Genomic DNA, 57,671 nt, shown 5'->3' with positions numbered 1-57,671 from the left:
AAAAGGCTCGTTCAGTGCAGTCGCTGGATCACCTTCTTTGAATGAAAAATCAAGAATTTTAAAAAGATTTCCATCAGCAAAATAGCCTCCTCCTGTTGCAAACTTATCTTCATAAATCACATCTCCACCAATCTCACTGTTCAGAGCCGCGGACTCCTCCACAAAAGGATATTCGTCTTTTAACTTCTCAGCCAAAGGCAAAGCAGAACTGGCTGTCTCCCCATTATTTTGCTGATATCGAGTGGTGTGAACCCGATAAATCCTGTCTTTATTTTCATGATAGGTATCGTAACTATATTGATCGATCAATATCACGATGATCAATAAACAAACAGACATACTGACTGCCAATCCTAAAATATTGATCAAGCTAAAGGACTTGTTTCTAGTCAGATTTCTCCAGGCGATTTTGATGTAATTTCTCAGCATATTCTATTAGATAAACTTAATTCAGAAAAGGTTACAAAATTGGAATACTTCCATTTTGACAGAAATCTGGATAAAAGAAATGCCAGTTAAAAAAACACCTTAAAATGAGTAAAACCTCTCTTTTTGAATGAGTTAAGAGGATTAAAATGGACAGTTCTGTCCGAAAATGGCCGGGAATTTTAAAAAGTTATTTATGGTACAACAAACCGGTTTATCGATTCAATAATTAAGTGAAATCATTTAGATCAACCCCCAATCCACAGCCTTTTTGACCATGCCGACGGAGTTTTTGACATCCATTTTCACAAATAGATTTCGCTTATGTGTTGCCACTGTATTCGTACTGACAAATAGAGCATCCGCAATTTCTTGGGTAGTCAATTCTTGGGCTATCAATTTTACCACCTCTATTTCGCGTTTGGTGATTTTGGGAATATCGCCTGGCTTTATTTTTGGTCCTTCGCTAAGGCTTTCTATCATTTTTTCAGTCAAGTGAGGACTCAATACTTTCTTGCCTTCAAATGCATCTTTGATCCCTTGGATCAGATACTCTTTGGATGCATTTTTCAGTAAATAACCCGTTGCGCCAACCTTAAACAATGAAGTAATAATACTTCCTTCGTCATTTGTGGTCAACATAATGACCTGAACATCTGGATAGGACTTTTTCACATGCATGGTTGTTTCCAAACCATCCATAACGGGCATTTGTAGATCCAGCAAAAGCACATCCACAGGTTCTTTTTTCAAAAACTCCAATACTTCCAAACCATGGTTTGCCGTCCCCACCACATGAATGGACTTGTCTTTCGAAAGGATTGCTTTGAGCCCATCCAACATGATTTGATGGTCATCTGCCAGGAGAACTTTTATCTTTTCCATAGGATCTATTGTTAAAATCTAAACTTCTTAATTTGGCTTGAGTGGAATACTAATAGACACTAAGGTTCCAAAACCTGGCCGACTGTTTAAGTCATAAGTTCCGCCGATAAATTCAGTTCTAAATGCAATACTTTTTAAACCCATCCCCTTTTCCAAATCAATTTTTTGGGGATCAAAACCTACTCCATCATCCTCGATCGTTAAGTCAAACCAATCTTCTGAATAGGTTAGCTGAACCGATACTTCTGATGCATTCGCATATTTCACAATGTTGTTCAATGCTTCCTGCACGATTCTAAACAACATCACATTGGTGTTATCATCAAACTTCCTTTCTGCACCATGCACATGGAATTCCGCATCAAAGGAATGTGCCGCATCCATTTTCAACACCAAATCCTCCAAGGCTTTTCTTAGTCCCAACTTCTTCAATGCCTGAGGCATCATTTCATGAGCAATTTTTCTCACTTCGGTACATGCTTCATCAATCATTTGACTTGCTGTTCCATAGATTTTCTCGGAATTCGAATCATCAAAATTGATCTGCAAGCTTCCAATATTCACTTTCAAAGTTGAAAGCAAATTCCCCAAGCCATCATGTAGATCTCTAGCGATTCTGGACCGTTCTTTTTCCTGACCTTCCAGCATGGATCGCATCGAAACTATCTGTTGTTCTCGATGGGCTTCGTTCAGTTCTATCTGAGCTGCTTTCATCCGGTTTTGATAGTACAGAAAACCTATCACAGATATCAAAAACATCCCGGAAAGAGATACAATTAATAGTGTCACTTGATCTTGTTTTTTCTTATTAAGCACTTCATTTTCCAATAGTTTGATGGTGAGTTGGTCCTTTTCAAATTTCATTTTTAAATCAGCAATAGCTTCCAAACTCCCTTCGCTGAGCTTATTTTCTTCGAGTATTTGCTTTTGCCTTTTTAAGAGCTCATAGGCTGATTCAAAATCTTTATTTAAAACAAACCTTCTTCTTTTCACATCCATAATGGATTCCTGCATCCAAATTCTATCATCTAAACCATTGACTTGCTCCGCACTTTGAATAAGCTGCTGAGAGTTTTCAAAGCCATTTTCCCTCATCAGGTTTACAATCTGGGTGGTATCTTTTGATTGTTCCGCAGCATCATAAATCATGGAAGCCAGACTCACCAGTGACTCCACCATTCCAATGTTTTTGGCGGCCTCCCGATGTTTATATCCTTTCAAATAATTGACTGTCGCCATCTCCAGGTCACCCTTCATCCGATAACATTCTCCCAATCCCTGATAAATTCTGGCTATGTCAATGTCCGATATGGGCTTCTCTTGAATCCGAAACTCCAAGGCTTTATTAAACTTTTCGATTGATTCATCAATTTCACCTAGGGAATATTTCGCGACAGCCCAGTTATTTAAGATGCCGGCTTTTCGCTCCTCATTACCTATTTGAGAATAAGTCTCATATGCCTGTTGGTAAGAAATATCTGCTTCTTTTAAAGACCCATATTCCATTAGAATAGTCCCTTTGGTATCATAGACATTTCCTAAGCCATAGATATCTCCAATCCTTGAAAAAATGGATGCTGCACTATCTAAGTAAGCAGTCTTTTTATCCATCTCATCCCATCCATGGCACCAAGCCAATCGGTGATACGCTTTTCCTATCAACTGGGGATTTTTGAGATGTTTTGCTAAATCCAAAGCTTTATAGGCATACATCTCTGACTCTTCTCCAGCATACAGGAGGTATGCAATTCTAAGGTATGATTCAGTCTTTAGTGAATCATCTGTGATGGATTCTACTGCTTCTTTCAAACTATCCAATTCAATAGTTTGTGCTGAGGCAAATCTCACACTTATTAAAAAAAGAAAAATAACTAATCCTTTGACCTGCATTTCAGGAGTTTTAATGATGAAAAAAGAAAATTCAATCACACAATTTCTGTCCCATCTAATGAATCTTCAAAATTGAATTTTCACCCAGTCAAAGTTATCCAATTCTGATTTCCTCACAACACCTAAAACAGTGACTATCAGATATCACACAATTGTGTGATAAACTCTCCTACTGGAGAAGGATTTTTTAAAATCATAGAAATGGGTGTCAAATAGGGAATCGAGTCCCTCTAACTTTGATCCCATCAAAACAATTTTTTACCACGAAGTCCTTCCTACTATGGCAAATAGAATAACATACTCAGCAATCAACCGGCAAGTAGATTTTAATCCCGGTTCCCAAACTTTATTGGATATATCAATTGAAAATAAAATCCCACACATGCATGAGTGCGGAGGACATGGCATTTGTACTACTTGTAGAGTAAGGGTCCTGGATGGCATCCAAAATCTAAGTCCCAAAACGGAGTATGAAAAATCAAGCTGTCATGCGAGAAAATGGGATCCTTCAATCCGATTGGCTTGCCAGGCAAGGCCTAAGGGAGACGTTACTTTGCAGCGACTAATTTGGTCCAGCGGAGAAGTCAACAATCTTCAAAAAGAGCTGGTACCAAAAGGAAGAGCTGAAGAACGACCAATCGCTATCCTATTCTGCGACTTGAGGAATTACACCCAACTCTCTGAAAAGAATTTCAATTTCGATATCGCCTACATGTTGAATAAGTTTTATACCGCTTTGGGAGAGCCGATCCTCATGAATAATGGGATCATTTATCAATATGCGGGAGATGAAATTGTGGGAGTTTTTGGAACAACTGGAGGAACGGCAGCGAAAAATTGTGAGGATGCTGTCAGAGCAGCATTAGGTATGCAATATGCCTTGGATATTCTCAACAAATCCGAGCTCAAAGACATTGAGGTTAAACTAAAATGTGGAATCGGAATCAATTTTGGTACCGCCTATTTGGGTCTCTTAGGACATCCTACTTTTAAACAGTTTTCCGTGATAGGAGACCCTGTCAATGTGGCCAGCAGAATTCAAAACGAAACCAAAGCAACCCAAACTTCCATTCTTATTTCTGAGACTGTTTATGAAAACCTGGATCGTGATTCTTTTGAAATCGGGCAGACTTTCACCAACAAAGTGGCAGGAAAAGAGGATCCTTTAAATCTTTTGGAACTTGTCGGATTCAAGGAATTAAATCTTCAATTGGAGTTACAATCCTCACTCAACATTATGCTGGAAGATGAGGATCGATTTGCCACAATATTTTATCAAAAAGTCTTCGAAATGGCTCCGGGTGTCAGAGCACTATTTAGAAATAACCTGACAGATCAAGGACGATTATTAACCCACATGTTGGGAGGAATAGTCTATTCCCTTTCCAGACCAGAGCATTTGAAAAAAGGCCTGGAAAAACTAGGACAAAGCCATGTGCATTATGGGGTCAAAGTAGAGTATTACCCTATCGTCAAGAAAGCCATGATCGAAACAATAGAAGAAGTCATGGGGGAAAACAAGACTTCCGGGACGATTGAGGCTTGGAGTAGCGCTCTTGATTTTGTGATTGACACGATGAAATCTCATGCCCATCCAGTAGGGAATGGCACTGAAAAAGCCCCACAACAAGCACCTATTATTTCAAAATAGACACAAACACATTTTTAATATCTCTTTCAAATAAAATCAAAATCATGTCAACAAAAGTCAAAGATTTAAATACGTCTGTGATTGAGGCATTTGCCAGTCAGATTAGAGGAAAAGTAGTTTTTCCTGAAGATGAGGAGTACAATAAAACCCGGGAGGTTTTTAATGCCATGATCAACAAGCATCCAGGGATGTTTGTGATGTGTCAGGATGTAGCGGATGTCATTTATTCGGTAAATTTTGCCAGAGAATATGACTTGCTAGTCGCTGTTAGAGGTGGTGGTCATAATGGAGGTGGGTTAGGACTTTGTGAGGAAGGAATGGTGATTGACCTCTCTGGTATTAAGTTCGTCCAAGTAGACCTCGCGAATTCCACTGTTAAAGTGGGCGGAGGAAATTTATGGGGAGAGGTTGACCATGCCACGCATCCTTTTGGATTAGCTGTGCCTGCCGGGATCATTTCCACTACCGGCGTAGGTGGGTTAACCTTGGGTGGTGGCGTTGGTTACCTTTCGCGTAAATATGGTTTAACTATTGACAACCTTTTGGAAGCGGAAATGGTCCTAGCAGATGGATCATTTGTCACCACCAACGCCAAAGAAAATCCCGATTTATTCTGGGCTATCCGAGGAGGCGGGGGCAATTTTGGAATCGTTACTTCCTTCAAGTTTCAAGCGCATCCGGTTAAAAATATCATCGGTGGGCCTTCTTTTTGGCCAATTGAACAAATCGATGAAGTCATGGCTTGGTATCATGAATTCATCAACAATGCCTCAGAAGATCTGAATGGCTTTATCGCCACTATGGTAGTTCCAGGCCCCCCATTCCCTGAAGCTCTTCATAATAAAATGTTTTGTGCGATTGTCTGGTCTTATTTGGGAGACCCTGCAAAACAGGAAGAAGTTTTCAAACCAATTTTGGATATGAATCCTATTTTTCATCATGTGGGAGAAATGCCATATCCTGCTATTCAGACCTTGTTTGACGGAATGCTTCCTCCGGGATTACAGTGGTATTGGAGAGGTGATTATTTCAAAGAATTAGGTCCGGAAGTTCGAGTAAAACATTTGGAGTTTGGTTCGAAAATCCCAACTCCACTTTCCCAAATGCATCTTTATCCAATCAGTGGAGCAGCCAGCAGAGTGGGAGAAGAAGAAACACCTTGGGCACACCGGGATGCTAAGTACGCAGGTGTTTATGTGGGTGTGGATCCGGATCCTGCCAATGCAGAAAAAATCACCAAATGGTGTAAAGACTATTGGGAAGCTCTTCATCCTTATTCATCTGGAGGGGCATATTTAAACTTCATTCAAGATGAAGGTCAGGAAAGGATTAAAGCCAGTTATAAACAGAATTATGAAAGACTTGCCAAAATCAAACAGTTTTATGATCCTAGCAATTTCTTCCGTGTCAATCAAAACATTGTTCCAGCAACATCAAAGGAACCAATTGAAAGTTGAAAGAGAAATCATTAAAAACTCAGTCCCAGCCTTGAAACTATACAAGGCTGGGATTTTTTTGAGGATTCAAGACTTTTTCAAATACTCTAAACAAAATAGGTTATTAGCCTTTTGGAGTTTATTTTGATGGTTAAAACCCAAGATAGACCCAATGAAGAAGTCTTCAACAATTCATTTTTTCCAAGTCATTTTAATTGGATTTGGACTCCTCCTTTTTCAATCTTGCCAACAGCCGGAAAAGGTAGATTCCCCACCAAACATCATTTTTATCCTTTCGGATGACCAAGGCTGGGGTGATCTCGGAGTTAATGGAAATCCTTATGTAAATACTCCCAACATTGATCAATTGGCAAGTAATGGAGTTCAGTTTAGCCGCTTTTATGTAAGTCCTGTCTGCTCCCCTACACGAGCAGAATTATTGACTGGAAGATTTCATCCGCGAGGAGGAGTTTATTCAACTTCCGAAGGCGGTGAAAGGCTGGACCTAGACGAAACAACATTTGCTGAAATATTTCAAGCCAATGGATATAAAACATCTGCTTTTGGGAAGTGGCACAATGGATCGCAACCTCCTTTCCATCCGAATAATCGAGGGTTTGAAGAATATTACGGCTTTGCCTCTGGACATTGGGGGAATTATTTCAGCCCGATGCTAGAGCACAATGGCGAAGTGGTCCAAGGAAATGGGTTTATCATCGATGATCTGACGGATCATGCGATAGACTATATCACAAAAAATCAGGAAAATCCTTTTCTGGTTTATTTGGCCTTAAATACTCCTCATAGTCCGATGCAAGTGCCTGACATTTGGTGGGAGAAATACGAAAATTCGGCTATTGACACCACGCACCGATACCATGATAAGGAGCTCATTGACAAAACCCGGGCAGCTTATGCTTTATGTGAAAATATTGATTGGAATATCGGCAGAATAGTCAAAACACTCGACAGTCTTCAACTTCAGGAAAACACGATTATCATCTACTTATCAGACAATGGGCCAAATGGCTGGAGATGGAATGAGGGTCTAAAAGGGATCAAAGGAAGTACAGATGAAGGTGGCGTTCGATCTCCCCTGATCCTCTTTTGGAAAGATCATTTCAAACCTTTGGTGGTCGATCAATTGGCAAGTGCCATTGATATTTTGCCTTCCTTGATGGAATTGGCGAAAATTGAAATTAAAACCGAAAAACCGCTGGATGGAATAAGTCTAAAACCTTTTCTTTTTGGAGAAGAAATTCCTGATACCAACAGAGTGGTTTATAGTCATTGGAATAGAAATGTCAGCCTGAGAAACCAGAAATACATGCTGGACCAAAACAATGAATTATATGATTTGGAATCAGACCCTGGACAAAACCATCCGATTACTGCTACTAACGATTCTATATTAGCTGAAATGATGCAGCTCAAAACCAATTGGACTCAATCAGTTTTATCGGAACTGGATCGGGACAGAGAAGAGATTTTTCCAGTAGGATTTAAAGAAAGTAAGTTCACCCTTCTACCAGCTAGAGATGGAATTCCTCATGGCAGCATCAAGCGCTCCAGCATTCATCCAAATTCCTCCTTTTTTACCAACTGGACATCTACTCAAGATAGTGTCACTTGGGACACTGAGATTTTGACTTCAGGAGAGTACAAAGCCACTGTTTACTATGCTGGCAAAGAATCTTCAGTTGGCTCCACGCTTTTATTGAAGCAAGGAGAAAATGAAGTCATGACCTCCGTCAACGAAGCAAATGATTCGGATTTTGTGGCTGCTGAATTTGACCGATCACCAAGATCTGAATCTTATGAAAAAGACTATAAACCTTTGGAAATAGGCACTATTCATCTGGATAAGGGTCGTCATCCACTAGTGATGAAAGCGCCTGACATCAAAGGATCAGAATTTATTGAAGTACGGTTATTGGTTTTAGAACGTATTGACTAAATCACAAATCTTATATCATATATCCTACATCCCATCACTCGCTTTTCAAAGTATCCGCCGGATTAACCAAAGCCGCTTTGATGGCCTGAGAACTCACAGTAATCAAAGCAATCAAAAGGGTAATAACTCCCGTTAACAAAAAGATTTTCCAATCGATCGTAGTTCGGTATTCAAATGTATCCAACCAGTTTTTCATAAAGTACCAGGAAAGTGGAATACCAATTAGGACGGAGATCAAAACCAGTTTACTGAATTCGGAGGAAAGCAATCCCACCAAACTGTTAACTGAAGCTCCCAACACCTTTCGGACTGAAATCTCTTTTTTCCTGCTCTCAGCAATAAATGTCGCCAAACCAAACAATCCCATACAGGAAATCACGACTGCCAATCCTGAAAATAAAGATGTTAGAGAAGCAGTCCTTTTTTGGGATTGAAACTTTTGTTCATTTTCCTGATCTACAAACTTGTATTCAAATGGAGAACCTGTGTTGAACTTTGCAAAAACTTGTTCAACACTCGCAAGTGAACTTGCAATATTCTGATTGTCCTTTAAGCGAATGTGAATAAAATTCAGATTTCTTTTAGGTCCCATCACCACGATAGGTCTGACCTCCTCAAATGGAGATTCCATAATAAAATCCTTCACCACTCCCACTACAGTAAACTCCAACTCATCGTCTTTGATCACCTGACCAATCGGATCTTCGAAGCCCATGATCTCAGCAGTTTTTTCGTTGATGATGGCGGCCATACTGTCGCTCGCATAGGTAAATATGTCGATGTCCCGACCAGCAATTAATTCCATACCGGCAGTTTTGACCAAATTCGCATCCTCTCCCATTCTGTACATGGTAGGCCTATAATCTGGATCTTTACCTTGCCATTCCATCATATTAGTATCGCTGTAAATTTCTGTCAATGGAGAGAAAGTATAAGTCACACTTTCCACCTCCGGTAAAGCGAGCAATTCATTCCTCATCGGAATTTTATTTTTTCGGATGGGTTCAGTCACTTGATGAAAAATCAAATTCTCTTCATTCATTCCCATGTCCCTATTCTGAACATATTCTACCTGATCACGGATGATCCAAACACTGGAAATCAACGCTACTACTACAGCAAATTGGAACACCACCAACACTTCTCTAGGCTTGATTCCGAAACTTCTTTTAGAACCCATCTTTGGTTTAAAAATAACGGTCGGGTTAAAGGAACTCATCAAAAATGCCGGATAGCTTCCAGCCAATACACCCACAAATAGGATGTAAACAAAAGATAAAATCCAGAAATAAGGTTGGTAAAGAGGATTGGCGAGTTGTTGACCGATCAAATTTTTAAACCATGGAAATGAAATCGATACAATGATCAATGCCACGAGGTAAGCGCTAAGGGCAATCAGAATGGATTCAGCCAGAAATTGTCCAACGAGCATGTTTTTACCCGCTCCGGAAATCTTGCGAATACCCACCTCTTTGGCTCGTTTCTCACTTTGAGCAGTACTCAAATTCACAAAATTAATCCCGGCTATCACCAACACTAGAATGGAAACAATCCCGAACATTCGGATCAATTCAATCTTTCCACCAACAGACTGACCATTTTCAAATTTGGAGTAAAGGTGAAGGTCTTTTACAGGAAACAGAAAGTCAGAAATCTCATCTTCTAAGCCTCCATATTTTTTGGAAAAGTCGCTATACTTTTCATTAAAAAGATTGAGATCAGTGCCCTCAGTTAGCATGGCAAAGGTTCTCATGGAGTTATTTCCCCAGAAATCATCTACCCAACCCATTGCTTCCAGTTTTTTGAAAGGAATAAAGGCTGTAAATGAGAAGGAGGTGTTTGCAGGCAAATCTTTGATTACTGCTTTGACTTCAAAATCCAACTGATCCTCCACTTTCACTGATTTTCCAAGAGCAGAGGTTTCTCCAAAAAGTTTTTTGGCAACAGACTCCGTCAAAACAATATTATCTGGAGCGGAAAGAGCTTCCACCGGATCGCCTTCCAACACCTCAAAACTGAAGATTTTAAAAAATCCAGGGTCTGTAAATGTAGGCTGTTCAGATAACTTGTTATCCCCAACAGCTAAAATCATAGGATCCCATTCTGTAATTCTGGCAACTTCCTCGACTTCAGGAAATGCTTCTTTCAATGTAGGGGCATAAGGCGCTGGGGTATAATCCCAACTCACTGGTTCACCTTCTATTGAGGTAGTCCTCCAGACAGCATAGATGCGATCAGAATTTTCATAAAATCGATCGACAGAAACTTCAAACTGAACCCAAATCAGGATCAAGATGGATGCTGCCATTCCTATTCCCAATCCACCAATATTGATAAAAGAATATCCTTTACTTCTACTGATATTTCTCCAGGCGATTTTTAGGTAGTTTTTTATCATAGTTCTAAAGTTGAAAGGTTGTAAGGTTCTTTTCTAGGTTCATGACTCTTTACTCTTGGTTCTTGTTTCTTGACTCTTGTTTCTTGGCTCTTAATTCTTGATACCAGATATTTTTATTCACTTTTCAAACTATCTACTGGATTTGCATAAGCAGACCTCAGAGTTTGTGTCCCCACAGTAAGCATCGCAACCATGATGATAAACAACAGCGGAATTACAAACAACTGCCAGTTGATTTCAAACTTAGAAGCATAATTACCAAGCCATGATTGAATAAAGTAATATGAAATCGGAATGGCGATCAATCCCGAAAGACCGACTATCCCCATAAATCCCCTGGACAAAATCCATACAAGCGAAGGCTTAGAAGCGCCCAATACAGTACGTACTCCGATTTCTTTGGTACGCAACTGAACCATATAAGCCGATAGTCCAAACAAGCCCAATCCTGCAATTAGAATAGACAATAAGGTGAAGAGTAAAACCGTTTTTGCGAACTGCTGTTCTTGCTGATACTGTGCGTTATAGGTATCATTTAGAAAGTAGTAATCATAGCTGGACTCAGGATAAACCTTATTCCAGATTTCTTCCAAACCAGCCACAGCCATTTTAGAATCAGACGTATTCAGTTTGACTATAATATTGTCAGGATTATTACCACGATAAATAATCAAAGGCATATATTCTTCCTTTGGAGATCGCTGATGAAAATTTTTGAAAACACCTTGAATCTCTGAAGGGCTCGAGCTTCTATAAAAGGTTATAGTCTGTCCAATAGCTTCTTCAGGAGTAGAGTAACCAAGGTTATTCATCGCCTTTTCACTGATCAAAACTTGCTCAAAAGGTGTTTCAGGTTCCAAATAATTTCCAGCCAATAACTCTATTCCCATTACTTCAGGATAATTTTCCTTTACACCATAATGATAATAAGTGAATCCCCCTACGCTTTCGTCCTCTCCCAGTTTTCTGACACCTGAAGAAGAACTCATATCCTTCGTTTCAGAACCTGGAACTGAATTGGCAAGAGTTAAGTGTTCTACCCAGGTGTTTTGCAAAGCCTGAGATTCAAAAGCAGATATTAAGCTTTGCCGAAGAGAATCGGGAACATTTTGAGGAGATCTGATAACGAGTGTATTGTCAATTTCCACTCCCAGATCCTGAGAATTCAAGAATTGCATTTGCTTAAATACTGCCATCGTAACACAAAGAAGTACGACTGAAGCTATAAACTGGACATAGACCAGCCCTTTGCGAAGCGCCACTCCTTTTGTCGTATTGCTGAATTTGCCTTTGAGAACAGAAATTGGATTGAAACCTGAGAGAACCAAAGCCGGATAAAAGCCAGATACCAATGTTCCAAAAATAATAACACCCAAAAGCAAGATCGTCAATCGTAGCTCTCCAAAATGAGCAATGCTTAGATCCAGCTGAGAAAACTCCTTGAAATAAGGCAGCAAAACTATAAAAATCAATACAGCAGTCAATCCAGCCAATAAATTCGTAAAAAAAGCATCCGTGAAAAACTGAATAATCAACTGCCCTTTGGAGGAACCAATAGTCTTTCGAATACCAACTTCTTTGGCCCTATCCATAGCCTTGGCTGTTGATAGATTGACATAATTTATCCAGGCAAGCACCAAGATCAGAATACCGATCAGTAGCATAAAGTTGACCGTTTGGGCACTTCCGTTCACCTCAGGTTCATAGGTTTTATTGCTGTAAAGATGAATATCCTCTATGGGCTCAGCTATAACAATTTCACTTTCCATCTGGACATTTTCTTCAGAGTACCTAACTAACTTCTCATTGAAATCCGCCAAGTCAACCCCTTCATTCATCAGGAGAAAAGTGTACTCGTTGTTGGCATTCCAGAGGTTTTCTTTATACCAACTCTGGACAATCGGCAACGTAACATGAGATACTAGCATATCATATTTAATATGCGTGTTCTGAGGCGAATCCTGCATCACAGCTACTATCTCCAAAGGAGTTTGGTCATAGGGGAAAGTGAGCATCTCTCCAACCACATCTGTTTTTCCAAAATACTTGTTTGCAACTGACTCCGCAATAATCACTTTGAAAGGCTCCGAAAACTTGGAAATTCCTTCATCAGCGATCAGATCAAAAGTGAAAATTTCCAAGATGGACTCATCTGCAAGGTAAACCTTAGACTCATAGCTTTTCACATCGGTGGAAATAGCCTTGACCTCTATTGGCTCCATCGGAAACATCCTAACATAATCCAGTACTTCAGGAATTTGCTCTTTTAATTCCTGGCCAATCAATTGATAGGTTTGGGCATCATTTAAAACAAACTCATTCCCATTGTAAATATCCAGAGTAATACGAAAAATATTCTTCGCATTCGTGTGCATATCCTCATAGCTTTGCTCAAAATCCACGTAGAACAAAATCATCAAAGTAGAGACAATCCCTATTCCTAAGCCTGCAATATGAATTACACTCGATGTCTTATTTCTCAATAAGTTTCTAAATGCTAATTTAATGTAGGTCTTGATCATTTAATCTTGATTTTAAAATTGGAAGATTGAAAAATTGCCATCAATACTACTTCAATCTAAATTCTCTGATCACTTCATTCTTTACTCTTGGTTCTAGATTCTTGATATTAAATACCTACCTTAGGAAGGTAAGCTTGATACTTTTATTCGCTTTTCAGACTATCCACTGGGTTCATCAAGGCTGTTTTGACTGACTGGAAACTCACCGTGATCATTGCGATCATCAAGGCTACCAATCCCGTCACTCCAAAATACCACCACTTCAATTCGATTTTAAAAGCAAAATTCTGAAGCCAGGAATCTGCTAGATAAATACTTAGAGGAATAGAAATCAAAATCGCTAGAAGTACTGTCTTGGCAAAGTCCTTTGAAAGCAAAGCCATGATACTCCAATCTGTCGCTCCCATGGTCTTTCTGATGCCTATTTCTTTGGTGCGCTGCTCAGTCATAAAGGCAGTCAAACCATATAACCCCAGACAGGCTATGAAAATCGCCAATAATGCGAAGCCAATAATCATCTTACCAGATCGCTCTTCTTTCTCATAATTCCGCTGAAAATCCTGATCTAAAAACGAATACACAAAGGGTTCATTAATACCGGATTCTTTCCAGATTGACTCGGCACTTGCCAAAACTTCACCAGCATCATTTCCTGAGAAATTTGCAATGAGATAACCTCCATTATTTTGATTGATAAAGGCATAAGGTTGAATTTGCTTATGCAGACTTTGGAAATGAAAATCCTTGACAACACCAGCAATTTCATAACTAACCTGTTCTCCTCCCCAGTCAAAAAACACTTTTTTACCAACCGCATCTGAGGTTTCATACCCTAAAGCTTTCACCGCAGATTCATTCAAAATGATCTGGCTTAGGTCGGCTGTATATTCCTCCGAAAAGCTTCTGCCCTCCAAAAGGGTAAAGCCCAAAGTCTCAACAAAATCATCACCTACGAAGGCATTGGTGATATTCACCAAATTATCCTTTGGTTGCCCTTCCGCATAATATAGCATGCTCTCGATGCTTTCTACCCCCGGATAAGTGGTAGCAATGGTTACAGATTTCACTTTAGAATCTTGAAGCAAACTCGTTTTTAAAACATCATATTTCCCTGCAGCTTCTTCACTTTGAAGTGGTAAAATCAATTGCTGATCTTTAGAAAAGCCCAAGTCTTGGTTTTGAACAAAATCCAATTGGTTTTTCATCACCAACACCATCAAGATCAAACAGGAAGAAATGGCAAATTGAAATACGACCAATATTTGCCTCAATGAAACTCCTGAAACTTTTCCTTTGAATTTACCCTTCAAAACAGAACTTGGAGTAAATCCAGAAAGGAAAAATGCCGGATAGGTTCCAGCCAATAAACCTGCAACAAGAGCCAATCCGAAAATAGAAACCAGAGGAAGTGTGCGTTGGAATAAGTCTAATTCTTTTCCAGTCAACTGGTTGAAAAATGGCATGCAAAGAGAGGCAATTAGAAAAGCCATTACCAATCCCAATAGGGAAACCATGATGGACTCTCCCAAAAACTGCTGGACTAAAGCACCCTTTTGTGCTCCAAGCAATTTTCTTATTCCTACTTCTTTAGATCGCTTTTCTGATCTCGCCGTGGCTAGATTCATAAAATTGATGCACGCGATCAAAAGAATGAAGAAAGCGATGGAACTAAAAACATACAAGGTCGTGATATTACCAGTCGTGCCTAGTTCGTATTCAATCCTTGAGTGAAGATAAATATCCTCCAAAGGCTGCAAAAACAAACTTTTCTCCACTCCCATTGCCTTCAGATCCGCTGCTCCATGTTTATCAAAAAAGGCAGGAAGTTTGGCTTCAAAAGTATCCGGATCTACCGAAGGTTGTAATTTTACATAGGTGTAAAATATGTTATTTGCAGCCCAGTTATTCATTCGCTTGACTGCATTTCCGATGTCATTATTCTCCATGGAAAGGAAGAAATTCGCATCGATATGGGATCTTCTTCCCTTGTCATCAAAAACACCGGTTACTGTATAATCAAAATCCCCGAATGGCAAGCCAACTGAAATTGACTGATTAATCGGGTCAGATTCTCCAAAGAATTTATTGGCCAAAGAAGCCGAAAGAACAATCGAGTTAGGTGCTTTGAGTGTATTTTCTTTGCTTCCACTGAGCAAAGGGTAATCGATCACCTCAAAAAATGTGGAGTCCACATAGTACCCTTTTGTTTCGTAAAACTGAGTCACCTCCCCATTTTTCTCGCTTTTCAAAAGCATTTGATCCAGCTCAGGAAACTTCATGATTCGGGTGGAATTTTCCACTTCCTCAAAATCATTTTTAACAGCTTCTGCAAGAGGTCCCGGAGTTCCCGCCCATTTGCTTTCACTGGTTTCTAAAGCGATCCGGTAGATTCGCTCCGAATCCTTGATCCCTTGATCATAGGCCAACTCATCAAATACAAATAGTCCGATCAGCATACATGCAGCAAGCCCAACAGCCATCCCGAAAACATTGATGGCTGTTAATGATTTGTATTTGATCAGGTTTCTAAATGAGAGCTTAAAATTATTTCTCCACATGAACAAGATGATTATTAGTCTTTGAAGTTTGTGTAATTATTGGAATCCAAGTCACCTATAAGAGTATAGGTAATTTGAGATTCCAGATTTTTATCAATCCATAAATTCAAGATTGATGGATCCTCCTGAACTCTGCATGGATAGCAAATAACCCCCTCCGTTCATCTTTCCAACAATCATATCTTTCTTTACTTCCCCGTCGAAGTTCACAAATTTTGTGTTGACACGGCCACCTCTCAAGTCAAGATCTAAGCCGATAGATGCAGGCACCATGGCGGTGATACTTCCTCCAGAACTTCTGAAAGTCAAGTCCTCATCTATCCCCAAAAGTTTTGCACGAATAGAACCTCCACTTGTATTGGCATCGATGCTTCCGGAAATATCTTCAACTGTCACACTACCTCCTGAGGTGTTGATTTTCAATTTACCTTCCATCCCATTGATTTTTACTGAACCTCCGCTGGTCTGAACATCCACATCCCCATCAAAATCATTCAAGGAAAAAGATCCACCTGAACTTTTGGAAATCACAGATCCTGATGCATTTTCCACTCTGATACTTCCTCCACTCGTTGCGATGGCCTGATCACCATTTATGTTATCAATAGAAATAGAACCACCACTAGACTGGAAATCAGAGGAGATTTCTGTTGGTACTTGAACTTTAAATGAAAGATTGAGGTGATTCCCTCTTTTCCAGCTATTGCTGTTCTTCTTTTTTACTTTCAATGAAATTGTATTTCCACTTTTTGAAATATCAAGATCATAATCTTCTAAAAGTCTTTCCACTTCAGGATCGTTAGAATCAACTGATTGGCCATTTCTTTTGACATACATTTCTATCAGGACTTGGTCGCCGGGAACTCCGGAGACAGCTACACTGGCTCCAGATGTTTCTACATCCAGATTTCCTTTTCCACTAAGGGTAAATTCTTTTGTCAAATAAGGATCTGCTTTGACTGAGGCAGGCAACTGCTGCACAGAAGCAAAAAAGGCCATCAAAGACAGCGCGAATAAAACAAGTTTAGAATTTTTCATGACAAGGTTAGGTAATTTTACGTACAAGGGTATTTCTACTTTTATGCCATTGAAAAACAGTCTCTAATGGCCAAAAACACAGGATTTGATTTCTGAAGGCAATTTTTGTCGGACATTATTGTTCGCTTTCGGGCAAAAATTAACATGAGTTATAAAAATCAAATTACCAGCCTAGTCTTCTTGTAACCTGTTCGTCAATAAGACTAAATAATATTTTGGGATGCTTTGTCCGCCAAGAGACATCATTCAACTTCCCTCCCATCACCAAGTAATGATCTATTCCAAACTTGCTCATTTCTGCAAGGACATGCTCACGGGTATTTAAGACGGCAATCCACCCCTCTTCGAGCTCATCTTGCCATTCCTCATAATAATCCACCGAGTCTAGATCTGAATGAAAATTAAATACCTGCTCACAGATTAATATGTATTTATTAATCCCTTCACTGATCATCATTTCAATGACATCTCTTTTCAAAGTCATGATATCATTATGGAGCAGATCATTCCACTCTCCCAACATTTCGATGATGGCAAAACCTTGGTTATAATCTGCAAAGAGGACTTTTAAATAAAGCGTTTCGCTCCCAAAATTATCCCATTGTGGATGAATGAGGTAATTGTAAATCTGATCAGTAAAGTAAACTTCACTGTTTTCATAGCCAAAAAATGGAGATCTCGGATCCTCTGAGGCGATATATAAATTTCTCCAGTTGTAGTATGGTTCAAGTGTATGCATCCTTTAAATGGGTTTGTTTTCCAACTAAAGGAATGCACACAAAGTTTCAATGAATAATAACAATCGCTACTCTTCAGTTTAATGGATCTGCATCCATTTTTTACTTTCCTTACTCACAAAAGTGATGGGAACAAACTTATCCGTAGGTGCTCCAATGTAATAGACTGTCCAATTAGGATCATGATGGGAAAGCATATCCGAAATGCAATCTGCCCGGTGACCCTGTGGGTTAGAGCAGTCATCCCAGTAAAACAACTCCACTTTGTAGTGAAGCGACTTCACTTCGTTATTGATAATGACCTGGATTTCTATATCCTGTTTACCAGGAAATGTCGGAATAGGAATCGCAATGTGACTCATGGCTGAAAAGGTTTAAGTGTAAAATTTTTGATGCATCAATTGTGGTTTGGCTTTAACTAATTCGCTGGAGATTATTTTTAGATACAATAACCCACAATTTTCTAATCCACTTCCATGCCATTATAAAAGCCTCTAAATAGCTCAAAAACGGATTTCTACTAATTTTTTTTCAAAATTCTGCGGACGATTTTGTCCGCCTGAGGTCAAATCAAAAAACCCTAGGATACAAGATACAAATAGAGTCATGCTTTCCTAAAGAATTCGAAACTGTGATAAATTTAGGTTATGATCAGGAATTAATGGGAAATTCGAAATTGAAAGTATTGTATAGATAGTTTTGTTTAATTAATCGCAGGCATGCCCTTCAAGGCTTTTTTACAAACAAAATCATCAACCTAAAATAAAGTGAATATAGAAGTCCAAAATTTGATTAAATAAGAACCCATCAATTGGGAATTGCTGCTGTTAGCTCTTCGGACTTTACAATAATTCAACGTATTGAACATATATCCCCAATAAAATGTGCCAAAATAAATAGTGTCCTAGTCTTAAAGAAAGAGATGCCAAAAAGCCTGCTTTTTTAAAATAGATTGCTTGTAAAAAGTTCATTAAGAAACCTGTAAATAAAGAATATGCTAGAAACCACAATTCTCCACTAGGCAGTTGCTCTAATGGCTCTCTTAATGAAGTCGCAACTATGGCAATCCACAAAAATGTGTTAAAATATTTACCATTTGATATCCATTTACCTAATAGTAAAATTAATGTAAAAGGAATAAGTCTATAAAAAATTTCTATCTCCAATGCTCCAGAAAAATACAGAAATATAGAATATGGAAAAGGCTGAAGAAAAGGTGGTAACTCTGTATAAGGTTCTGGGTGTAATAATAGCTTAATTACAATTATATCTAATATTCCAAACACTGCTCCAATTAAAATAGGTATAAGGAATCTTTGTTTGTTTGAAATACCCACTTCAAAGAAATTCGGGATATTAACCTTGGATTGAAAAAATAAAAAAGGAATTCCCAAAAGAAGAAATATTATATTTTCATAATTCCAAATACGCAAAAATGAATGATCACTCTTGATTTCATTTCCATAAAATATTCCTATTACTGCAATCAACATGAATGAACAATAAATAATAAGATTATTAATTATCTCCTTTTTCGACTTCAGTTTTTGTGTCATATTTTTTATCTGTTAATACCTTAAATCTTCAAGTGTCGTCAATAAGCCTTCAAGCTATTATTTTTATAAAACAAGTCCTTGTTAGATTTTTCGCTTTTATTGCATTAATAGCCCTCAGGAATCTTTTAAAATCCCTAATCCACTTCTATGCCATTTTAAATGCTTTTAAATTGTATTTAAATCACATTCCCCGCACTTTTTATTAAAAAATATTCGGACAATTTTGTCCGTAAGAGGTCAAAAAACAAAAATTCTTGCTTTAGAATGATGCCTACTGAAAAGGCTTTCATTTCTACAATTTTTTAGCTTTTTTGATTGCTGTTTTCTAATCCAGTTTTTAAACCTACAGAAATGACTTTCTCTAAAATTTTTGGCTTATTGATTATATTTTCTTTGGTAACTTCCTGCCAAAAAGAGACGGGAGAATACGTCTGTACTCCTTGTGATCTTTCCTGTGACAAGCTTTCCTTTCATGAAGCCGGAAATTGCCCGCATTGTAACATGCCTTTGGTCAAGCTGAGTGACTTGAAAAATGAAGAAAACTTAAAACTGAATGAAATAGCGATCCACGAAGGTTCAGGGGTGTTTTTGATTGAAGGAGGGGAAGGAAATCAAAACAAAGCCATCAAGGTTTTTTATCATCGTCCCAGCAATTTTACCAAGGATTCAAAAGTTTTGCTGGTTATTCCTGGAGCTGGAAGAAATGGAGATAGTTATAGGGATGCCTGGATTCCAGAATCTGAAACCGAGGGAATACTCATCATTACGCCGATGTATGAGGAAGACCTCTACCCTTTTGAAGCGTATCACTTAGGTGGTATCATCCAAGACTTGAATCTTCAGGAATCCATGTCGGAAATACCAGGAACCAATCAGGTGAAGCTGGATGAAGAAAAATTTCATTTTACGATAAATCCAAACCACAATACTTGGCTATTCGAGGATTTTGATAGAATCTTTGATCTGGTTATAGAAGCCAGTGCATCGAATCAAAAAACCTACGATATTTTCGGCCATTCTGCAGGCGGCCAGATTCTGCATCGCTTTGCAATATTAAAACCAGATTCCAAAGCAGATCGGATTATTGCGGGTAATTCTGGGTTTTTCACGATGCCTGACACAACTCTAAGTCCGCCTTTTGGGATCAAAGGTCTGGGAGTTTCTCTGGATGATTTAAAAGCTTCCTTCCAGCAAAACTTAATTCTTTTACTTGGTAAAAATGATAATGAAACCGAAACCGGAGGCACCATGCTTAGATCTCCGACAGCAGATCTCCAGGGAATTGGAAGATTTGCAAGAGGTCAATATTTCTTTGAAGAATCTAAAAAGTTGGCAGAGCAGCTAGGGTACGAGTTCAATTGGAAATTAGTAACTGTTCCAAATGTGGGGCATGACCAGGAATTAATGGGAAATGCCGCTGCGAAGGTGTTGTATTAGGGATTTGAGTTAAAGGAGAAGGCTAAGAGCAGGCGGGCATTATATCCAGATTAGCTGTCAATCTTGACCAAATTTTATAATGGTATTCACTTTCGATTAAGCAGATAACACTCACTTGTTCTTAGCCAATATTGACAGCAGAACATTTTTATTTAATTAAATCTGCTCTATTGATTTTTGGTACATTCGAAAAAACAGGAAAGGCAGAAATCCGAATGCAATTATTAATGTTCCTATAATAACTATTAAAGTACCGTATGGCATTCCGCTTGTCCTTAACATGATACCTAAACCAGCTACAATTGCGCCACTGAAGCCTAAAATAATTTTTAGCTTTTCAGATAAAGCTTTACCCAAGGTCATTTTATATCTATTAATAGCTAGCATTGGTAAAAAGAGTAATAAAAAGCAAATCATTCCATAGGTTAACATGTCTCCACCACCTTTCCAGCTTAAATACTTAAATAACCACCCAAGGGTCATGCTCATAGAGGCTAAAAGACCAATTAAATACATAATTTTTTTCATAGTAATTATCTTGTTAGAGTTTAACAAATAAATAGTTTCCTTTTGGATTTCCTCAAATCCATTGGGGCATATGTAATTCAAGGCCTTTACATAAGCAGTTTCAAATGAACTCCCTTTACTTAGTTCGTTTTCTATAAAGCAGCAAAAATGATCAAGCAAGTCATCTTTAAGTTCTGAAATAGAAATTTTACTTTTTTCAATTTCGCTTTTTATGAAAGAAACCTCTTTGTCATCTAAAATCATAGAAAAGAAACTTTTTGATGCGGAAATACAATATGCTGAATTGTCTTAATAAACTCACTGAGCTCATTATATAACACGATCTTTCTTTCCTTTCCCTGTTTTGTTATAGAATAATATTTTCGAATCCGCTTTCCTACATTCACTGTCTCAACTTCCACAAGACCATCAATCAAAAGCTTGTGTAAGGCAGGATACAAGGAACCTTCTTTAATTAAAATTTTATTGTCTGATAGTTCCTTTACTTTTTGAGTAATCTCATAGCCATACATTTTCCCATTTTCATCAAGTAATTTAAGCAGGATGGTTGTAAGAGTTCCTTTAATAAGTTCTGTTGAATTCATAATGCAAGTATACATAGAATTATAATACATCAAAATTCTATGCATATAAAATTTAAAAATAATCCACAGGATATTGCTGGGGGCTCCTCGCTAAACCCAGCCCTACCTGTCTATTTCGTTTATATCAGCAGTATACAAACTAGGTTTGAAGGTTGATGAATCCATATTGAGGAGTTAGAAGGAATTGTGATTCAAGTGAAAATCAATTTTCAAAAAAATAATTAAACCCTTTGGACTTATTGATCCGGATTTGAAATCCTGAATAATTGGAATTAATGGGTGATACCGCTGCGAAGGTTTTGTATAAAGAAATTGAGTAATTAAACTTATGATTATTCTTATAACAGCGGAGCGACTTTTCTATCAACCGAGGCGAAAGATTGATGCGGGTAATTTGCCTGGAAGACCTTTGAAACCAATATTGGATATACCGTGTATTAGCGGTTCGTTGTTTTTTCCGTTCTATACTTTTGCGGTTTTCATTGCCTTTAGTTTTCCTTTTTAACTATTGAACTCTTTTGTTCATAGTAAAGCTAAAGTCTTCATTTCCAATTAATGGGATGTTGTCTTGGTCAAGAAAAAACAAAACATTCTCGTCACCCAAAAGAAGCGATATGGGTTCAGCAAGATCGTTTGCATGAATTTTATATATTATAGCTTCTGGATTTGTAGCTGTCCCTTTGATAATTGCCCAAGTACCTGAAACGTCACGAGGTTGATTGTCTACAACTGTCCTTATGGTACAGGTTGTTGGAAGGTGTGTTACAGAATCTCTATTGAGAGTCAGTTTCCATTTCAACTTAAAACAAGTAATGCTGACTTTCATTTCGGGATGCCCTGCAGCAATTTCTTGGCAAGGGGTTCTTCCGTCAAATACCTGTTGCAAAGATTTGTCGTCTGGGATCGGTGAAGAAATTAAAATTTCTCCAGAATCAACAGCGACTTTTCTATTTAATGAATAGCTCCAACCACCATTTCCATTCATCAATTTGTTCTGAGGCGTCAAAATATGAAAGAGGTTTTCACTTATTTGGGTCATTGAAATTATTCCGGGTAATCCATCGCTTTTAAGTTGATAAATCTCCTTAAAGCCATTTTTCTCTCGATTATTCACAATCGAATAAGTCCCATTAAAGGTTTGTTTTTCGGCACTAATAAAGTCCAAAGTATTGGGTTTAGACTCTCCATAGGTAATATCCAGGGTGAATACATTTTCATTGTCCAAAATTAAATTCCACCGTATAAAATCGACTTTCGTTTGGTTGGGAATTGCCAGCATTGTTTTGATTAGGTCGTCGCCAGGGGTGCTTCCAATCAAAATAGTTTCAGATTTTGTGTTTTTTCCAAAACAGCTTGCTGTCAAAAATATGCATCCAACTAGAAGCGAATTTCGGATAATTGTTTTTACTGATTTCATAGCTTTTCCATTTTTCAATACTTATTAAAATCACTTGACTTTATCTCGAATATCTTCAATCAATTAGTTGTTTTATTTTCGCTATTCGTCATTTCTATACTCCAAAATGTCACCAGGCTGGCAGTCCATTGCTTTACAAATTGCTTCTAGGGTGCTAAAGCGAATTGCTTTGGCTTTCCCAGTTTTTAAAATGGATAGATTGGATAATGTCAACTCAACTCTTTCGGAAAGTTCATTCAGAGAAATTTTTCGCTTTGCCATCATCACATCTAAGTTTACAATTATTGACATAGCTTAAATTGTTAAGTCATTTTCAGATTTCATATCAATGGCATTTTGCAACAGTTTTTCAAATATTGCGGCAGCAGTTGCCACTACAATAGAAGCAAATGTCGATACGATGCACATGGCAAGAAAACCCGCAGCATCATCTTCTTTATCATGGAAAAACTTAATGTAGAGTCCAGCTAACACGATTAAAAAACTGAAAAGGACAGCACAATACTTTATATTTTTTAAAGCCTTTACAGAGATTGGTAAGAATACTTTATTCTGTCCTATGTGTCCAAGTAATTTGAAGGCATTGTACAGCCCCACAAAAAAAGTAATAGACGCGGCGTATCCGTACAAGATGAACGGGTCAGAGTATATGCTAATCAAGTCTAAGTTTGTCGCTCTGCCCTCCGTTAGTGGAACCCGTATCAAAATTACAAGAGCTACCAAGCCAATAAGTACGATGACGGCCTGAAGAAATAGTGTAGAAAATCTTTTCATATTGATTTTTCATTTTTTTATACTGATGTAATTATAATAAATATTTATTGATAAACAATAAATAATAACTGTTTATAGAAAATTATTTTCGAATGAACCAAAATTGAAAATTCACAATAGCATTAATTGATTTGGGATTTATTCAAAATGAGCAACAATAGGTATGGTAAGTTGAGGGACAGGAACTTAAACAGTCTGAATAGTAATAGGAGCCAAAAAAATATGATGCTTGATTACGGAACAAAACATCTATTGAAAATCGTAAAAATCTGATATTAAAAAATTTACCAATAATTGGTATGAGTAATCATACCTACAAGCATTGTTGCAAGCCTTTTGTTGGTCAATGGTTTTTTGTAAGATCAATTACAACATTGGGTTTCTTGGAAAAAATACAACTAAACTTAAGCTCTACTTGTATTGAAAAATTATTATTCGTCAATGGACGTATTATGACTAAATCTGATGATGTGTCCATCGGGACATTCTACTAGCATTTCTCTCATATTCCATTCCATACTTTCGGGTTTAGAAAGAATTTTTGCACTGCTATCTTTTATTAATTCATAATATTCGTCTACATCGTCAAGAACGATACTAAGCCAAGTACCAGGATGGCCTTGGTCTTCTTTACAGAAAAATATTTCCACATTGTCTCTGTAAACTCCTCCAAAAGTTGGCGGATCTTCCCATTCCCATTTATTTTCAAACTTAAGCTGCTTGATAAAATATTCAATGCTCTTTGAAACGTCTTTGGCGTATAGAATTGGGACTGCATTATCAAATTTCATGGCATTTTATTTAAATAATTAGATTAAAGGGACATTAGGTTTGTATAAAACGTTAGCTTAATGGATGCTCAAAAGTTTATTGTAAGGCCAATGATCTCCACTCCTGTCACCTGAACATTCATTAATACTTTATGACGAAATTGGTTTAATATTTTGGCTTTCGAATCAAGAGAACTATTACTCCATAAAAGGCAAATCTTAATTAATATCAGAATTCTGATTGTCTCCATTTTATAATTAATGTCAACACTTGTATTTACACAACTCCCACTACTCTATTGCATCTGTTTCTTAATTGTCCACACTAGGGTTGGAGATTGGTGAATTCAAATTAAGGGTTTCGTAGATGCGAATTGATAGCCTTGGATATTTTTTCTCAAGCATCCTTAAACATTAAAATAAATACACGAAGAACTCGAAATTTGAGAATTTAGACTTTAGACTTCAGACTTCTGATTTCTACTCACTTCGTATTTCTTGCTTTTACTCACTCTTCAAACTATTTACAGGATTCATCAATGCAGCTTTGAATGCTTGCAAACTTACTGTAGCAAGTGCAATAAGGATTGCCACCAAGCCAGAAACCGCAAACACCCACCACTCTATATTGATTCTATAAGCAAAATCCTGAATCCACTGATCCACCACATACCAGGAAACCGGAACTGCAATAACAATAGCAACCAATACCAGTTTGATAAAGTCCTTGGAAAGTATAGCGACCACCGTGGTCACTGATGCCCCCAACACCTTTCTGATTCCTATTTCTTTTACACGCTGCTCCAAGGTGAATGATACCAGACCAAAAAGCCCCAGACAGGAAATTAAGATGGAAAGTCCCGTAAGCATGCCGACTATAGCATTTACCGTTCGATCAGCTCTATACAATTCTTTAAAATGGTCGTCCAAAAACTGGTACTCAAATTCCCGTTCTGGCACCTGCGTATTCCAGATAGATTCAATTTGGGCAAGTGCTTCAGGTACATTCTCACCACTTATTTTCACGGACAATTCTTCAAATCCCCAATTGCGCTGATTGAATATGGTCAGGGTTTCTATTTTATGATGTAAGGAATTAAAGTTAAAATCCTTGACAATGCCCACAAGTCTCCCCGCCGAATCCATCCCGCTGAAACCGAATTGAGATCCTATCAATGACTCTATATCCCTATTCTCTCCATCCTTCTGGATAAGTTCCTTGGCCAATGATTCATTGATCAAGTACGTATTGCCGTTATCCGCTTCGGTATCATTAAAGTTTCGGCCTGCAATCAATTCAATCTTGTACACATCCAAAAAGTCCGGATCCACCACTACTTGTGAGGTAGCCAGATTTACTGCTGGCCCAACTCCATGAAATGTTATTCCTGTTTGATGAAGGTTATTTCCCAGTCGCTGACCGGAAGCTGTCACTTCTTCCACCTGCGAACTTGCAAGCAAGGCCTGCTTAAGCGTCTCGTATCGATCAGTTAAGCGCTGCCCAAAAGGAATAGTAATCACTTGTTCATGTTTGAATCCCAGGTCTTTTTCCTGCATAAACCTTACCTGCCGAGAGGCAAACAAGGTGGAGATAATCAGGAAAATAGCACAGCTAAATTGCACCACCACCAATATATTTCTAAAATCAGCCTTCCTTTTTCCAGTGACTGGAGAGCCTTTCAAAACCTTTACCGGATTAAAATTTGAAAGATAAAGCGCAGGGTATAAACCTGAAAGGGTTCCGACCAAAACAGCACCTAAAAGCATTGAAACCAGGAAAAGAGGACTTCTGAATAAAGGAAACTCGAGCTGCCGCTGGCTGAACTCATTCAGAAAAGGTAATGCTATTGACACCAAAATCGTAGCCAGCACCATAGCCATCAGGCTTATCACAATAGATTCACCGATAAACTGTAAGTAAAGTTGGGATTTGGAAGCGCCCGAAGCTTTTCTTACGCCAATCTCCATAGCTCGGCTTATTGATTTGGCAGATGATAAATTCACAAAATTGATCCCGGCGATAAAAAGTACGATCAGGGCGATGTAGAAGAATATTCTTGTGTATGCCCCGTCAAATTTCTGATAATTGATGTAATCATGGGTGATGTCCGTGGAACCGGCATGGACTTCACTTAAAGGCTGAAGAAAAAGCTCATATCCTCCTGCTCCTTCCTCTCCCATATGGGAAACTAGAAAGGCAGGAAACTTTGATTCCATTGCATCCAAATCCGCTCCATCTCCCAACTCAAGGTATGTGGTAAGCCAATTTCCGCCCCAGTTGTCCATGGCTTGAGGACCTACATAGCTGCTGAAAGATGTTAGCGCTTCAAATCTCAAATGGGAGTTTTCAGGGATATCTTCCAAAACAGCAGTGACAGTGTATGAAATAGTATCTTGTTCTGACAGCGTAAGGGATTTACCCATGGGAGATGTTTCGCCGAAAATCTTCTCAGCACTTTTCTCAGTCAAAACAATGCTGTAAGGCTCAGTCAATGCAGTGGCTCGGTTACCTTCTACAAGTTTGAAGTCAAAAATCTGGAAAAAGGAAGAATCTGCCCACATGGTTTCTGTAAGCATGGCTTCTTTTTCTTGATCTTTAAACCTCAATTCTCCACCTGGCCTTACCCTTGTGAAATTCATAATTTCAGGAAACTCTTCAAGCAAAGTCGGCCCCATGGGATACATGGACAAGGCAACTTTCTGAGGCGCTACCATACCTTCCCAATTCTGAACTTCATCCAGACGATAAATATTCTTGGTATGAATGCTATCAAAACCCCGCTCATAATTCACAAAAAGCATGATCATAATACAAACCGCCATACCTATGGACAGTCCGGCAATATTCAGGAAAGAAAAAAGCTTGTTCTTCCTGATATTTCTGAAGGCGATTTTTAGATAGTTTTTCAGCATAGCTTTGTGGATTGGAAGATTGAAAGATTACAAGATTGGAAGATTGAAAGGTTGTAAGGTTGTAAGGTTTTAAAGTTGTAAGGTTGAAAGGTTTTAGACTTCGATCCCGATAGCTAAAAGGATCGAAGTCTAGATACTTGATACCTACTTTCGGCAGGCAAGCTTGACTCTTAATTCCTTCCTTCGGAAGAAAGGCTTTGTACTTGGTACTTGGTACTTTTTACTTTGTACCTACCTTCGGCAGGAAATCTTGGTACTTGGTACTTTTTACTTCAGACTTCTTACTTCCCTACTCGCTTTTCAAACTCTTCACCGGATTCATCAATGCAGCTTTGATAGCTTGGAAACTAATCGTAACCAATGCTACAATTACCGCCAACACTCCTGAAATCAGGAACACCCACCAGTGAACAGGAACATGATAGGCAAAACCTTCTAGCCATTGATTCATTCCATACCAGGCCACAGGTGTAGCTACCAGAATAGCGATCAATACCAGTTTCACAAAGTCTTTAGATAGTAATCCTACAATGCTGCCGATATTCGCACCCAACACTTTCCGGATCCCGATTTCTTTGGTTCGCTGTTCTGCTGTGTAAGTGGCCAAGCCCAATAAGCCTAAACAGGCAATGAAAATCGCGAGAATAGAAAAGGTGGTAAAGATCTGTCTGAACCTGAAATCCGATTCATATTGTCTATTGAAATCCTCATCCAAAAAGCTGTAAATAAATGGCCTGTGTGGAGCCAATTGACTCCAAACTTGTTCGATTTGTGATAAAGTTGCAGGAAGATCTTCTGTTTTCAATTTTAGGCTCATATACCTACTGGCATATGCTTCAAACGGCAAAGTCAAAGGTTCTACTTTGTTATGAAGAGAAATGTAATTGAAATCCTTTACTACACCGATCACCGTTCCTGCTCTACCCCACTGATCGAATTTTTTACCAACCGCATCTGCAGGATTAGAATAGCCATATTGCCGGGCTGCAGCTTCATTGATCACCAAAGCAGAAGTGGAATCAGATGGATAATCCCTACTGTAAGATCTTCCAGCAACTAGCTCCAGATTGAAATGATCGATAAAATCCAATCCGACCTGAAAAATTGCCTGACCTTCCATGACCATTTCACCATCAGGATTCTCGATCGTCGTTCCAGCATTCGGAAAATGACTTCCGGGAACTGACCTAGAAAAGGCGACTGAGGCAATGTTTTGGTTTTTCTCCAACTCATTTTCCAAAGCAGAGGAGACATTGTTGACCTGCTCGTCATAGTTATAATCTACTACCAGCATTTGTTCTTTGTCAAAACCCATGTCCTTGTCCAATAAATGACTCATTTGGGTGTAAACAATGAGGGTGCCCGCAATCAAGGCGATGGAAAGGCTAAACTGAAAAACTACCAATCCTTTACGCAAATTTGCTCCCTTGGCATCTGACTTATTAATTCCTTTTAAGATGGCTACCGGTCTAAAACTCGATAGTACCAATGCTGGATAGGAACCTGCCAATAATCCCACAATCAAGACAATCCCAACAAAAAATGGGATAGTCTGCCAATTGATTACACGGTTGATTTGAAGTTCTTTACCGGTAAGTTGCTCCATTAATGGCAAGGCAACTGAAACTAAAATCACGGAGATTATGGCGGCCAGCAATACGATGATCAGAGATTCTTCCAAAAATTGAAAGATCAAGCTATTTTTATCTGCTCCTATGGATTTACGGATTCCCACTTCTTTGGCCCGCTCCATTGATCTGGCGGTAGAAAGATTCATAAAATTGATGATCGCAATCCCCAGGATAAACAGACCGATTATGGAGAAAATATAAATATTCGAAAGAGAAGCAGTTTCTCCCGGCTGTCGCTGAACTTCCGATCTGAGATACACATCCTTCAATGGTTCAATCCCAATAGTATAATTTGGCCCATTTTCTTCGCTAGCTCTTCTTTTAATGAATTCTGGGATTTTAGCCTCAAAAGCCTGCTGGTCAAATTGCTCATTGACCAAGAAATAGGTGTAAGTATCCACATAACCCCATGCATCAAATATTCCCGGTCTGGATTGATAAAAAGTACTTAAAGATAAAAGAGTATTAAACTTCAGATGGGAGTTTGAAGGGGAATCTTTCATCACCCCAGTAACAGTATAATCCCCTGCATTGGCTCTCCCAGCAACATCACTACCTTTCAGGGTTTTGCCTAAAGCCTGCTGGTCTCCAAAATATTTCTTTGCAGTGGTTTCAGAAAGCACGACGCTATATGGAGCTACCAATGCTTTTTTAGGATCTCCTTCAAGAAATTCGAATGAAAACACTTCAAAAAAAGTAGAATCCATAAAGACGATACCGTCTTCCTGTTGGGTTTGATCGCCCACGGTAAACAAGATATCTCCTTTTCCAGAAAACCGAACAACCTTCTCCACTTCAGGAAAATCCAATTCCAAAGCAGGTCCTACCGGAGCATTTCCCCAAACCCAATAGTCTTCTCTTGAATTATTGGCCTGTTCATCCTCTCCAAAATACCCATGAACAACTCTAAAAATCCGATCGCCCTTTTCATTGAATTGATCATAGGAAAGTTCGTCCTGCACAAACATAAAAATCAAGACACAGCAGGCCATTCCAATCCCCAATCCAACAATATTGATAAAGGAATAAACCTTCTTTTTCAGAAGATTTCTATAAGCGATTTTAAAGTAGTTCTTTAGCATGGTTTTATCAATTTGAAAATTGAAAGATTGGAAGATTGAAAAATTAGCCCTCCCCAATCCTTCATTACTCTCGATTCTTGGTTCTTAGTTCTTGCTTCTAGTTTCTTGACTCTTGTTTCTAAATTCAAAATACTAAATACTATATACTTTATACTTACCTTCTGCAGGCTAGCTTGATACTCGGTACATGGTACTTAATACTTTGTACTTTGTACTAGATACCTCTAACTTCCTATTCCCCTTTCAAATTGGAGGCGGGATTGATTCTTATAGATTTCAAAGCATGATAACTTACTGTCAATAGAGCCATCGTGGTGGCTACTAATCCAGAAACCACAAAGGTTTGCCAGCCAATTTCAATTTTGCTATCAAAGTCTTTCAGCCAATTTTCCATCAGGTAATAAGAAATTGGAGCTGCAATAACCAAGGAAACCAAAGTCATCAAGATGAATTTCTGAGTCAACATTCTGAAGATTCCATGAAGCGAAGCACCCAGTACTTTGCGGATACTCATTTCCTTGCTTCTCTGCTCAATCATATAGGCAGACAGCGCAAACAAGCCTAAACAAGCGACTAGAATAGCTAACACAGAAAAGCTGGTCAGGATGATTCGAACTCTACGGACATTACTATACATCTGCGCAAAGGAATCATCCATAAAAGCATATCGGAAGGCAAGATTTGGTGCAAATCCATTCCATTTTTGCTCAATTGATTTCAATAGCCCCTGCATATCGTCTGTATTTGCTTTCACCGACATAATTGTGTTGCTTTTGCCCATAAAGAGCGCTAGAGGCAATACGCGCTGTTTCATATTATCAAAGCGGAAATCTTTGACTACTCCAATAATTTCATTGACTTCACCGTATCTCGATATTTTCTTACCTATTGGATCTTCCAAAGCAAGTTCCTTTACCATTTCTTCGTTGACGATAGTTGCTTTCTTATCCGAAGCGATATTCTTATCAAAATTTCTTCCCGCTATTAATTCGATTCCAAGCGTCTCTAAATAATCCTCATCTACCTGCCAAACTTGGCCGGAGATACTTTCATCAATATTATCCCTACCTTCTTTGGTAAATTGATTGCCATTTCGCTTAGTCCCAGCCAATGGCAAAAAATCACTGATTGTAACTGATTCAATTCCGGAAATACGGGTTAATTCCTCCTTGAAAACTTGATCTTGATCCCCCAACATATTGGTACCATAGAGTTGAATCACCTGCTCCTTCTCAAACCCAACTTTTGAGTTCAGGATATGAGACATCTGCTTATTGATTACCAGTGTGCCAATAATCAGAATAATTGATATGCTGAATTGGAAGACCACCAGACTGCTTTGAAAGCCTCCTGATTTGCTACCCAGTCTCAATCTTCCTTTTAGAACATGGATGGGTGAAAAAGCTGATAAGTAAATGGATGGATAAAATCCTGCAAGACCACCAACCAATAAAGCAGCAACTAATAGAATTGGCAAGAATAACGGGTTTGACCAAGGTATCGTCAGTGCTATGCCTGTCATCTCTTGGAAAAGAGGCATAATGGACTCTGCCAGAATCAATCCTACTACAAACGCCATTAATGTCAATAGTATGGATTCCGCTAAAAATTGAAAGATCAAGTTCATTCTACTCGAACCAACTACCTTTCTCAGGCCAACTTCTTTTGCCCGATTGGCAGATTTAGCAGTGGAGAGATTCACAAAATTGATCGAAGCCAAAACCAGGATAAACAAGGCAACAGTCCCGAAAATCCAGACAATTTTGATATCATTTCTAAAACCTGATTCCTTGCCGATATTGGCGGAATACAAATGGATATCCGTCATTGGCTGTAGATATAACTCAGCTTTATCCTCCAATCCTTCTGCCATGGTCATGCCCATTGCCAACATGGCCGGTTTGAGGTATTGAATAATGACCGTGGAAGAAAGCGTTTTGTCAAATTCTTCTACATTGGTATCTGGTCTAAGCTGTAAGTAAGTTTTGTAATTGGACTGAACCCATCTATCCTGCTCACCCTTCCCAAATTCAACTCCCTTCATGGTCAAAAAGTATTTGTAGTCCAGGTGCGAGTTAGTTGGGAAATCCCTCATCACTGCAGTAATTCTTCTAGGATCTTCCCGATTTCCATTGAGGTAAATCACACTACCTACAGGATTTTGATCTTTAAAGAATTTCTTGGAAACAGATTCGGAAATGACAATAGACTTTGGTTCTGTCAATGCGGTTTTAGCATCACCGAATACCATGGGAATACTGAAAATATCCAAAACTTCCTGATCAGCATAAGCAAAACCTTCTTCATGGTGCTGCATTTCCTGGTCATTGATCTGAATTTCATTGGCTCCTGCTCCATAAAAAAGGTCATTATCCATGATCCTTCCTGCCTTTTCCACCTCATCAAAATCAGCATCAACTGTCCTAGCGAAATTGGCAGAAAAATGAACTCCTCTTTCTGTGCCATTACCTAAATTGATGCTGTTTACTACACGATAGATATTTTCGGAATTCGGGACGAATTTATCATAGCTGGTTTCGTGTAGAATATAAACAGCAATCAGGATACAAGCAGAAATACCAATGCTGAGTCCAGCAATATTGATAAAGGAAAAACCTTTGGCTTTCAGTATATTTCTCCAGGCGATTTTTAAATAGTTTTTCCACATTGGTTTTAAAGTTTTAAGGTTCAAAGGTTGAAAGGTTTTTTATCTACCACCTCACCTGTTGTTTTAAAATTCTTAATTCCAGATACTTTGTACTTGATACTTAATACTTCGTACTCGATACTTCGCGCTTCTTCAATCGTACTTCGTTACTCATCTTTCAAGCTCTTCACCGGATCCGCTTGGATACTTTTATAGGATTGAAAAAAGATTGTAGCCAAGGCTAAAGCCAAACAGGATATCGTAGCCAAAATCATTACCCAGATATTCAATCCTGTTTTATAGGCAAATTCTTCCAGCCATTGATCCATGAAATAAATGGCAAGTGGAATAGCGAATAGAATTGAAATACAGATCAATTTGAGGTAGGAAGCTGAAAGCATCATAAAAATCTCCATCATGGAAGCTCCAAAAACTTTTCTGATTCCAATTTCTTTCGTTCGCAGATGAGTGGTATAAGCTGTCAGTCCAAACAAGCCCAGACAGGCAATAATTATCGAAAGAAGTGTCAGAACTTTAAGCAGATCTGCCATCTTCATTTCAGATTGATATACCCTAGCAAAGTCTTGATCCAAAAAGGAATAATTCATTGGAACTCGAGGTTCGTAGGCTTTCCAGGCCTCTTCCAAAGCTGCCAAACCCGACTCCATCGAACCAGCCTGAACACGAACTGTGATGTAATCTCTTAAGAAATAATTGTCCATGTATTCGATAACCAATGGCTTGATTTCATTCCGAAACGACTCAAAATTGAAATCTTCCACCATGCCGATCACTTCCAAAGTTGCCTCATCATCTTCACCTCTGTTTTTGGTCAAAATCTGCCCCACAGGATCGTCCAAGATCCCAAAGAACTTAGCTGCCTGCTGGTTGATGACTACTTTGCCCGAATCTGCTCTTGCTGTCCTTGCAAAGTTTCTCCCGGCTAGTAAGTTGATCTGATAAGTGTCGATATAGTCTGCATCTGCTTCATACCAATTCATCCCCTGCTCTTCTACCGCATCCTGCACATTAAAAGATCGCATCTGGAACTGGCCTGACATTGGAATTCCAGTAGAAAAACTCAGGGATTGTATATGGGAACTTGAAGCAAACCTTCCTTTGAAGTCCTCCCGCTGATGATTTTGAATTTCCCCGTCATTATGAATGATAAGCAACTGATCTTTATCAAATCCAGGATTGGTGTTTTGGATAAAATTCATCTGCCGCTGCACCATCAGAGTACAAATGATCAAAGTCAAAGAAGTGGCAAACTGAAATACAACCAAGGCGTTTCTGAAAGCATGTGAATTCTTCCCTACCGACAATTGCTTTTTCATAATCAGCAAAGGTTTGAAAGAACTCAAATAGAAAGCTGGATAAAATCCTGATAAAAGGGTCAGGACAATTAATAATGAAGGAATTGCTACCAAGACCATCGGATTTCCAATCAGATTAAACTGAAGGTCCTTTCCTGAAATTTGATTGAACAGGGAATTTGATAACTGTACTACCAAAAGGGAAAGGAAAATGGAAATGAGAACGATAATAAATGCTTCTGTCAGGAATTGGTAAACAAGCTGAGATTTTTTGGAGCCCATCACCTTTCTTACTCCGACTTCCATAGACCGAAGCCCAGCTTTGGCGGTAGCCAGATTCATAAAATTGATACAGGCCAAAAGCAAGACGAATATGGCAACCAATGAAAAAATATAAACATAGCTTTCGTAGCTATTGGCTTCAAATTCACGGAGCAGATGTGAATTAAGATGAATGTCCTGAATAGGCATCAACTGTAGGTTGTAATCCGTACTTCCATCTTCAGAATTAAGCGATGGCATCGCATAATTCTCCACAATCTGAGCGAGCTTGGAGGAAACTGCTTGTTGATTTCCTTCCGCTATTTTGGCATAAGTATAGAGAATTGGCCAAGACCAAGAATCCATTAAAAAAATCTCCTGATACATCCCTGGCTCATAAACCAGCATATCAAAATGCATATGAGATTGAGCAGGTATATCCTTGATCACTGCAGCAATCTCCCTAGGTGTGGGATCATTACTTCCGATCAATAAGACCTTCCCAAGGACTTCCTGCGGTGAAATATCTCCAAAATACTTTCTCGAAAGAGATTCTGTAATTACAATAAAGTTGGGTTCAGAAAGTGCCTTTTCTTTGCTCCCAGCCAGGATAGGCATATCAAAAACCTTGAAAAAGTTAGGCTCAGCGTAATACACTTTTTCTTCCCGAAAGACCTGTTCTTTATTGACTCCTGAGCCAGGCTGAATGGTAAAATCATTCCATTTTAAAATCCGGGTAACTGCCTCAACTTCCGGAATATCGGATTCCATTCTTGGACCCAATGCCGGTGGAGCGGTGGCATAACTTGCCGAATTAAAGTTACCCCAATGCGTACTGACCCTATAGATAGAATCGGAGTCTGATAAATAGCTATCATACCGCAATTCATCCTGGATAAAAAGCATAATCATCAAAAACCCGCTGATACCCAGAGTCAAACCAAAGATATTCAGTCCAGTATATAGTCTGTTTTTCTTTAATACTCTCCAGGCAATTTTTATATAATTTTTCAGCATGCTTTTATCAGTTGAAGTCCGCCGTGGCGGATTGAAAAATTAGATCCTCCTAATCCTTCATTCTAATCTTAAATACTCTTGTCTCTTATTTCTTGGTTCTTGGTTCTTGATTCTAAATTTTAAATACATAGTTTTAGACACCTACCTTAGACAGGCAAGCATGGTACTTCATACTTTCTACTCACTTTTTAGACTATCCACTGGGTTCATCAAAGCTGCTTTGACACTTCGGATACAAATGGTACCAAAAGCAATTAGCAAAGTAATTCCTGCCGCCAAGGCATAAATCCACCAAGCGATATCGATATGGTAGGCAAAATTCTCAAGCCACAAATCCATAAAGAAATATCCAGCAGGGAATGCAATAATCAGGGAAATCACAACCAGTTTGATAAAGTCTTTTGCCAGCATTCCGACGATTTGATTGACAGTAGAACCCAGCACTTTTCGGATCCCGATTTCTTTGATCCGCTGCTCGGCAGTGAAAGTCACCAAACCAAACAGTCCCAAACAAGCCACGAAAATGGTCATCAAAGAAAGGACAGTTAGAAAAGAGCCCATCTTGGCTTCTTTTATATAGGTCTCATTATACAATTCATCCAAAAAGGCATAGTGGAACGCCTCACCTGTATTGAAACCATTCCAAGTAGTTTCCATATCGGAAAGCAAAGGTTGGATTTCAGACTTTTCTACTTTCAGAATGAGGCTATAATAAGGGTTGTAAACCATCATCAGAGGCTTAATTGGTTCGCGTAGTGATTTAGATACAAAATCCTTCACAACGCCTATCACATGGACCTCTTCTCTTCCACCTTTGAGGTCTGTTATTAATTCAAAGACAGTCCCAATTGGATCACCTTCTATCCCCAATTCCTTTACTGCAGTTTCATTCAGGATAATATTATTCTTTTCGCTTCCCATTTGCATCGAAAAGTTTCTTCCTGCGATTAGCTCCATCCCAAGTGTGGGAATATACTCTTCATCGATCCCATATTGCATCATTCGAACTGTGTGGGAAGGATCATCTTTTAGAACCAGGTTCTGCACATTGTTATCTGTAGGACCCGAAGGGATATAGGCAGAATTCGTAACGCTTAGGATTCGAGGATCCGCTTTCAACTTGTCCGTAAACACACCTAAATGCTCCCCGATCAAGCCGGCATCTCTCAACACAATCAATTGCTCCCTGTCGTATCCAATATCCTTGTTTTGAATGAAGTTCATTTGTTGGGAAACGACCAGAGTAGAAATAATCAGGGCAACCGATACGGCAAATTGAAATACCACTAGGCCACTTCTAAACGCACTCCTATTTGATTTTGAAATCTTTTTCTTCAAAGAATCGATCGGCTTAAATCCTGATAAAAAGAATGCCGGATACCCACCTGCCAGCATCGTAACGATGAAGATCAAAATCCCCAAAGAGATTAAAAATTCAGGTTGAAGCAGAGACAAAACGGACAAGGATTTATCTGAAAATTCATTGAAATAAGGAAGAGCGATTGAGGTCATTAAAATCCCCAAAACCATTGCGAAACAAATGGCCAAGAAGGATTCTGACAAAAACTGATAAATGAGATGTTGTTTATCAGAGCCCATCACTTTTCTGACACCTATTTCCTTTACCCGCTGAGAAGCCCCAGCAGTGGAGAGGTTCATGAAATTGATGCAGGCAATCAGGAGCATGAAAACAGCAATAGCACAATAGATGAGTACCGTTTGCATATCACCACCGGCCTCGAAATTCCCAGATCCATTGTGTTTAGAATCAAGATGGATATCGCCTAAAGCCTGTAGTTTGAGATAGATATAATTCCCTTTCTCAAAAAACTCATCAAAGTCCATCCCCAAACCTTCCTTCAACTGCCCTTCCATATATTTTTTAGAAATCGCGGGCAGGTTCTCTTCAATTCGGGCAGGGTCTACCCCTGGATCCAATAGCAAGTAGGTCACATAGCTTCCAGAGATCCATTTTTGTTTTTTTGCATCGGGATTTCCAAGCATGGAAATGAGCAAATCAAAGTAAAAATGTGAATTAGTAGGAATGTTTTTGATAACACCGGTTACAGTGTAATCCCCAGCAAAATCCTGGTATTTATCGGCATAAAGACCTATATCTTCAAGTCGGATCACCTTATTGATCGGATCATCTTCTCCAAAAATTGCTTTGGCCTGATCTTCGGTCAACACTACGGTATTTGGCTTATCCAAAGAAGAATTTGCATCACCTTTTACAAAAGGCAGTGTGAAAATCTGGAAAAAATTAGGATCAACAATGGCAGTGGTTCCCTTTCTGATCACCTGATCACCCAGCATGATTTTAGTTTCTGATCTAACTTTTACCGCTCTGGTTGCATCTTGCACTCCAGGAACTTCCTCTTTTAAAGTGGCTGCAAGCGGAGCCATGACACTTGCCTCTTCCAAGTGCTCATTCGCAATTTTTGCCTCAAGGTTCACTCGATATATTTGATCACCTTTTTTATAAAACGTATCATAGCTAAACTCCTCAACCACATAAAGGCTAATGACCAAACAGGTTGCGATCCCTAAGGAAAGCCCCAGAATATTAATGGCGGATACCAGTTTATTCTTTTTTAGGCTTCTCCAGGCAATTTTTAAATTGTTTTTTAGCATTGTTTTCTAGGTGTAAAAGGTTGGAGTATTTCATCAAACCCTTTATTCATCGATCGATAATCTTATTTCTATTGTACTTTTTAAATTCTCCAAAAAGCGATTAGTTTTTAAATCTTTCTCCCTTTTCGAAAACACCGTATTTCGTATTTCAGAATTCTGACTTCTGATTTCTGACTTCGTATTTCAGACTTCTCCCTTCTGACTTCTGACTTTTCATTTTATTCATCCGATAGACTATCCACAGGATTTGCCAAAGCTGAACGGATGGCCTTTGAACCCACCGTCAATCCTGTTATCAGCAAGGAACAGATCATCACGATTACAAATAGTCCTGTGGAGAAAGGAATTTTAAAGGCAAAGTTCTCAAGCCATCTTTCCATCATCCAGTAAGCAATCGGAACGGCAATAAAGAATGCCAATAGTACCATAAGAAAATATTCTCTAGTCAATAGGTAGGTGATTTGGGAAACGGAAGCCCCCAACACCTTGCGAATGCCAATTTCTTTTACTTTTTGACTGATCATAAAAGAAACCAGGCCATATAAACCTATACAGGAAATCAATATGGAGATGGCTGCAAAAATCTTGAACACCAAGGCCAATTTTTGCTCGCTTTCATAGAACTTCTGAATCGATTCATCCAGGAAGTATCCATGATAAATCTGCTCTGGATAGACCTTTTCGAAAGTTTTTTCTACACTGGCAATACTTTCCAAGGATGCATTTTGATCCATTTTCAATCCTACCACCCGATAAAAATCCTTTTTCGGAGCGATCACCAATTGTTTGATCTCATCTCTCAAAGAATTAACTGTGAAATCTTTAATCACTCCTGAGATGGTGGCCCATTCTTTCATCATGCCCAACCTAAACTGCTTTCCGATTGCATCATTTGGATCTTCGATCAAAAGTCGCTTGGCCATCGTTTCATTGATGACAACTTCCTTGATCGTATCACTGATTTGATAGGGGCCTCCGGCCAAAAACTCTATCCCGTAAGTCTTGAAGTAATTCTCATCACCAAACTTGGCATATGCCGGAAAAGGAACGTCTTCTGACTTTCCATCGAAATAGAAATTAAACAGGCTGTTATTATCAGAGGCAGGCACATCTGAAGCCAAGCTTACCGTGGTGACGCTTGGATTGGAAAGCAATTCTTGCTTGAAATAATCAATTCTCCTTTCGGTATTCGTATCAAAAGGAACTTCCACAAAGTAGACATGCTCCTTGGTAAATCCGAGATCTGCATCCTGCACCATGTTCATTTGTTGGATGGCAATGATCGTACTGATCATCAAAATCTGGGCAATTGCAAACTGTACGACAACCAATGCTTTACGCACTGAAATCCCACCAAATTGGTTTGGCTGGAATCTGCTTTTCAAGGCGTGAATCGGTTTGAACTTTGAAATCACCAAGGCTGGATAAAAACCCGATAACAAGGTCAAAGTCAACACGAGAACTCCTACAAAACCCATAATTACGGGTTGGAAAAAGTCCATTTTCTCAGGTACATCTGCTATCAAACTCAGAAAAGGCAATAGGAAAGTGGCCCCTAAAACCCCTATCAAGGTCGCCAAAACAACTGAAAGGAATGTTTCTCCAAAGGATTGGAAGATAATCTGGGTTTTCGTGCTGCCCATCACTTTCCTTACCCCGATCTCTTTTCCTTTTCCGATCGCCCGGGAAGTTGCCAGATTCACAAAGTTGATGGAAGCCATCACCAAGATAAACAGGCCAATAATGACCAAGGTATTGACAGTAGACAATCTGGTGACACTGCCACTGATGCTTCCGTATTGCTGGTCAAAATGAATTTCTGAGTAAGGCTGTAAAAGAAGAGATTTTTCTGATGTCCCTCTTCCCTCAAAATTTTTCTTGGTAAAGCCATCCAAAGCTGCTTGGGCAGTTGCGATATCAGCATTGTCTGCCAAACTCACATAGAGTTGGTTGTCGCTACCCAAACTTCCCCAAGACTCAAAATCAAAATCATAAATGTCAGGATTCGACCTCACCGTTTGGTAAGAAACCAGCATATCAAAAAACATATTACTGTTATCCGGAATATCTTCTACAATCCCTCCAACTGCCAATTTCAGACCATTGGAAAACTCCAAGCTTTTGTTTTCTGCTTTTTCCCAATCTCCAAAAAACTTCTCAGCAGTGGTCTTGGTAAGGATAATGACATTCGGATTTGCCAGATTTTCGATAGTTCCCGTAGCAAATTGCAAATCAAAAAGATCTGCAAAATCAGGTGTAGTGTATAGAGAATAATCTATTTCATATTTATCAGGAATCCCGGATTTCTCTCCTTGCTCGTAGATATTGACTTGGGTGTTATAGACCGATTTTACCGGCACTACTTCTCCAAAAGGCAAGTTGTCCGCAGCAATTGCATCGGGAACAGGGTTATTCACTCCTGGATTGTAATCGAATCCATCCGGGTATTTGTCTTTGGAAACGATCCGATAAATTTCATTGTAGTGACTTTGAAACTTATCAAAACTCATTTCATACTGAATGATCACAAAAAGTAATAGAGATGCGGTAATCCCTATGGCCAGACCAAGAATATTGATGGCACCAGCCCACTTGCTCCGGATCAAGTTTCTCCAGGCTACTTTTAAATAATTTGTAAACATATTGGCAATAGTTTCGGTATTTCTAAATCTCGAGATTGAAAATCCCTACCAACTATTCCAGTTTTATGCCATACAAAAAACCCTTTTTCCTGCTAGCAAAGGGGTTTTTAGTCTTGGATATTAAAATCAATCGGACATTTTTGTTCGCTGGTGGGCAATGTCCTTTGAAGAGTAGTAAAACCTTAACGTCATTGCGAGCGAAGCGTCGCAATCCAGTTGAATAAAAAAAGATTGCCACGTTGTCGTTCCTCCTCCCTGCCTACCGGAAGGCAGGCTCGCAATGACGGTGTGAAAAGTAATTTTATTTCCCGATTAAAGTTCCTATTTGAACTTCATCACGAGCGTAACGTGGCAATTCCAAACTTCCAACCTCCTACTTCCAACTTCCAACTTCCAAACTTCTATTCCGCCACTTTCGGCCTTTGAAAACTGAACAATAAGTAAAAAAGAGACGGAAGGATAAAAAGACTTCCAATCAATAAAGCCCAGGCAAGTGAATCAATTGGTTTGCCCAAAGCTGCAGAATTCAAAACTGAAAGATTTGCTCCACTTTGTACGATTACAATATCTGGATAATAGTGATAGCCGAAAGCAATTAGAATTGCAGCTACCACAAAGCCACTTAGAAAACGACTGACTTTTCTTTTCCCTTTTTCCAACTGGAACCAAAGGAATAAAATTGCCAAGGTCGCTAGTGCAAGAATCGACAATGTGATCGGTTCCAGAATCAATAAGCGAATCAACTCAATTCCATGGATCTCCGCTGCAAAAAACACCAAGCCACCTGCCAATACCATTAGCAGTAGAAACATTCTGGCTTTTTTGATAATCAACATTTTCAGGTCCTTTTCTTTCGCCTCTCCCACCAAATAAACTGCCGCCAAAAAGCCACAGATCATGACTGTAAAAACACCAATAGAAAGACTAAATAAATTAAACCATGGATAAATAAATGACTGATAAAAATTGGTAGCCTCTGGGTCAATTCTTCCACTGACAGTTGCTCCAAATATCAACCCTAAAAAAAGTGGCGTCACAAAACTAGAATAGGTAAAAATCAGATTGTACACTCGCTGCATTTCATCTTTAACAGCATCATAATGTCTAAAAACAAAGGCTGTTCCTCTTCCGATAATTCCAATCAGCATCAACACTAGTGGAATATGTAAATGAACAGATAAGACGGTATAAATAGCCGGAAACCCTACAAACAGAATCACAATCGTAATAATCAACCACATATGGTTGGCCTCCCAAATCGGTCCAATCGTTTGATAAGTAATTGCCCTGACCTGATCTCGCATTTTTGCCGGAGTAAAAATCTCCACGATTCCTGCACCAAAATCAGCTCCACCCAGTAAAACGTAAAGGAGAATCGATAAACCAAGAAAAATTATGACTACGTAAAGCATCATTCTGATTTGGGATTAGTAGAAATTTGATTTTCAGTAAGTTCATTTCCTTCTTTTAAAGAATCTGGAACAGCCTTAATCTGGCGAATCAATAAAAAGGCAACTGCAGCAGACAGAGAAAGGTAAATTGCCGAAAACAGATAAAACGAATAAGCAATCCCAGGAATTGGACTGACCGCATCTTTGGTTTTCAAAACCTCATAAATAATCCAAGGTTGGCGCCCCACTTCCGTCACCGTCCAGCCAGCTTCCACAGCAATAAATCCTAGTGGTGTGGCCACAACAAATAACCAAAGAAACCAATTTGCACGAAGCCAATCTTTCTTTTTCCAGGAGGAAAAGAAATACAATAGACTCAATGCCATTAGAATCATTCCCATTCCTACCATAATCTGAAAAGCGAAGTGGGTAACCATCACTGGTGGATGGTTTTCTTTTGGAAATTGATCCAAACCAATTACTTCTGCTTCAAAATCACCATGAGCTAAAAAACTCAAAGCACCGGGAATTTTGATTGCATAATTGACCGTTTCATTTTCCTCATCAGGAATCCCTCCGATAATCAAAGAAGCTCCTCTTTCAGTTTCAAAATGAGCTTCCATCGCTGCTAATTTTGCAGGCTGGCGAACAGCAATATCCTTGGCAGAAATATCTCCTGAAAGTGGCTGAAGCAATGCAGCTATCCCTCCAAAAACCAATGCAATCCTGAAAGCTTTCTTGTGAAATTCAATATTCTTCTTCCGAATAATCATGTAAGCATGAATTCCAGCCACCGCAAATCCTGTTGCCGCAAAAGCAGCTAAAGTCATGTGCAAGGACTGGGAAAACCAAGCATCGTTAAACAATGCCTCAATCGGATCAATATTCAAATACTCTCCATTGACATAATCAAAGCCAGAGGGACTGTTCATCCAACCATTTGCCGCAACTACCAAAATGCCGGATGCCAGACCACTAATTCCGACGACTACTCCAGTAAACCAATGAAACCAGGGTTTGAATTTCCCCCAACCATATAAAAAGAATCCCAGGGCAATCGCTTCAATAAAAAAGGCCGTCCCCTCGAGTGAAAACGGCATTCCAAAGATAGGTCCAGCATGAAGCATAAATTTCGGCCAAAGCAATCCGAGTTCGAAAGAAAGCATGGTTCCTGAAACAGCGCCGGTGACAAAGAAAATGGCCACTCCTTTACTCCAGGCTTTGGTCAAATCTTTGTAAAGGGGATTTTTGGTTTTTAGGTATTGGTAATGGGAAGTCGCCATAAAAAAGGGCATCACCATTCCTATACAAGCAAAAATAATATGAAACCCCAGCGAAAGCGCCATTTGGGAACGGGCGGCTAAAAGATCCTCCATGGAATTTAGAGACTTGGGACCTACTTCTCACAAGAAGGAGATCAAGTTAAATTATTCCATGAATTTAGGGATATTTCTTTTGTAAATAGCTGAAGTACTATCCATAATATCGTATGTATAAAAATAAAATGATTTTTCCTCCTTTTGAATTATCATACCCTTCAAATCTCCCTTCAATAGAATTTTTTCAAGAGAGAAATCCAAGTAATACAAGGAGTCAAAACCAAAACTATCAATAGAATTAACCTCAAGCGAATTTGTCGAACCAATTTTACTATAATTTGAAATTTGCCCTTCAATCAAAAGGTCATAATAATCTCTAACTACTTTTTCATTAGAGTTCTGAACAAAAATATTAAATAATTCGTCTTCAATATTTACTGGATACAACTCGATTCTATTCCAGTTTACTTTTTCTTTAACATAAAGAACTGGGTTTAAAAAACTTAACCCATTATTAAAAAAATAATTATCATCATCAAGATGTATATTTTTAACCTCATTTAGAACATGATCATCCAAAAATACTCTTAAGGAGGCTTTACTAGAAGCAGTTAGGATAACCAAAGAATTATCTGAAACATTAAAAACTCTTAGAAACTCAACTAATTTTAAAACACAATACTCGCAACCCATTTCAATAGGAATAACTAAAATATTATCAAAATCTTCAGTGTTAAAATCATTAGAAAACGATTCTAATTTTTTTATAGAATCACTATCCATTTTATTATTACATGAAAAAAATACAGCCAATAATATTAAATTAATTATATACCTCATTCTAATTTTTAAATAAAACAAATTGAAAACTATCTTCCATACTACTTGAAACTCTAGAAATAAAAGCAGAATCTAAGGGATACACCATATTGTAGCTAAGAGATCTACTATTCAAATCATGGCTTAAAACTGGCACAAAATTTAAATCATACCAGATCATCACTTTTCTTTTTGCCCATGACATAGAATTAAATTCATCTTCAGATATAGGTTTTTGTATTATCCTAATATAATTAGTTCCATTATAGTAAATTGCATCAAAACTATTATTAAATAAATAATGCGAAAGAACATATTGCATATCTGAATTTTTTGGGTCAGATAAGGGAGGAGCCGAATTAAAATTAGGATCTTTTAAAATAATCCTATCAAGATTTCTATCAGGATCATTTAAGTCAATTGAAAAAAGATCGTTTATCGGAGCAAATGAAATAATCAATTCATCTTCACTATTTTTTACAAAAGAAAAATTCAAGTAGTTTATTCCAAAAACAAAATCCTTCATCACTTGAGGAAGTTCTCCAAAACTTTTAGCTATTCCAGAGTTTAAATCAATTTCTACAAAAGATTTCCAATTTTCTAAATGAGATTTATTATTTGGATTTAAATGAGGAAAAATTGAAATAATTAATTTATCCTCAAAGAATACTATTGGTTTAGTACCTTGTATCATTAAATCGGGAAAAGACCCTAATCCATCTAAATTCAATTTTATTCGCTTATATATCTTTCCCTTTATATTAAATAATATAAGTTCATTAACTCTTGAGCCAATAATAGTATCATTCGAAATATAATACACACCATTCATTCCACTAAGTCCATTCGGACCTTCACTTTCTAAGAAAACACGATTAAAAGAGATAGAATCAAATCTATGATAGAATTCTAAAGAAAGGTTTGATTTGTTATAAAAAAAGAAGACACTATCATTTCTAATCAACTGACTATTTTCAGGAATCGTTGTTAGAGAATCAATTGCCAAATTCATAGTATCTAATATTACATTTTCAATTCCCAACTCAAAAAAATCTGATGAAGAAGTTTTATAATCAGTATTTGAACTACAGGAAAAAAGATAGCTAAGGAAAACCATAGCTATCTTTAAATTTAAATAAACAAAACTTCTTTTAATCATTGTTCAGGATTGAATATTCTAAAACAAGCTGTTACCGAACTACACATAACACCTTCTGAAATACATTCTGTAATTGCTTTATCATCACTAACTATAGTAAGCCTGCATGCTTTTGTGCCACTTTGGGCATAACTAGTTGTACCTACAAGGCTAAGACTAAATAATGAGCCCATAACCAAGGCACCAATAATAATTTTCTTTTTCATAAATTTAATTTTAAAATTGAAACTGATTTACTTAAATTCTAAACAAGTTTTCCATTCTACTCAATTTAGAGTTAAGTATTCCCAAATTTTGGTTTAGGACATGCAAGAATCATACTGCACATTGACCCTTCTCCAAAGCAATCAACTCTCATGGAATCTGGGGTATCAACTGTATAAACACAGGCTTTATCTCCTCCGCTTCCCTTCACTTGATTAGTTTTTAAAAAAACCATAAAACTGGAAACCATCAAAGTGAAAACTAAAATTTTTGTTTTAATCTTTATCATAGGCAAAATGTTTGAATAATTTTATAGTTAAAATCTGATAATTTATTAGTTTGAATCTAGCCCCCCCCACTATTAATCCAATATTTTTTACACTAAAGGATTCTTTCAAACTATTAACGGAATATTTCGTGTTTAAATTTTGTCACGAGGTATTTTTTAAGGTTTAACCATTATCATTCATTTATTGATTTTTATCGTATAATTCTTTTAAAAAATTGTTCATCATACAATTATTATCATAAAATCAGATGTTTAGACAATGGTCTTTTTGACATTTTTCTGTAGTTTAATATTAAAAAACCACTTTTATGTACGTCAAACGGTATTACAGCTTTTGGATGACAGTTCGCTGGTCCAAATTTTCTTTGATTTATGGCATACTGTATTCCTTTATCATCATTGTTCTTTACGAAATCACTTCCATCCCTTTTTCCCTTCCTTGGCAACCAATTTCAGTAATAGGTGTGGCTGTTGCTTTCTTTTTGGGATTCAAGAATAACAGTTCCTATGATAGAACCTGGGAGGCTAGAAAAATCTGGGGAGCAATTGTTAATGAAAGTAGATCCTTTGCTACTGGGATCTTGAGTTTGCCCAATTCTGACTTGCCTTTTGAGCGAAAAAAGAAGATGATCTACAGACACCTTGCATGGCTGATGGCATTGAAGCATGTAATGAGACAGGAAAAAACCTGGGAACACAATCTTCCTGTCAACAAATTAAATTTCATCCCGGGTTTTATCAGGGAATATTATGACGGAATTTATGCGGAAATAGAAAAATATCTCTCAGAAGAGGAATTGACCGAACTCAAAACCCACTCTAATATTCCTTCTCATATCCTCAAGAATCAAAGCACAGAGCTCTCAGAATTGAAAGAACAGGGATTCCTGAGTGATTACAAGCAAGTTTGGCTTCATCAAATGATCGCTAACCTTTATACCCATCAAGGAATGTCTGAACGCATTAAAAATTTCCCGTTCCCAAGACAATACGCCTCCACTGGTCTTTGGATTACGTATATCTTTTGTGCCTTAATACCATTTGGCTTGTTGGATATTTTTGAGCAATCCCGTGCCTTGCATTATTGGCTAACGATTCCTTTTTCGGCCATTATCATCTGGATTTTCTTTTTGGTAGATCGAATTGGCGATTATTCAGAAAACCCTTTTGAAGGAGGCTATAACGACGTTCCGATTTCTTCGGTGGCAAGAGCAATTGAAATCGATTTGCTTGAAATGATCGGAGATGAAAACATTCCTGCTCCATATAAAACTGAAAATGGATTTTTGATGTAAGACAGATTTTCAGAAGGATGTGGAGTTGAAAGGGGAACCTAGAGGTTAAGGATATATTTTTTAAAGAGATGAATGAAAAAAGCAGAAAGTCACCCCGTCTGGCAAGTTGGGATTATGGAACTGAGGCTTCCTATTTTATCACAATTTGCTGCAAAAACCGGGAGCATTTTTTCGGAGAAATAATCAAAAATAAAATGCAATTAACCCCAGCAGGAGCAATTGCATCGGTGTTTTGGTATGAAATAAAAAACCATGCTAAAAATATCGAATTGGGCGAATTTGTAATCATGCCCAACCATATTCATGGGATTTTGATTTTGAAGGGTGATGATAATGATGTAGGGACAAGGCAGAACGACGACGTAGGGACAACGCAGAACGACGTAGGGACAACGCATGCGTTGTCCCTACAACCATCATCAAACCGTTTCCAAAATCAGGGGAAAAATACGGTTTCATCCATCGTTGGTTCCTACAAATCTGCGGTAACCAAATATTGCAATCTGTTGGATTTACCAATGGGCTGGCAATCCAGATTCCATGATCATATCATTCGAAATGAGGATTCTTTCCATAGAATCTCCCAATACATTAGAAACAATCCTGCCAACTGGGTGGAGGATAAATTCTATTAATTCAGGAATCGCAATTAGAGAAAATTATCTCTTACGGATACTGCTAGATCCTGAAACTTTGATATCTCCCATTCTAGGTGATCCAGAATAAACAACATCTCCAGAGCCAGAAGATCTTACTGAAATCATTCCCAAATCTCCAACATAGGTATCACCGGAACCTGATTTAGAAACTTCCAAATCTTCAATAGCAAGATCCTCTGCTACAAAATCCCCTGATCCAGATTGGCTGATTTCTGCATTTCCGATGGCACCGCTTTCGATTTTGATTTTTGCAGAACCGGAAATTGATGCATCCAAATCATCAGCGCGTAGGCTCTTCAACAGGATATCTCCCGAACCGGAAAGTCCCAAATAAAAATCTTCGGCAACAATATCAGATTCAACAATCATTTCACCGGAACCTGAACATTTCAACCCTTCAAGGTCTTTGTAAGTCACATAGAACTTCACAGATACATTTCTGTAATTTCCGTTGACCAAACCTAGCTTTAGGACATCTCCGTCCACCTCTGTTTTTACTTTATCCAAGTCAACTCCTTTGACTTCAATTCTTACCTCTTCGGTGTTTCCTTCTTCCAGGATTACTTCCCAGCTACCTCCGGAATGTACTTTTGTAAAATGACCTGGTTTTCTTGTTTCAGTTTGTTGTGCCTGAGCGCAAGAAACCATCACAAATGCTGTTAATGCCAATGCGGCTAATTTTGAATAGATTTTCATTTTTATATAGTTCTAAAGTTCAAATGTTTTAAAGTTGCAATGTTGCGGATTGAATGTGCCTCCTAATATTGGATGCAGAATTCATGAAAATGGTTGCATCAACCTGTATCATAACTCTACATAAATTTCTGGCGAATACTTTGTACTTGATACTTACCTTCGGCAGGCAAGCTTTGTACTTTGTACCAAATACTAGATACTAAATACCAGATTCTAGATACTAAATTCCAGATACCCGATACTAGCTTCACTCATTCTTGATACTCTTTACCGGATTTGCCAAAGCAGCTTTCAGGGATTGAAGCATAACAGTTCCCGCAGCAATAACCCCAGCAATCAATCCAGCCCAAAGGAATACAGTCCAGCTAATTCCGATTTTATAGGCAAAATCTTCCAGCCAACTGTCCATTCCAAACCATGAAACCGGCACAGCAATCAAGAATCCGATCATTACCAGTTTCATAAAATCCTTTCCTAGTAAAATCAGAATATTGCTAGTTTCTGCGCCCATCACTTTGCGGATACCGATTTCTCTGGTTCTTTGCTCGGTGGCAAATGTGGTCAATCCCAATAAACCCAGAACAGAAATTAAAATTGCCAAAACCGAGAAGAATGTGAAAATGGTTTTTACCCGCTGTTCTGCTTCGTATTGCCTGTTAAATCCTTCGTCAACAAAGATCGGTTCAAATGGAAATCCAGGATTAAGGTCGGCCCATTCTGACTTCAGATATGCCATGGTAGCATCTTTGGTATCTTCCTCGATTTTTAAACTCACCTGATTGGAACGATCCTGAGTAATCATAAACACAATCGGAACTATTGGCTGATGGAGGGATTCAAAGTGAAAGTCTTTCATAACTCCTGTTACAAAGCCGTTTCTTCCTCCATAATTAAATTTCTTCCCTATCGCCTCTTCAGGTGTGGACCAACCGATATCCCTTATCGCTGCTTCATTGAGAATAAAAGCTTCTGAAGAATCACTGGCCATCTGGAAATCAAAATCCCTTCCTGCCACAATCGGAATTCCATAGGTTTTGATAAACTCATGACCGACATGGATATTAGCGATCCTTACATCCAACTGAGACATTTCACCATTGACTTCGGCACTTCCTCCTTGGGAATCCAGCAACCTACCGGAAGGAACCCGGCTGGAAATCGTCACTCCATTGATGCCGGGCTGGTTCATCAATCTATCTTTAATGATTTGATAATTTTCAATTATAGCAGGGCTCGCCGGTAGCACCACAATATCTTCTTTGTCAAAACCCAAGTCTTTGGATTGCATAAAGTCCAATTGTCTTACGACCACAATTACCGCTACGATTAGAATAACTGAAATCGCAAATTGGCCGACAACCAAAACAGATCTAAAATTTTCATGCCCTTTTCCAGCTTTGAAAGTTCCTTTCAAAACTTTAGAAGGTGAAAAACCGGAAAGGAATAATGCCGGATAACTTCCCGCCAATAAACCCACTCCAATCGCAAGACCTATTAATATCAAGAGGTATTCTGGATGCTGGATAAAGTTTAAACTCAGTTGTTTTTGGGTAAAAGAAGAGAAAACTGGTAGAAAGATATAAACCAAAATCACCGCGAATACCAAGGAAATAAAGGTCATTACGAATGACTCTCCCATAAACTGATTCACCAATCTACTTCGGTCCGCTCCCATTACTTTTCTCAAACCCATTTCCATGGATCTCAAAGAGGATCGGGCAGTGGAAAGATTCATGAAATTGATGCAGGCAATCAATAAAATAAACAAGGCAACAGCAAAATACACATAGACATAATCGATGTTTCCATTGGCTTCAATTTCTGAATCCAGATTAGAATACAAGTGAATATCTTCAATTGGCCAAAGGTGAAGCGCCGTTGTTTTGGACCTTGGGATTCCAGATTGTGCCTCACCCATATTTCTATCTATCAAAGCCGGAAATTGAGCTTCCAAAGCTTTGTAATCGTATCCTTCTTTTAGTAGAATGTAAGTAGCGAAATTATTTCCACCGAAGTTCTTCATAAATGCCTCTAAACCTCCATAAAACTGGATCACAGGATTCATGGTCGCAATGAAGTCAGGATGCATATGGGTATTGTCGGGAATGTTTTCAAAAACTCCTCGAACTTGAAATGTCAATTTCAAGCCTTGGATTTCCCCGATCAGCTCTTTCCCCACTGCATTTACATCTCCAAAATACTTGATAGCCATCTCTTCCGAGATCATTACTCCATCACCCGACTCCAAAGCAGCTTTGGGATCACCCTCGATCACAGTCCATGAGAAAACATCGAAGACTTCAGGATCCGCAAAGAAAAACTCATCCTCCATAAACGAGTTTTCTCCCGAGCGAATCAACAATCCGTTTTTAGTCAATCGAACAACCTCATCCACTTGATCTTCAAAATCTGATTTGATCAAAGGCCCAAAAGGCGGTGCCACATGACCTAAGTGAAGGCTTACCTCTCCATTTGGATTGAACCAGTTTCTAGATACTCTATAAATCCTATCCGAATTGGCATGATAGGTATCATAGCTCAGCTCATGTTGTACAAACAAAAAAATCAGAATGCTGACAGCCATCCCGATTGACAAACCCAGAATATTTATAAAAACATAGAGCGGATTTTTCTTCGCGTTTCTAAATACTATTTTGAAGTAATTTTTAAACATGGCTGCTGGGTTATAAATGGGAAAAAGTCTGACCTGATGATCGTGCCACCAAGTCAGACTAGGGTTTGTTATTTTCTGATTATTCGAGCCGATCCGGAACTTCCGATAGATTGGCTGGTTGGGTTTCCTTTGATATAGACATTTCCTGATCCAGAAGCACCTACTTTCAAATCCCCAGTTACCCCGATAGAAGTAGCCCCAGAACCTGACTTTCCGATTTTCACATCTTCGGCCATTAAATCCAGCGCATCAAATGATCCAGAGCCAGATTGTCCAATGTTGGCAGTTTCAGCGGATCCTCCGGCGATAATAACTTTTCCTGATCCGCTCATTCCTACATTAAGAGTTCTTGTATCAAGTTCTTTCATGATAAGATCTCCAGAACCGGAAGTTCCGATAGAAAATGTTCTGGAATCGATATCTGATTCCACTGTCATTTTTCCAGATCCACTTAATCCCAAAGCTGTCAATTCTCTTACGGTTACATAAGCTGTGAAATCAACTTGTCTATATCTTCCTTTTTCCAGTTTGATCTCCAGCTTCCCGTCCTCTACTTCTGTGATCACTTTAGACAGGTCAAAACCATGAGAAACCAATTTGATTTCATCTTTATCTCCAAGGGTAACCACTACATCCCAGGATCCTGAAGATTCTACTCTGTCAAAATCGCCAGGAGTTCTAATTTCTGTTTGTGCTTGTGCAGTTGTTCCCATTAAAAAAAACAGGAATACAAAACCGTAAATAGTTGAAAGTTTCATCTTAAATTTTGTTCAGTTGGTCTACCCTTATAATCCAGAGACTGTGCCAAGCAACAAAAAAGGCCTTCAATCGCTTGAAAGGTCCTCTTTATATTAAATTTTGTCCGAACAACCTGCTTTTTGACCGCAGGCGGACAAATAAATCACTAGTCTTTATTCACTCTTGAGACTTTTTACGGGATTCACAATAGCTGCAGAAATGGCTTGGTAACTTACCGTAACCAAAGCAATTCCCAGAGTGACCATTCCGGCTATTAAAAATACCCCTACACCCAAGTCAATCTTAAATGCGAATGAGTCCAGCCAGGTAGACATGACAAACCATCCAATCGGAACACCAATTAAAAATGCAATTCCTACAAGCTTGGCAAAATTAACAGATAATAGAAGGATGATGCTAGGAACAGAGGCTCCCAAAACCTTTCTAACTCCGATCTCTTTGGTTCTTAAGAATGCTGTGTAGGCGGCCAAGCCAAACAATCCGATACAGGCAATTAAAATAGCAAGAGTAGAAAACACGCCTAAAATCTTGCCTGAAGTCTGCTCATTTTTATACAACTCAGCGAGACTACTATCCAGAAAATAATAGGAAATAGGTATACCGTCCGCTTGATTTGTCCATTTCTCCTCAATAGCATCTATGACCTCACTTTGCCGATTAGCCTCAAATCGAATCGCCAAAAAATTAGTAAAACCTGACGGGTTTTTGGTATTGAAAATCGCTAAAGGAGTAACCTTGGTATGAAGAGATTCAAAATTAAAATCGTCAACAACACCCACTACAGTCAATTCAGAAACGACCGTTTCACCATTGATGTTATTGCTTGTTTCCAAATGCTGTCCCAATGGGTTTTCATCCCCGAAGAACACTTTAACAGCCGACTCATTTAGAATCAATGACAATGAATCGTTGAAATTTTCATCGAAAACCCTTCCTAATTTTGGCTTCAAACCAATAGTAGGAAATAAATCTGCTTCTGCTGCAAATCCTTTTGTCGTCAAGACATCTCCTCCACCAGGTTTGGTAAACTGAACTCCAAAAGTTCCCTGTCCAGGCATGGTGCTCGTTTTTCCCGCTGAGATCACCCCAGGAAGATTTTCGATCTCCTGCTTTAGAGAATTATGGTTGGGTTGGTTTCCAAACCTTCTTAACACAAGTACATTTTCTTTGTCAAAACCCAAATTGGTAGATTGGATAAATTGAATCTGGTCATTGATAATCAGGGTACCGGAAATCAGAATAATCGCAATTCCAAACTGGAAAACCACCAAGCCATTTCTCAACCAGTTTCCTTTACTGGTCTGCAGCTTTCCCTTAAGGATGCTGATCGTATTGAACTTGGAAATATGAAACGCTGGGTAATATCCCGCAAGCAAACCTACGATTACCCCGAAAAGTAATAAAAGTGGGAAAACCGAAAGCATGGCTTTCCAATCAAATACCAAGGACTTTTGAGCCAAATTATTGAAGAAAGGAATCGCAAAACTCACCAGCACTATTCCGATCAGTAAGCTGAACATGGTCAATAGCACGGCTTCCATTAGAAACTGGGTAATAATCTGCTTCCTATCTGAACCCATCGCTTTTCTGACCCCAACTTCTTTCGCGCGATCTGCAGATCTTGCAGTGGCCAAATTAATAAAGTTGATACAGGCCAATACCAAAATAAATACAGCAATGGAAATGAAAATATAGACATAGAGGTAATTCCCATTTGCCTTCATTTCCCCTTCCAGATTAGAATGAAGATGGATATCAGCTAAGGGTTGAAGAAAATAATTATAGCCGTTTCCGGCAGCGGTGTAATCAGCATAGCTTATTCCCAGATTTCTTTCTATTTGTCCAGAGGCATATTTTGTCACCAAACCAGAGAGAGCACCTTCCACCTCATCCGGCGAAGTGGTTGGAGCTAATTTTAAATAAGTAAATGCTGAAAACCCTGTGAAATTCTCTTGTTTGCTAAATGGAAACGAGGTACTAGAAACTAAGTAATCCAATTTCATATGCGAGTTTTCCGGAATATCTTCCATCACTCCCGTGATCTCATATTCCTGTTGGCCTTGCTTGATGGTTTTACCAAGTGCTGATGCTCCTTTGAATATTTTTTGCGCAGCAGTCTGGGAAATTACCACTGTGTTGGGCTCCAAAAGTGCTGTTTTTTGATCTCCCTCCAGCAGGGCAAAATCGAAAACGTTATAAAAATTCGAGTCAACCGCAGCAACAAAATCTTCTTCATAAGGAGTATCCTCAAAACTGATGATATTGCCTCTTCCGAAATAAAAAACTCTAGTGGCATCCTCCACTCCCTTTACTTCTTCTTGTATTACCACAGCAAAACTGTGAGGGATAATGGAATAAAAATTCACATGATCCGGATAAATCCGCTCCAAAGCCACACGGTAGATATTTTCATGATTTGGGATAAATTTATCATAGGAAAGCTCGTCTTTGACATGAAGCATGATCAACATGCAGCATAAAAAACCCAAAGTCAAACCCAATACATTGATCGATGAATAAACCTTGTTTTTCTGAAGATTCCTTAATGCAATTTTGAGGTAATTTTTAAACATAAGGCTGGGGTTTAGGGCTTATAAACGAGCATTTCTAAATTAAACTCACTTCATAAACATTTTCATAAATCTTATATCTCATATCATACATCTTAAATCATAAATCCATCATCATTCGTCTTTAATGGAATCCACAGGATTGGACCAGGCCGCTTTAAGGGCTTGCGAACCTACAGTCAAAACTGCAATCAACAGGGTTAATCCACCTGCCGCCAAAAAGGAAAGAATGGATAATCCAGCCTGATAAGGAAACTCTTCCTGCCAACTTTGCATCGCATACCATGCAAGAGGAAAGGCGAAAAGCATAGCTATTCCTACGATGATAATGAAATCCTTGCTAACCAAACTCAATAAGCTTGCGCTGCTTGCTCCAAGTACTTTTCTGATCCCGATTTCTTTGGATCGCTGCTGTACAGTATAGGCTGCCAAGCCAAATAATCCCAAACATGAGATCAAAATCGCCAGAATCCCCGCGATCGTAAATGCTTTGCTCAATTGCTGTTCGGATTGATATTGAGAGGCAAATTTTTCATCCATAAAAAAGTAAGTAAATGGATTTCCCGGAAATATATCCTCATATATATCTTGTATTGAAGCTAGATTTGAAGCCATTTGATCTGGATTCACCACCAAAGAGAAATATCCATCGGCCTGAGAAGGAAGGAAAATCATAGGTGAAATCTTTTCCCGAAGGGACAAATGATGGTAATCCTTCACTACACCGACCACTTCGTATGGATCTCCCCAAAGGATGTTTTTGCCTATTGCATCTGCTGGACTTTCTAATCCAAGTTCGCGTACCGAACTCTCATTTAAGATCAATTTTTTGGCTGCACCCCACCCCTGTTCCGCATCAGTTTTGGTGAAGTTTCGACCCGCCAGCAATTCAATTTTATAAGTCGGGATAAACTGATCGTCCATGATCATCATGGCATAGTTTTTATCCTTGTCTTCCGGTCTTGGAACCATCGGAGTGATACCACCAGCTGAGAAATTATAACTTACTCCGGGAAGGGCATTTGAAGCACCCAAACCTTTCACAAAAGACTGAGAAAGCAAACTCTGCTTAAAGTTTGCCATTTTATTTTTCTTGTTTTCCCCGACATCATTAGGGCCTTCCACGATGATTTTTTGATCCAAATTCATTCCCAGATCCTGATTTTGCATAAAATTCAATTGATCTCGGATGACTAGAGTACATACAATTATTCCGATGGAAATCACAAATTGAAAAACCACTAATCCCTTTTTCAAGATTTCACTTTCAGGAGCTTTAAATTTTATCTGAGATTTATGATCAAATTTTCCTGACAAGGCCACCACATACAGACCGGAAATCAAAGCACAAATTCCAATCAGACCCAGAATCAATAACCAGAAAACAGGTGTTTGAAAAGCACCAAACCAAATACCTTTCCCGAAAATAGTGGTAGCCAAGTTTTGGACCAAATAAAGAAATAGGAGTCCTATTCCCGTAGAAACACCCATCAAGAGGATGGTTTCTACCATGAACTGCTCCGCCAGTTGCCAGCTTTTGGCACCAAGGACTTTGCGCATTTTTATTTCCTTAATGCGAGTCAAAATACTAGCAGAAGACAGGTTTAGATAATTCACATAGGCAATTCCCAAAATCAAAAATGCCATGGCTGCAAATACCAATATCGTAGAGAGACTGCCGTTTGAAGGCAATGGATCAGAAATACTGGCTCCCAGATGAATTTCAGGCAAAGGCTGAAGTATGATAGATAAATCCTCCGAACCAGGATTTTTTCGGATGAATTCCGTGATCTGCTTAGATAGATTTTCTGCATCAACCCCATTCTTTGTCAAAGCAAAAAGATTCACGAATCCTGATTCCAGACCATTGGGATCAGCCCAACCATTACCACTTCGATTATCAGGATTTTCCAAGGTATGAATAGACAAGAAAATATTAGATCCTATGTCAGATCGATCAGGAATTCCTTCCAAAACTCCGGTTACAGTAAAATCCAGCTTACCAAATTGGTTGCTGAGAGTAAATGATTTTCCCAAAGCATCTTCCTCTCCAAAAAACTTGGAAGCCATTTCTTCTGTGATGACTGCTGTTTGGGAGGTTTTTAAATCTGCTGTTCCACGAAGAATCGGAAATGAAAAGTCTTCAAAAAATCGTCCTTCCACATAGCTTACTTCATTCTCTTTAAATGCTAAATCAGTTCCTGGAATTGCCACCAATCCTCCTCCGATAAACCCTGCCAAACGGTCAACTGATTCCAAGTCCGCAAATTGATCTTGAAGGATAGTTGCATAACCGGGAGGTAAATAGATTTCCCCTTCGCCATTACCTTCTACTACCACCACCCGGTAGAGCCGATCTTTATTTATATGAAAATCATTGTAGGTCCATTCGGTAGCGACAAATGCAAACAATGCCAGAAATGTAACCAGTCCAAGCACCAATCCGACGACATTGACGAAACTGAAGAGTCTTCTTTTGCGAAGGCTACGAAATGCAATTTTGAGGTAGTTTTTCCACATGGTATTCTTGATTGTTCGGATGAAGCTTAAAAAATCTCACGCTTTGCAGTTGACAAATCCACTTTCATGCCATCCAAAAAGCCCTAAATCAACACCTTAGGACAATAATTTCAAGAATCCTTAAAAACAATCGAACAAAATTGTCCGCTCACGGACGAATATACTTTTAGGGATAAAGCAAATACTTCAAACGCATTTTTTATTACGTGGTCTACGTCCCCACAGACTACTTATTTTTAGTTATTTTTGTCTGTCTGACACAGACCGAGACGACGAAATTTTACTCAAAACCCTTAAGTGGCCTTTGGAGCATTCGGTTTTGGGACAGTTGATTTGGCGTGAAGAAAATGAGTTAGCTCGTGAAGTTTACGAACTAGATCCACTCATTTTTAGCAAAAATCAACGGGAACAAAATCAAATTGAGCTAAACGGAAATTTATATAAACCGAAAACAGCTCAATTTTAAGAATTCTCCATGGCCTAGATTTTTGGTTCTTTTCATCAATGGAAAAGAACAAGGAAACAATCAGCTTTTTGAAACCATACCTATGTATGCCTTGACTTAGGAAGGTCCCCACAGACCATTTATTGTAAGTTGTTTCTGCCTGTG

The 57,671-nt window shown here is 38.6% G+C and carries 39 protein-coding genes (1 of these 39 only partly in view); 6 read left to right on the top strand and 33 right to left on the bottom strand.

Features of this window, described 5'->3' with window-relative positions:
- The 3 genes from FHS59_RS15700 to FHS59_RS15690 form a co-directional block, all read right to left on the bottom strand.
- Window positions 1-429 carry the 5' end (the start) of an ABC transporter permease gene (locus FHS59_RS15700; protein WP_184496368.1) on the bottom strand. It extends 2,013 nt beyond the left edge of the window, so the window shows 429 of its 2,442 coding nt (coding positions 1-429); it begins with the start codon at window positions 427-429; the stop codon falls past the left edge of the window.
- 240 nt (window positions 430-669) lie between these two features.
- Window positions 670-1,311: a response regulator gene (locus FHS59_RS15695; RefSeq protein ID WP_184496367.1), complete on the bottom strand. Its 642-nt coding sequence runs from the start codon at window positions 1,309-1,311 to the stop codon at window positions 670-672.
- A 27-nt stretch (window positions 1,312-1,338) separates the two neighbouring features.
- On the bottom strand, window positions 1,339-3,201 hold the full coding sequence (locus tag FHS59_RS15690) for an ATP-binding protein (protein WP_184496366.1): 1,863 nt from the start codon (window positions 3,199-3,201) through the stop codon (window positions 1,339-1,341).
- Window positions 3,202-3,481: 280 nt separating this feature from the next.
- On the opposite strand from FHS59_RS15690, the gene FHS59_RS15685 reads away from it, so the two are divergent.
- The 3 genes from FHS59_RS15685 (at window position 3,482) to FHS59_RS15675 (ending at window position 8,245) form a co-directional block, all read left to right on the top strand.
- Window positions 3,482-4,852, top strand: a complete 1,371-nt coding sequence (locus FHS59_RS15685; RefSeq protein WP_184496365.1) for an adenylate/guanylate cyclase domain-containing protein — start codon at window positions 3,482-3,484, stop codon at window positions 4,850-4,852.
- A 44-nt stretch (window positions 4,853-4,896) separates the two neighbouring features.
- The gene (locus tag FHS59_RS15680) at window positions 4,897-6,309 is read left to right on the top strand and encodes an FAD-binding oxidoreductase (protein ID WP_184496364.1); all 1,413 of its coding nucleotides are present in this window, start codon (window positions 4,897-4,899) and stop codon (window positions 6,307-6,309) included.
- A 151-nt stretch (window positions 6,310-6,460) separates the two neighbouring features.
- A complete protein-coding gene (locus tag FHS59_RS15675) occupies window positions 6,461-8,245 on the top strand; it encodes an arylsulfatase (RefSeq protein ID WP_246388489.1) in 1,785 nt (594 codons plus the stop codon).
- A 34-nt stretch (window positions 8,246-8,279) separates the two neighbouring features.
- Here FHS59_RS15675 and FHS59_RS15670 read toward each other — a convergent pair whose 3' ends face one another.
- The 7 genes from FHS59_RS15670 to FHS59_RS15640 form a co-directional block, all read right to left on the bottom strand.
- Window positions 8,280-10,643 carry an ABC transporter permease gene (locus FHS59_RS15670; protein ID WP_184496363.1) on the bottom strand — a complete coding sequence of 788 codons (2,364 nt, stop codon included), beginning with the start codon at window positions 10,641-10,643 and terminating at the stop codon, window positions 8,280-8,282.
- A 113-nt stretch (window positions 10,644-10,756) separates the two neighbouring features.
- Window positions 10,757-13,165, bottom strand: coding sequence for an ABC transporter permease (locus FHS59_RS15665; RefSeq protein ID WP_184496362.1), 2,409 nt, complete (start codon window positions 13,163-13,165; stop codon window positions 10,757-10,759).
- A gap of 143 nt (window positions 13,166-13,308) precedes the next feature.
- Window positions 13,309-15,723 (bottom strand): ABC transporter permease, encoded by a 2,415-nt coding sequence (locus FHS59_RS15660; RefSeq protein ID WP_184496361.1) that lies wholly within the window; start codon window positions 15,721-15,723, stop codon window positions 13,309-13,311.
- A 93-nt stretch (window positions 15,724-15,816) separates the two neighbouring features.
- Window positions 15,817-16,761 carry a DUF4097 family beta strand repeat-containing protein gene (locus FHS59_RS15655; protein WP_184496360.1) on the bottom strand — a complete coding sequence of 315 codons (945 nt, stop codon included), beginning with the start codon at window positions 16,759-16,761 and terminating at the stop codon, window positions 15,817-15,819.
- A gap of 163 nt (window positions 16,762-16,924) precedes the next feature.
- On the bottom strand, window positions 16,925-17,500 hold the full coding sequence (locus FHS59_RS15650) for a hypothetical protein (protein WP_184496359.1): 576 nt from the start codon (window positions 17,498-17,500) through the stop codon (window positions 16,925-16,927).
- A gap of 78 nt (window positions 17,501-17,578) precedes the next feature.
- Window positions 17,579-17,860: a hypothetical protein gene (locus FHS59_RS15645; RefSeq protein WP_184496358.1), complete on the bottom strand. Its 282-nt coding sequence runs from the start codon at window positions 17,858-17,860 to the stop codon at window positions 17,579-17,581.
- Between the two features lie 480 nt (window positions 17,861-18,340).
- Window positions 18,341-18,991, bottom strand: coding sequence for a hypothetical protein (locus tag FHS59_RS15640; RefSeq protein WP_184496357.1), 651 nt, complete (start codon window positions 18,989-18,991; stop codon window positions 18,341-18,343).
- A gap of 414 nt (window positions 18,992-19,405) precedes the next feature.
- Here FHS59_RS15640 and FHS59_RS15635 point away from each other — a divergent pair, with 414 nt between their 5' ends.
- Window positions 19,406-20,491: a hypothetical protein gene (locus tag FHS59_RS15635; RefSeq protein ID WP_246388488.1), complete on the top strand. Its 1,086-nt coding sequence runs from the start codon at window positions 19,406-19,408 to the stop codon at window positions 20,489-20,491.
- Between the two features lie 156 nt (window positions 20,492-20,647).
- On the opposite strand, the gene FHS59_RS15630 is transcribed toward FHS59_RS15635, so the two are convergent.
- From FHS59_RS15630 to FHS59_RS15545, 18 genes are all read right to left on the bottom strand, one after another.
- Window positions 20,648-21,262, bottom strand: coding sequence for a hypothetical protein (locus FHS59_RS15630; protein WP_184496356.1), 615 nt, complete (start codon window positions 21,260-21,262; stop codon window positions 20,648-20,650).
- Window positions 21,259-21,603, bottom strand: coding sequence for a PadR family transcriptional regulator (locus FHS59_RS15625; protein WP_184496355.1), 345 nt, complete (start codon window positions 21,601-21,603; stop codon window positions 21,259-21,261). The genes FHS59_RS15630 and FHS59_RS15625 overlap by 4 nt, the downstream gene beginning before the upstream one ends.
- 505 nt (window positions 21,604-22,108) lie before the next feature.
- Window positions 22,109-23,020 (bottom strand): hypothetical protein, encoded by a 912-nt coding sequence (locus FHS59_RS15620; protein ID WP_184496354.1) that lies wholly within the window; start codon window positions 23,018-23,020, stop codon window positions 22,109-22,111.
- A gap of 81 nt (window positions 23,021-23,101) precedes the next feature.
- The gene (locus FHS59_RS15615; RefSeq protein ID WP_184496353.1) at window positions 23,102-23,311 is read right to left on the bottom strand and encodes a helix-turn-helix domain-containing protein; all 210 of its coding nucleotides are present in this window, start codon (window positions 23,309-23,311) and stop codon (window positions 23,102-23,104) included.
- Window positions 23,312-23,314: 3 nt separating this feature from the next.
- Entirely contained in the window at window positions 23,315-23,794 is a 480-nt protein-coding gene (locus tag FHS59_RS15610; protein WP_184496352.1) for a DUF2975 domain-containing protein, read from the bottom strand.
- Between the two features lie 431 nt (window positions 23,795-24,225).
- Window positions 24,226-24,585: a VOC family protein gene (locus FHS59_RS15605; RefSeq protein ID WP_184496351.1), complete on the bottom strand. Its 360-nt coding sequence runs from the start codon at window positions 24,583-24,585 to the stop codon at window positions 24,226-24,228.
- A gap of 483 nt (window positions 24,586-25,068) precedes the next feature.
- A complete protein-coding gene (locus FHS59_RS15600) occupies window positions 25,069-27,477 on the bottom strand; it encodes an ABC transporter permease (RefSeq protein ID WP_184496350.1) in 2,409 nt (802 codons plus the stop codon).
- A gap of 289 nt (window positions 27,478-27,766) precedes the next feature.
- A complete protein-coding gene (locus FHS59_RS15595; protein WP_184496349.1) occupies window positions 27,767-30,190 on the bottom strand; it encodes an ABC transporter permease in 2,424 nt (807 codons plus the stop codon).
- A gap of 232 nt (window positions 30,191-30,422) precedes the next feature.
- A complete protein-coding gene (locus FHS59_RS15590; protein WP_184496348.1) occupies window positions 30,423-32,858 on the bottom strand; it encodes an ABC transporter permease in 2,436 nt (811 codons plus the stop codon).
- 146 nt (window positions 32,859-33,004) lie between these two features.
- The gene (locus FHS59_RS15585) at window positions 33,005-35,431 is read right to left on the bottom strand and encodes an ABC transporter permease (RefSeq protein ID WP_184496347.1); all 2,427 of its coding nucleotides are present in this window, start codon (window positions 35,429-35,431) and stop codon (window positions 33,005-33,007) included.
- A gap of 177 nt (window positions 35,432-35,608) precedes the next feature.
- Entirely contained in the window at window positions 35,609-38,065 is a 2,457-nt protein-coding gene (locus FHS59_RS15580) for an ABC transporter permease (protein WP_184496346.1), read from the bottom strand.
- 218 nt (window positions 38,066-38,283) lie between these two features.
- Entirely contained in the window at window positions 38,284-40,707 is a 2,424-nt protein-coding gene (locus tag FHS59_RS15575; RefSeq protein ID WP_184496345.1) for an ABC transporter permease, read from the bottom strand.
- Window positions 40,708-41,108: 401 nt separating this feature from the next.
- Window positions 41,109-42,122, bottom strand: a complete 1,014-nt coding sequence (locus FHS59_RS15570; protein ID WP_317168205.1) for a cytochrome d ubiquinol oxidase subunit II — start codon at window positions 42,120-42,122, stop codon at window positions 41,109-41,111.
- The gene (locus FHS59_RS15565; protein WP_184496344.1) at window positions 42,119-43,474 is read right to left on the bottom strand and encodes a cytochrome ubiquinol oxidase subunit I; all 1,356 of its coding nucleotides are present in this window, start codon (window positions 43,472-43,474) and stop codon (window positions 42,119-42,121) included. Before FHS59_RS15565 ends, FHS59_RS15570 begins: the two co-directional genes overlap by 4 nt.
- A gap of 51 nt (window positions 43,475-43,525) precedes the next feature.
- Window positions 43,526-44,257, bottom strand: a complete 732-nt coding sequence (locus FHS59_RS15560; protein ID WP_184496343.1) for a hypothetical protein — start codon at window positions 44,255-44,257, stop codon at window positions 43,526-43,528.
- 1 nt (window position 44,258) lies between these two features.
- Entirely contained in the window at window positions 44,259-45,395 is a 1,137-nt protein-coding gene (locus tag FHS59_RS15555) for a DUF4221 family protein (protein WP_184496342.1), read from the bottom strand.
- The gene (locus tag FHS59_RS15550; RefSeq protein ID WP_184496341.1) at window positions 45,392-45,601 is read right to left on the bottom strand and encodes a hypothetical protein; all 210 of its coding nucleotides are present in this window, start codon (window positions 45,599-45,601) and stop codon (window positions 45,392-45,394) included. Before FHS59_RS15550 ends, FHS59_RS15555 begins: the two co-directional genes overlap by 4 nt.
- Window positions 45,602-45,672: 71 nt before the next feature.
- Window positions 45,673-45,888, bottom strand: coding sequence for a hypothetical protein (locus tag FHS59_RS15545; RefSeq protein ID WP_184496340.1), 216 nt, complete (start codon window positions 45,886-45,888; stop codon window positions 45,673-45,675).
- 308 nt (window positions 45,889-46,196) lie between these two features.
- Here FHS59_RS15545 and FHS59_RS15540 point away from each other — a divergent pair, with 308 nt between their 5' ends.
- Together FHS59_RS15540 and FHS59_RS15535 are read left to right on the top strand one after the other, a co-directional pair.
- Entirely contained in the window at window positions 46,197-47,183 is a 987-nt protein-coding gene (locus FHS59_RS15540) for a bestrophin family protein (protein ID WP_184496339.1), read from the top strand.
- 68 nt (window positions 47,184-47,251) lie between these two features.
- Window positions 47,252-47,818 (top strand): transposase, encoded by a 567-nt coding sequence (locus tag FHS59_RS15535; protein ID WP_184496338.1) that lies wholly within the window; start codon window positions 47,252-47,254, stop codon window positions 47,816-47,818.
- A 24-nt stretch (window positions 47,819-47,842) separates the two neighbouring features.
- On the opposite strand, the gene FHS59_RS15530 is transcribed toward FHS59_RS15535, so the two are convergent.
- The 5 genes from FHS59_RS15530 to FHS59_RS15510 all read right to left on the bottom strand — a co-directional run bounded on the left by FHS59_RS15530 (window position 47,843) and on the right by FHS59_RS15510 (window position 57,061).
- Complete coding sequence (locus FHS59_RS15530) at window positions 47,843-48,538, bottom strand: head GIN domain-containing protein (protein ID WP_184496337.1); 696 nt, start codon at window positions 48,536-48,538, stop codon at window positions 47,843-47,845.
- A 247-nt stretch (window positions 48,539-48,785) separates the two neighbouring features.
- A complete protein-coding gene (locus FHS59_RS15525; RefSeq protein ID WP_184496336.1) occupies window positions 48,786-51,212 on the bottom strand; it encodes an ABC transporter permease in 2,427 nt (808 codons plus the stop codon).
- Window positions 51,213-51,280: 68 nt separating this feature from the next.
- Entirely contained in the window at window positions 51,281-51,970 is a 690-nt protein-coding gene (locus FHS59_RS15520) for a head GIN domain-containing protein (protein ID WP_184496335.1), read from the bottom strand.
- A 153-nt stretch (window positions 51,971-52,123) separates the two neighbouring features.
- On the bottom strand, window positions 52,124-54,544 hold the full coding sequence (locus FHS59_RS15515) for an ABC transporter permease (RefSeq protein WP_184496334.1): 2,421 nt from the start codon (window positions 54,542-54,544) through the stop codon (window positions 52,124-52,126).
- Between the two features lie 111 nt (window positions 54,545-54,655).
- Complete coding sequence (locus tag FHS59_RS15510) at window positions 54,656-57,061, bottom strand: ABC transporter permease (RefSeq protein WP_184496333.1); 2,406 nt, start codon at window positions 57,059-57,061, stop codon at window positions 54,656-54,658.
- Window positions 57,062-57,671 lie beyond the last annotated feature (610 nt).

It is taken from the genome of Algoriphagus iocasae (assembly GCF_014206875.1).
GTDB classification, from domain to species: Bacteria; Bacteroidota; Bacteroidia; order Cytophagales; family Cyclobacteriaceae; genus Algoriphagus; species Algoriphagus iocasae.
Note: the sequence above shows the minus strand (reverse complement) of the source record. Positions and strands in the feature narration are given on the sequence as shown.

Coding starts and splice junctions, on each gene's coding strand:
- FHS59_RS15695 (WP_184496367.1), bottom strand. CDS start 1,311: ATGGAAAAGATAAAAGTTCTCCTGGCAGATGACCATCAAATCATGTTG.
- FHS59_RS15690 (WP_184496366.1), bottom strand. CDS start 3,201: ATGCAGGTCAAAGGATTAGTTATTTTTCTTTTTTTAATAAGTGTGAGA.
- FHS59_RS15685 (WP_184496365.1), top strand. CDS start 3,482: ATGGCAAATAGAATAACATACTCAGCAATCAACCGGCAAGTAGATTTT.
- FHS59_RS15680 (WP_184496364.1), top strand. CDS start 4,897: ATGTCAACAAAAGTCAAAGATTTAAATACGTCTGTGATTGAGGCATTT.
- FHS59_RS15675 (WP_246388489.1), top strand. CDS start 6,461: ATGAAGAAGTCTTCAACAATTCATTTTTTCCAAGTCATTTTAATTGGA.
- FHS59_RS15670 (WP_184496363.1), bottom strand. CDS start 10,643: ATGATAAAAAACTACCTAAAAATCGCCTGGAGAAATATCAGTAGAAGT.
- FHS59_RS15665 (WP_184496362.1), bottom strand. CDS start 13,165: ATGATCAAGACCTACATTAAATTAGCATTTAGAAACTTATTGAGAAAT.
- FHS59_RS15660 (WP_184496361.1), bottom strand. CDS start 15,723: ATGTGGAGAAATAATTTTAAGCTCTCATTTAGAAACCTGATCAAATAC.
- FHS59_RS15655 (WP_184496360.1), bottom strand. CDS start 16,761: ATGAAAAATTCTAAACTTGTTTTATTCGCGCTGTCTTTGATGGCCTTT.
- FHS59_RS15650 (WP_184496359.1), bottom strand. CDS start 17,500: ATGCATACACTTGAACCATACTACAACTGGAGAAATTTATATATCGCC.
- FHS59_RS15645 (WP_184496358.1), bottom strand. CDS start 17,860: ATGAGTCACATTGCGATTCCTATTCCGACATTTCCTGGTAAACAGGAT.
- FHS59_RS15640 (WP_184496357.1), bottom strand. CDS start 18,991: ATGTTGATTGCAGTAATAGGAATATTTTATGGAAATGAAATCAAGAGT.
- FHS59_RS15635 (WP_246388488.1), top strand. CDS start 19,406: ATGACTTTCTCTAAAATTTTTGGCTTATTGATTATATTTTCTTTGGTA.
- FHS59_RS15630 (WP_184496356.1), bottom strand. CDS start 21,262: ATGATTTTAGATGACAAAGAGGTTTCTTTCATAAAAAGCGAAATTGAA.
- FHS59_RS15625 (WP_184496355.1), bottom strand. CDS start 21,603: ATGAATTCAACAGAACTTATTAAAGGAACTCTTACAACCATCCTGCTT.
- FHS59_RS15620 (WP_184496354.1), bottom strand. CDS start 23,020: ATGAAATCAGTAAAAACAATTATCCGAAATTCGCTTCTAGTTGGATGC.
- FHS59_RS15615 (WP_184496353.1), bottom strand. CDS start 23,311: ATGTCAATAATTGTAAACTTAGATGTGATGATGGCAAAGCGAAAAATT.
- FHS59_RS15610 (WP_184496352.1), bottom strand. CDS start 23,794: ATGAAAAGATTTTCTACACTATTTCTTCAGGCCGTCATCGTACTTATT.
- FHS59_RS15605 (WP_184496351.1), bottom strand. CDS start 24,585: ATGAAATTTGATAATGCAGTCCCAATTCTATACGCCAAAGACGTTTCA.
- FHS59_RS15600 (WP_184496350.1), bottom strand. CDS start 27,477: ATGCTGAAAAACTATCTAAAAATCGCCTTCAGAAATATCAGGAAGAAC.
- FHS59_RS15595 (WP_184496349.1), bottom strand. CDS start 30,190: ATGCTAAAGAACTACTTTAAAATCGCTTATAGAAATCTTCTGAAAAAG.
- FHS59_RS15590 (WP_184496348.1), bottom strand. CDS start 32,858: ATGTGGAAAAACTATTTAAAAATCGCCTGGAGAAATATACTGAAAGCC.
- FHS59_RS15585 (WP_184496347.1), bottom strand. CDS start 35,431: ATGCTGAAAAATTATATAAAAATTGCCTGGAGAGTATTAAAGAAAAAC.
- FHS59_RS15580 (WP_184496346.1), bottom strand. CDS start 38,065: ATGCTAAAAAACAATTTAAAAATTGCCTGGAGAAGCCTAAAAAAGAAT.
- FHS59_RS15575 (WP_184496345.1), bottom strand. CDS start 40,707: ATGTTTACAAATTATTTAAAAGTAGCCTGGAGAAACTTGATCCGGAGC.
- FHS59_RS15570 (WP_317168205.1), bottom strand. CDS start 42,122: ATGATGCTTTACGTAGTCATAATTTTTCTTGGTTTATCGATTCTCCTT.
- FHS59_RS15565 (WP_184496344.1), bottom strand. CDS start 43,474: ATGGAGGATCTTTTAGCCGCCCGTTCCCAAATGGCGCTTTCGCTGGGG.
- FHS59_RS15560 (WP_184496343.1), bottom strand. CDS start 44,257: ATGAGGTATATAATTAATTTAATATTATTGGCTGTATTTTTTTCATGT.
- FHS59_RS15555 (WP_184496342.1), bottom strand. CDS start 45,395: ATGATTAAAAGAAGTTTTGTTTATTTAAATTTAAAGATAGCTATGGTT.
- FHS59_RS15550 (WP_184496341.1), bottom strand. CDS start 45,601: ATGAAAAAGAAAATTATTATTGGTGCCTTGGTTATGGGCTCATTATTT.
- FHS59_RS15545 (WP_184496340.1), bottom strand. CDS start 45,888: ATGATAAAGATTAAAACAAAAATTTTAGTTTTCACTTTGATGGTTTCC.
- FHS59_RS15540 (WP_184496339.1), top strand. CDS start 46,197: ATGTACGTCAAACGGTATTACAGCTTTTGGATGACAGTTCGCTGGTCC.
- FHS59_RS15535 (WP_184496338.1), top strand. CDS start 47,252: ATGAATGAAAAAAGCAGAAAGTCACCCCGTCTGGCAAGTTGGGATTAT.
- FHS59_RS15530 (WP_184496337.1), bottom strand. CDS start 48,538: ATGAAAATCTATTCAAAATTAGCCGCATTGGCATTAACAGCATTTGTG.
- FHS59_RS15525 (WP_184496336.1), bottom strand. CDS start 51,212: ATGTTTAAAAATTACTTCAAAATAGTATTTAGAAACGCGAAGAAAAAT.
- FHS59_RS15520 (WP_184496335.1), bottom strand. CDS start 51,970: ATGAAACTTTCAACTATTTACGGTTTTGTATTCCTGTTTTTTTTAATG.
- FHS59_RS15515 (WP_184496334.1), bottom strand. CDS start 54,544: ATGTTTAAAAATTACCTCAAAATTGCATTAAGGAATCTTCAGAAAAAC.
- FHS59_RS15510 (WP_184496333.1), bottom strand. CDS start 57,061: ATGTGGAAAAACTACCTCAAAATTGCATTTCGTAGCCTTCGCAAAAGA.